At 71.3% G+C, this 40689-nt stretch carries 39 protein-coding genes, 1 tRNA gene and 1 riboswitch; of the genes, 21 read left to right on the plus strand and 19 right to left on the minus strand.

Translation table 11 applies throughout. The features are described from left to right. Window positions 1–91: 91 nt before the first annotated feature. The gene (locus ACFWRO_RS34060; RefSeq protein ID WP_384517568.1) at window positions 92–2566 is read right to left on the minus strand and encodes a YfhO family protein; all 2475 of its coding nucleotides are present in this window, start codon (window positions 2564–2566) and stop codon (window positions 92–94) included. A gap of 125 nt (window positions 2567–2691) precedes the next feature. Here ACFWRO_RS34060 and ACFWRO_RS34065 point away from each other — a divergent pair, with 125 nt between their 5' ends. From ACFWRO_RS34065 to ACFWRO_RS34075, 3 genes are all read left to right on the plus strand, one after another. After that, window positions 2692–3693 (plus strand): glycosyltransferase family 2 protein, encoded by a 1002-nt coding sequence (locus tag ACFWRO_RS34065; protein ID WP_384517675.1) that lies wholly within the window; start codon window positions 2692–2694, stop codon window positions 3691–3693. Between the two features lie 104 nt (window positions 3694–3797). Then, entirely contained in the window at window positions 3798–4442 is a 645-nt protein-coding gene (locus tag ACFWRO_RS34070; protein ID WP_384517678.1) for a SurA N-terminal domain-containing protein, read from the plus strand. A gap of 20 nt (window positions 4443–4462) precedes the next feature. Next, entirely contained in the window at window positions 4463–5464 is a 1002-nt protein-coding gene (locus ACFWRO_RS34075; protein ID WP_384517573.1) for a nucleoside triphosphate pyrophosphohydrolase, read from the plus strand. A 243-nt stretch (window positions 5465–5707) separates the two neighbouring features. Here ACFWRO_RS34075 and ACFWRO_RS34080 read toward each other — a convergent pair whose 3' ends face one another. After that, window positions 5708–6907 carry a globin domain-containing protein gene (locus tag ACFWRO_RS34080; protein ID WP_384517575.1) on the minus strand — a complete coding sequence of 400 codons (1200 nt, stop codon included), beginning with the start codon at window positions 6905–6907 and terminating at the stop codon, window positions 5708–5710. 98 nt (window positions 6908–7005) lie between these two features. Between ACFWRO_RS34080 and ACFWRO_RS34085 the strand changes: the two genes are divergently transcribed. The 9 genes from ACFWRO_RS34085 to ACFWRO_RS34125 all read left to right on the plus strand — a co-directional run bounded on the left by ACFWRO_RS34085 (window position 7006) and on the right by ACFWRO_RS34125 (window position 17630). Next, window positions 7006–8271: a cytochrome P450 gene (locus tag ACFWRO_RS34085; RefSeq protein ID WP_384517578.1), complete on the plus strand. Its 1266-nt coding sequence runs from the start codon at window positions 7006–7008 to the stop codon at window positions 8269–8271. Window positions 8272–8385: 114 nt separating this feature from the next. Then, window positions 8386–9408, plus strand: coding sequence for a transglycosylase family protein (locus ACFWRO_RS34090; RefSeq protein ID WP_384517580.1), 1023 nt, complete (start codon window positions 8386–8388; stop codon window positions 9406–9408). 220 nt (window positions 9409–9628) lie between these two features. Beyond that, window positions 9629–9848, plus strand: a riboswitch (cyclic di-AMP (ydaO/yuaA leader). Window positions 9849–9851: 3 nt separating this feature from the next. Next, complete coding sequence (locus tag ACFWRO_RS34095; RefSeq protein WP_384517583.1) at window positions 9852–10535, plus strand: transglycosylase family protein; 684 nt, start codon at window positions 9852–9854, stop codon at window positions 10533–10535. Window positions 10536–10893: 358 nt separating this feature from the next. Continuing rightward, on the plus strand, window positions 10894–12180 hold the full coding sequence (gene eno, locus ACFWRO_RS34100; protein WP_384517586.1) for a phosphopyruvate hydratase: 1287 nt from the start codon (window positions 10894–10896) through the stop codon (window positions 12178–12180). 117 nt (window positions 12181–12297) lie between these two features. After that, window positions 12298–12762 carry a septum formation initiator family protein gene (locus ACFWRO_RS34105; protein ID WP_384517589.1) on the plus strand — a complete coding sequence of 155 codons (465 nt, stop codon included), beginning with the start codon at window positions 12298–12300 and terminating at the stop codon, window positions 12760–12762. A 115-nt stretch (window positions 12763–12877) separates the two neighbouring features. Next, window positions 12878–13417: a DUF501 domain-containing protein gene (locus ACFWRO_RS34110; protein WP_384517592.1), complete on the plus strand. Its 540-nt coding sequence runs from the start codon at window positions 12878–12880 to the stop codon at window positions 13415–13417. After that, window positions 13414–14328, plus strand: a complete 915-nt coding sequence (locus tag ACFWRO_RS34115) for an exopolyphosphatase (RefSeq protein WP_384517595.1) — start codon at window positions 13414–13416, stop codon at window positions 14326–14328. The genes ACFWRO_RS34110 and ACFWRO_RS34115 overlap by 4 nt, the downstream gene beginning before the upstream one ends. 369 nt (window positions 14329–14697) lie before the next feature. Beyond that, the gene (locus ACFWRO_RS34120; protein ID WP_384517598.1) at window positions 14698–16080 is read left to right on the plus strand and encodes an NAD(P)/FAD-dependent oxidoreductase; all 1383 of its coding nucleotides are present in this window, start codon (window positions 14698–14700) and stop codon (window positions 16078–16080) included. A gap of 251 nt (window positions 16081–16331) precedes the next feature. Next, window positions 16332–17630, plus strand: coding sequence for a class I SAM-dependent methyltransferase (locus ACFWRO_RS34125; protein WP_384517601.1), 1299 nt, complete (start codon window positions 16332–16334; stop codon window positions 17628–17630). Between the two features lie 70 nt (window positions 17631–17700). On the opposite strand, the gene ACFWRO_RS34130 is transcribed toward ACFWRO_RS34125, so the two are convergent. Beyond that, window positions 17701–20238 carry an ABC transporter permease gene (locus ACFWRO_RS34130; protein ID WP_384517603.1) on the minus strand — a complete coding sequence of 846 codons (2538 nt, stop codon included), beginning with the start codon at window positions 20236–20238 and terminating at the stop codon, window positions 17701–17703. Between the two features lie 94 nt (window positions 20239–20332). After that, entirely contained in the window at window positions 20333–21103 is a 771-nt protein-coding gene (locus ACFWRO_RS34135; RefSeq protein ID WP_384517606.1) for an ABC transporter ATP-binding protein, read from the minus strand. A gap of 412 nt (window positions 21104–21515) precedes the next feature. Here ACFWRO_RS34135 and ACFWRO_RS34140 point away from each other — a divergent pair. Next, a tRNA-Leu gene (locus ACFWRO_RS34140) sits at window positions 21516–21600 on the plus strand. A gap of 91 nt (window positions 21601–21691) precedes the next feature. Here the strand turns inward: ACFWRO_RS34140 and ACFWRO_RS34145 are convergent. The 3 genes from ACFWRO_RS34145 to ACFWRO_RS34155 form a co-directional block, all read right to left on the minus strand. Next, window positions 21692–22375: a class I SAM-dependent methyltransferase gene (locus tag ACFWRO_RS34145; protein WP_384517609.1), complete on the minus strand. Its 684-nt coding sequence runs from the start codon at window positions 22373–22375 to the stop codon at window positions 21692–21694. A gap of 64 nt (window positions 22376–22439) precedes the next feature. Further along, window positions 22440–22901 carry a glycine-rich domain-containing protein gene (locus ACFWRO_RS34150; protein WP_384517612.1) on the minus strand — a complete coding sequence of 154 codons (462 nt, stop codon included), beginning with the start codon at window positions 22899–22901 and terminating at the stop codon, window positions 22440–22442. Between the two features lie 169 nt (window positions 22902–23070). Further along, window positions 23071–23439: a hypothetical protein gene (locus tag ACFWRO_RS34155; protein ID WP_384517615.1), complete on the minus strand. Its 369-nt coding sequence runs from the start codon at window positions 23437–23439 to the stop codon at window positions 23071–23073. Window positions 23440–23636: 197 nt separating this feature from the next. Between ACFWRO_RS34155 and ACFWRO_RS34160 the strand changes: the two genes are divergently transcribed. From ACFWRO_RS34160 to ACFWRO_RS34175, 4 genes are all read left to right on the plus strand, one after another. Beyond that, window positions 23637–23897, plus strand: coding sequence for a hypothetical protein (locus ACFWRO_RS34160; protein WP_384517618.1), 261 nt, complete (start codon window positions 23637–23639; stop codon window positions 23895–23897). Further along, window positions 23869–24405 (plus strand): DUF6879 family protein, encoded by a 537-nt coding sequence (locus ACFWRO_RS34165; protein WP_384517621.1) that lies wholly within the window; start codon window positions 23869–23871, stop codon window positions 24403–24405. The genes ACFWRO_RS34160 and ACFWRO_RS34165 overlap by 29 nt, the downstream gene beginning before the upstream one ends. A gap of 16 nt (window positions 24406–24421) precedes the next feature. Beyond that, on the plus strand, window positions 24422–25294 hold the full coding sequence (locus ACFWRO_RS34170; RefSeq protein ID WP_384517625.1) for a helix-turn-helix domain-containing protein: 873 nt from the start codon (window positions 24422–24424) through the stop codon (window positions 25292–25294). Window positions 25295–25469: 175 nt separating this feature from the next. Then, complete coding sequence (locus ACFWRO_RS34175) at window positions 25470–26333, plus strand: Bax inhibitor-1/YccA family protein (RefSeq protein ID WP_384517628.1); 864 nt, start codon at window positions 25470–25472, stop codon at window positions 26331–26333. Between the two features lie 80 nt (window positions 26334–26413). Here ACFWRO_RS34175 and ACFWRO_RS34180 read toward each other — a convergent pair whose 3' ends face one another. After that, a complete protein-coding gene (locus tag ACFWRO_RS34180; RefSeq protein ID WP_384517631.1) occupies window positions 26414–26980 on the minus strand; it encodes a TetR/AcrR family transcriptional regulator in 567 nt (188 codons plus the stop codon). Between the two features lie 69 nt (window positions 26981–27049). Continuing rightward, entirely contained in the window at window positions 27050–27280 is a 231-nt protein-coding gene (locus tag ACFWRO_RS34185; protein ID WP_384517634.1) for a DUF4287 domain-containing protein, read from the minus strand. A gap of 100 nt (window positions 27281–27380) precedes the next feature. Between ACFWRO_RS34185 and ACFWRO_RS34190 the strand changes: the two genes are divergently transcribed. Continuing rightward, window positions 27381–27731, plus strand: coding sequence for a hypothetical protein (locus ACFWRO_RS34190; RefSeq protein ID WP_384517637.1), 351 nt, complete (start codon window positions 27381–27383; stop codon window positions 27729–27731). Between the two features lie 85 nt (window positions 27732–27816). Here the strand turns inward: ACFWRO_RS34190 and ACFWRO_RS34195 are convergent, their stop codons facing one another. The 3 genes from ACFWRO_RS34195 to ACFWRO_RS34205 form a co-directional block, all read right to left on the minus strand. Then, entirely contained in the window at window positions 27817–28668 is an 852-nt protein-coding gene (locus ACFWRO_RS34195) for a hypothetical protein (RefSeq protein ID WP_384517640.1), read from the minus strand. A 259-nt stretch (window positions 28669–28927) separates the two neighbouring features. Then, window positions 28928–30148 (minus strand): acetyl-CoA C-acetyltransferase, encoded by a 1221-nt coding sequence (locus tag ACFWRO_RS34200; RefSeq protein ID WP_384517644.1) that lies wholly within the window; start codon window positions 30146–30148, stop codon window positions 28928–28930. 159 nt (window positions 30149–30307) lie between these two features. Next, on the minus strand, window positions 30308–31309 hold the full coding sequence (locus ACFWRO_RS34205) for an SGNH/GDSL hydrolase family protein (protein ID WP_384517681.1): 1002 nt from the start codon (window positions 31307–31309) through the stop codon (window positions 30308–30310). Between the two features lie 119 nt (window positions 31310–31428). On the opposite strand from ACFWRO_RS34205, the gene ACFWRO_RS34210 reads away from it, so the two are divergent. Beyond that, a complete protein-coding gene (locus ACFWRO_RS34210; protein ID WP_384517647.1) occupies window positions 31429–32829 on the plus strand; it encodes a cystathionine beta-synthase in 1401 nt (466 codons plus the stop codon). 275 nt (window positions 32830–33104) lie between these two features. Here ACFWRO_RS34210 and ACFWRO_RS34215 read toward each other — a convergent pair whose 3' ends face one another. Next, on the minus strand, window positions 33105–33500 hold the full coding sequence (locus ACFWRO_RS34215; protein ID WP_384517649.1) for a hypothetical protein: 396 nt from the start codon (window positions 33498–33500) through the stop codon (window positions 33105–33107). 148 nt (window positions 33501–33648) lie between these two features. On the opposite strand from ACFWRO_RS34215, the gene ACFWRO_RS34220 reads away from it, so the two are divergent. Then, the gene (locus tag ACFWRO_RS34220; protein ID WP_384517652.1) at window positions 33649–34491 is read left to right on the plus strand and encodes a MurR/RpiR family transcriptional regulator; all 843 of its coding nucleotides are present in this window, start codon (window positions 33649–33651) and stop codon (window positions 34489–34491) included. Between the two features lie 45 nt (window positions 34492–34536). Here ACFWRO_RS34220 and ACFWRO_RS34225 read toward each other — a convergent pair whose 3' ends face one another. The 6 genes from ACFWRO_RS34225 to ACFWRO_RS34250 all read right to left on the minus strand — a co-directional run bounded on the left by ACFWRO_RS34225 (window position 34537) and on the right by ACFWRO_RS34250 (window position 38739). Continuing rightward, window positions 34537–34908, minus strand: a complete 372-nt coding sequence (locus ACFWRO_RS34225) for a hypothetical protein (RefSeq protein WP_384517655.1) — start codon at window positions 34906–34908, stop codon at window positions 34537–34539. A gap of 34 nt (window positions 34909–34942) precedes the next feature. Continuing rightward, entirely contained in the window at window positions 34943–35347 is a 405-nt protein-coding gene (locus ACFWRO_RS34230; protein WP_384517658.1) for a roadblock/LC7 domain-containing protein, read from the minus strand. A gap of 41 nt (window positions 35348–35388) precedes the next feature. Next, a complete protein-coding gene (locus tag ACFWRO_RS34235) occupies window positions 35389–36147 on the minus strand; it encodes a transcriptional regulator (protein WP_384517661.1) in 759 nt (252 codons plus the stop codon). Then, window positions 36144–36698, minus strand: a complete 555-nt coding sequence (locus ACFWRO_RS34240; RefSeq protein WP_384517664.1) for a hypothetical protein — start codon at window positions 36696–36698, stop codon at window positions 36144–36146. The genes ACFWRO_RS34235 and ACFWRO_RS34240 overlap by 4 nt, the downstream gene beginning before the upstream one ends. A 178-nt stretch (window positions 36699–36876) precedes the next feature. After that, a complete protein-coding gene (locus tag ACFWRO_RS34245; RefSeq protein ID WP_384517667.1) occupies window positions 36877–37341 on the minus strand; it encodes an SRPBCC family protein in 465 nt (154 codons plus the stop codon). 60 nt (window positions 37342–37401) lie between these two features. Further along, on the minus strand, window positions 37402–38739 hold the full coding sequence (locus ACFWRO_RS34250) for a diaminopimelate decarboxylase (protein ID WP_384517669.1): 1338 nt from the start codon (window positions 38737–38739) through the stop codon (window positions 37402–37404). Between the two features lie 141 nt (window positions 38740–38880). On the opposite strand from ACFWRO_RS34250, the gene hutU reads away from it, so the two are divergent. Further along, window positions 38881–40563 carry a urocanate hydratase gene (gene hutU / locus ACFWRO_RS34255; protein WP_384517672.1) on the plus strand — a complete coding sequence of 561 codons (1683 nt, stop codon included), beginning with the start codon at window positions 38881–38883 and terminating at the stop codon, window positions 40561–40563. Window positions 40564–40689 lie beyond the last annotated feature (126 nt).

Here is a 40689-nt window from a genome sequence, read left to right on the forward strand (position 1 = left end):
CGTCGGCTGCTACTTTTTTTTAAATTACAACGACACATTGGCGGGGCGGGGCTGTCTCAACAGCCCGGCCCGACCTATGTCCGTACGACCGTCAGGACGTCCGCGCGAGCGTGTCCTGCCGGATCCCGGTCCCCGCGAGCGGCTCCGGAGACGTCGGCGACGTCGGGGACGGGCGGCGGTGGCCCCGCCGGCCCAGCCACAGCAGCCAGCCCCACAGCAGGACGAACGCGACCGCGCCCGCGCCGAGCCCGGCCCGCAGGCCCGGGGTGCGGAAGTCGCAGCTCACCGTGGTGCGCGAGCCGTCCGCCCGTACCGCCAGCAGGCCGCCGTACGTCTCCGCCGGGCGGCCCTCGCAGGTCCAGCCGGCGATCCTCGGGGCGGCGATCACGACCGTGCCCTTCGTGCCCGGCCGCAACCGCGCGCGGATGCCGCTGTCGGTGACCTCGACCGATTCGGGGGCGGAGGCCTTCAGGCCCGCGACCGCCGCCGTCAGGCGGGCTCGGTCCAGGCAGCCGACCTCGTACTTCTTCCCGCGCTGGCCCTTCAGGGACACGAGCGCGCCCGCCGTCTTCTGGACGCCCAGGGAGCTCAGCGCGGCCCGCCGCTTCGGCATCTCGCCGGTCATCTTCACGGTCCTGCCGTCCGCGCCCAGCTTGGCCTTGCCCCGGAAGTCGGGCGCCCAGAGGAAGACCTCGCTGCCGACCGGGCAGGCCGCCCCCTTCGCCGGGAGCGCGTACACCGACGCGCCGAGCAGCTGCTCCTGGTTGCGGAACGGAGAGGCCCCGTACCGGGGCGCCGGCGCGCCCTCCGGACGTACCGTCACCAGCGGCAGCAGCGCGTCCGCGTCCGTCCGCACCACCCGGTCGCCCCGCCAGCGCGCGCCGACGCCGAACAGCGCGTCCGTCACCGGGTTGTCCAGGCTCTGCAGGTTCCGCCCGCGCGAGGTCCAGCCGCCACCGAGCGAGGCGAGCGTCGTCGTGAGCACCGACGGCGTGTGGCTGCTGTAGTACGCGGCGCCCTGGCCGCCGAAGAGCATCGGCTCGTTGCCGGTGATCTGCTCGCGGCCGGAGTCGGTGCGGTACGCGGGCCAGCCGTCGGCCTTGCCGAGCGCGGCCGTGCGCCGGTCCTGCTCCGCGCCCCACGCCGGGTAGTCGTCGAGCCTGCCGAGCCGCTCCCGGTCCGCGTACGCCGTCGTCGCGGCCGCCTGGCCGACGAGCACGCCCGCGAGCAGCGCGGCCGCCACCACCGGGAGCTTCTCGCGCCGGGCCAGCCACAGGCCGCCGCAGGCGCCCGCGACACCGAGCGCGAACAGCGGGTACGACCAGCCGGTGATCAGGTCGCTGGTGACCGCGCCCGCGCCGGCCACCGCCACCACGCCGACGCCGCCGAGCAGCGCGCGCCGCCCGGGCCAGCCGTGGGAGAGGACGGTCCACGCGGCGATGACCATGACGCCGGAGAGGACGAACGTCTGCCGGTACGGGCTGCCGTTGGGCGTGGCGAAGACGTGCCACACCAGGTGCGTGGGCCCCCACTGCATCGACACCGCGACCGCCACCGCGAACCCGGCCCACAGCAGGCGCTCCCGCCGCGGCACCTTCCGGTGGAAGAGCAGACCGCCGGCGAGCAGCAGCGTTCCCGTGCCGACGAACGCGGCGGGGGTGGTGAAGCTGTACGTCGCGGGCAGCAGCCGGGCGAAGAAGTCCGTCCAGCCGGCCGGCTGGAACTGGTTCGTCCAGCCCGGGTACGCGCGCGTGGAGCCGAGGAACACCGGTACGAGGATCGGGGCGGCGAGCCCGATGCCGAGCAGCACGGTCGCGACCGCCCGCAGGACCACCCGGATCCGCAGCTCGTGGACGACCGCGAGCCGGACCAGGAGCACGAGGGCGGCGCCGATCGTCGCCATGTACGCGGTGTAGAAGTTGCCGACCCAGCACAGCGCGACGACGAGCGGGCCGAGCAGCGGCCTGCGGCCCTGCCGCACCCACTCGCCGACCAGGCACAGCAGCGGGAAGGCGATCAGACCGTCGAGCCACATCGGGTTGTACGTGGCCTCGATGACCGACCAGCCGCACAGCGCGTACGACGCGCCGAGCACCCCCGCCGCCCACCACACGCCGGTCCGCATCCGCAGCAGCGCCAGGGTCATGGCGGCCGCGGCGGCTGCCATCTTCAGGAGCGTGACGGCGTAGACCGCGTACTCGATGTCGTCGCGCGGGAAGAGCGCGACGAGCAGCGCGAAGGGGCTGCCCAGGTACGTGCCGAGGTCGGGCAGGAAGCTGCTGCCCCAGCCGGACTGCCAGTTGAGCAGCAGCCCGCCGTCCGCGCGCCCGTGCAGCAGGTCCCAGAGGTGGGCGTGGTACGGGACGAACTGGTTGGCCAGGTCGTTGACGCCCCGGCGTTCCGGCCCGAAGGGGAAGGTGCGGGCGACCGCGTCCCCGACGCAGACCGCGAGCGCGGTGAGGAGGGCGGCGAGCGAGGCGGCGAGGCCGGTGCCGCGGCCGGTGGCGAGGCCGGTGGCGAGGCCGGTCGTGCGGCTTATGGCGGCCGGTGTCGTCTGATCAGGCATGATGGTGCGAATATGCCAGTACGGAACACGAAAAAGTGATCCAGCAGGGCCAGTTCACTCAATGGTCGCCTGTCCGTCATGTTTCGAATCGGCCAGGGTCATCCACGTGGGTTGTCGTGTCCTTCGTGCTGCTCTCGATCGTGGTCCCGTGTTTCAACGAAGAGGAGATCATCGGTCGTTTTCACGACCATGTGACCTCGGAACTGTCCCGCTTCGACGGGGAATTCGAGCTGGTCTACGTCGACGACGGAAGTCGCGACAGGACCCTCCCCCTCCTGGAGGAGATCGCCGAATCCGACCCGCGCGCCCGTTACGTCTCCTTCAGCCGCAACTTCGGCAAGGAGGCCGCCATGCTGGCCGGCCTCCAGCACGCCGAGGGCGACGCCGTCGTCATCATGGACGCCGACCTCCAGCACCCGCCGGAGCTCGTGCACCGCATGCTGGCCCTGCACGCCGAGGGATACGACCAGGTCATCGCCAAGCGCACCCGCAAGGGCGACCGGGTGACCCGTACGGTGACCGCCCGCGCCTACTACTGGGCGATCAACCGCCTTGTCGACGTCGAGCTTGTGGACGGTGTCGGCGATTTCCGGCTGCTCTCGCGCCGTACCGTCGACGCGATCCTCGAACTCACCGAGTACAACCGATTCTCCAAGGGCATTTTCGCCTGGGTCGGATTCCGCACCACCACATTCGAGTACGAGAATGCGGTGCGCGAGGAGGGACGCTCGAAATGGTCCTTCGGAAAGCTGCTCAACTACGGGCTCGACGGTCTCCTCTCCTTCAACAACAAGCCGCTGCGGGCCGCCGTCTATCTGGGCATGATCCTGGTCTCGGTGGCGCTCGCGTACGCGGCCTGGATCGTCGGTGACGCGCTGGTCAACGGCGTCGACACGCCCGGCTACGTCACGCTCCTCGTGATCGTCACCGCGCTCGCCGGCGTCCAGATGGTGATGCTGGGGCTCGTCGGCGAGTACGTCGGCCGCATCTACTACGAGGTGAAGCGGAGGCCGCACTTCCTGGTGAAGGCGACCAACGCGGACGTGCCGCGCCCGAGGACGGCGGGGAGCGCCGAGGGCTCCGGAGGGCTCGCCACCACCCGAACGCGTGAGTCGTTGAGTCGTTGATCGAGACAGTCACGTCGAAGTAGTGGCCCCGGCCACGGCGACTGCCTACCATCGATCACCGCAAGGTCGTTCAAGTGACGCACGACCCACGCCGGGAGGCTCCTTTGCACCGCCGCACCGCGCTCTCCGTCTCCGCCGCGCTCCTCGCCGCGGCCCCGCTGCTCGCCGCCTGCGGCGGTCAGCCCCACCCAGGGGCGGCGGCCGTCGTCGGTGGTGAGCGGATCGAGGTGTCCAGCCTCCAGGCGCAGGTGCGGGACGTACGGACCGCGCAGGAGGCGTCCCCGCAGGCCGCGCAGCTGATCCAGGCCACCGGCGACCTCAGCCGCGAGAAGCTCAACGTGATGATCTTCGACCGGGTGGTGGACAAGGTCGCCGAGGACAACGGGATCACGGCGACCCGCGGCGAGATCCAGCAGACCCGGAGCGACTTCGCGAAGCAGAGCGGCGGAGAGGAGCAGCTCGCCGCGACGCTGCTCCAGCAGCAGGGCGTGGCCCCCGACCAGATCGACTCGGTCGTGCGCCGCACGGTCCTGATGAACAAGATCGCGGAGAAGCTGGGCATCGCGAACACCCCGGAGGGCCAGAAGAAGCTCCTCGGGATCTTCACGGCCGCCTCCAAGGAGCTCGACATCGACGTGAACCCGCGCTTCGGGGCGTGGGACGACACGAAGATCCAGCTGGGTACGTTCACGGCGCCGTGGCTGCGGCAGATCAGCCAGGACCCGGCGGCCGTGGAGACGGGCGCGTAGCGCGACGTAGGGTCGGAAGGGTGAACGCCGAATCGCCCTCGTCACCCGCGCCGTCCGAGTCGTCCGCCCCGGCCGAGCCCGGCCGCGTCATCCTCCTCACCGCCAGCCACCGCGTCGCCCCCGGACTGCTGTCCTGGCCCGCCTGGCAGGCGCTGCACGGCGCCGACCGGGTGCTCTGTGCCGACGAGCACCACCCGCAGCTGCCGTACCTCCGCGAGGCCGGGGTCGCCGTCGAGCACGCCCGCCCGGAGGCGCGGGAGTTGGTCGACGCGTGCGCCGGGGGGCGGACCGTGGTGGTCCTGCCCGGCGGCGAGGGCGACCAGGCGCTGACGGACGGCCTCGCCCGGCTCGCCGGCTCGGGCCGCGTCACGATGCCCGACCTGGAGCTGCTGCCCGGCTCGTACGACCTTCCCGGCGCCCGCCTCCTGGACCTGGTGCAGGTCATGGACCGGATCAGGCGCGAGTGCCCGTGGTCCTCGCGCCAGTCGCACAAGGGGCTCGCGAAGTACGGCATCGAGGAGGCGTACGAACTCGTCGAGGCGATCGAGGACGGCGACCGGGACGAGCTGCGCGAGGAGCTCGGCGACGTGCTGCTCCAGGTCGTCTTCCACGCGCGGATCGCGGAGGAGGACGAGGAGGCGCCGTTCTCCGTGGACGACGTCGCGGGCGGGATCGTGGAGAAGCTGATCCACCGGCACCCGCACGTCTTCGGCGACGCGAAGGCCGAGACGCCGGAGGACGTCAAGGAGCACTGGCTGCGGACGAAAGCGGTTGAGAAGCAACGCGACTCGGTCACCGACGGCATCCCCCTCGGCCAGCCCGGCCTGGCCCTCGCCGCGAAGCTCGCGGGCCGCGTCCGCACGGCCGGCCTGAACGTCCCCCTCCCGAAGGGCGAGGGCCTCGGCTACGAACTCCTGGCCCTGGCAGCGGAAGCGGAAGCCACCGGCACCGACCCGGAGGCCGCCCTCCGCGCAGCGGCCCGCACGTACAGGGACACGATCCTGGCGGCGGAGGGCCAGTAGGCCCGGGGCTCCGTTGTGGGCACCCGTCCCGCCGGGTGGCGCCCACTCACCCCCGCCCACCCCGGGGCCCTCGCACCGTGCAACGGCCTCGGGGTGCGGGCCCAGGCTCGTGTGCGGAACGCGCCCGCATGGGCGCCGTCCCGTGTGCCCACCCTCCCCCAAGCTCTCGGCTTCGCTCGAGCAGGGGGGACCCCCACGCCCAGCGGGACGATTGCCCACACGGGGGCGGGGTGGACCCGAGGGTCACGGTGCCTGAGGCGACCTGGCTGCTGGGTTGTGCCAGTGGGGTTCCGGGCGGGAGAGGAACCATTCCGCTGTGCCCAGGGGGCGGGATTCGCCCGGTACAGGGAGGCGGTCGTGGTGGATGCGGGAGGCGCCCAGGTCGTTCAGGGCGGGGAGGGTCTCCTCCAGTAACTCGGGCGGCCCCGCCACGTACACGTCGTGCGCCGCCCAGTTGCCGCACGCGTACAGCGCCCGCAGCAGCCGCTCCGTCGCCTGCTCCCGCGGCCGCTCCGGCGCCGAGGCGATGTACGTGACCTTCAGGCCGGGTATCCGCTCCCGCAGCCGCTCCGCGTCCCCCTTCCCGTACAGGTACCCCTTCGCCCGCGCCACCAGGAAGAGCCGGCCCTCGACCCCCTCCGGGCCCGCCGCCACCTCCTCCAGGAGCGCCTTGACCGGCGCCCAGCCCGTCCCGGCCGCGATGTACGCGCGCGGGACGCCCGGCGCGGTCCGGGCGGTCAGCGCGCCGCCCGGCGCGCTCAGCCGGAGCGGCTCCCCCTCCCGTACCGCCTCCACGAGCGCCGTGCTCATCGCCCCGCCCGGTATCCGGCTCACGTGCAGATCCACCGTCCCGTCCGCACGGACCGCGTTCGCCAGGGAGTACGTCCGCCACACCCGGGGCACCCGCAGCGAGCTGACCCCGACGTACTGCCCCGGCCGGTACGCGAACGGCCTGCGCGGCTTCAGGGTCAGCACCGCCAGGTCCTCGTCGAGCCGCTCGTGCCGGACGACCACGGCGTCCCACCAGGCCGGCTCGCCCTCCGCCTCGGCCTGCTCGGCGCCCCGCATCATGAGCTCGGCCACGTTCCCGTACGCCTCGCTCCACGCCTTCTCCGCCTCGATGCTCCAGGCCGCCCCCGCGGCGTGCGCGAACGCGGCGGTCAGGCTGGTGCCGACGGCGGCGTAGAGCGCGGGGGAGGCCAGGAACTTGCGGTGGTCGCGGCCCAGCTGGGCGAGGTACTCCGCAAGCCCGGGATCCTCCAGGCGGGTCACGACATGGGTGAGCGCGGCGAAGAGCCGGTCGCGCTGGGCCCGCAGGTCCTCGGGGAAGAGCTCACGGACGCCCGGGTTGTGCCAGAACAGATGGGAGTAGAAGAAAGCGACGGCGTGCTCGGCCCGTCTCTCGACGACGGCGAACGTGCTTCTGAGCAACTGGGCATCCACGCGGGAGAATCTAGGCCACCTCCCTTCACAGGACGATCACATCTCCGGGACCGGGCGGCCGGAGGGCTGGCGCGAGCCCGACCTTGTACCGTCGCAGGGTGAGTACGCCCCCCGCCGAGAACCCCGCCCAGAACCCCGCCCCCGAGCTCTTCACCTGGGAGTTCGCGACCGACCCGTACCCCGCCTACGCCTGGCTGCGCGAGCACGCGCCCGTGCACCGGGCCAAGCTGCCCAGCGGGGTCGAGGCCTGGCTGGTGACGCGGTACGTGGATGCCCGGCAAGCGCTTGCCGACCAGCGGCTCTCGAAGAACCCCGCGCACCACGACGAGCCCGCGCACGCGAAGGGGAAGACGGGGATCCCGGGGGAGCGCAAGGCCGAGCTGATGACGCATCTGCTCAACATCGACCCGCCCGACCACACCCGGCTGCGCCGGCTCGTCTCCAAGGCGTTCACCCCGCGCCGGGTCGCCGAGTTCGCGCCCCGGGTGCAGGAGTTGACGGACCGGCTGATCGACTCCTTCGCGGCGAAGGGCTCGGCCGACCTCATCCACGAGTTCGCCTTCCCGCTGCCCATCTACGCGATCTGCGACCTGCTCGGGGTGCCGGAGGAGGACCAGGACGACTTCCGTGACTGGGCCGGGATGATGATCCGGCACGGCGGAGGGCCGCGCGGCGGGGTGGCGCGGTCGGTCAAGAAGATGCGCGGCTATCTCGCGGAGCTCATCCACCGCAAGCGGCTCGACCCCGGCGACGACCTGATCTCGGGGCTCATCAAGGCCTCCGACCACGGCGAGCACCTCACCGAGAACGAGGCCGCCGCCATGGCCTTCATCCTTCTCTTCGCCGGCTTCGAGACGACCGTGAATCTGGTCGGGAACGGGGTTTACGCCCTGCTTCGTCATCCCGGCCAGCGCGAGCGCCTCCAGGCCTCGCTCGCCGCGGGGGAGCGGGAGTTGCTGGAAAGCGGTGTCGAGGAGCTGCTGCGCTACGACGGGCCGGTGGAGATGGCGACCTGGCGGTACGCCATGGAACCGCTGACGATCGGCGGCCAGGAGATCCCGGCGGGCGACCCGGTCCTCGTCGTGCTCGCCGCCGCCGACCGCGACCCGGCGCGCTTCGACACGCCCGACACGCTCGATCTGTCCCGGCGCGACAACCAGCATCTCGGCTACGGGCACGGCATCCACTACTGCATCGGCGCGCCGCTCGCCCGGCTCGAAGGGCAGATCGCCCTCGAGACGCTGCTGACCCGCCTCCCGGACCTGCGACTTGGCGCCGATCCGGACGAATTGCGGTGGCGCGGCGGGCTCATCATGCGCGGCTTGCGCACCCTTCCGGTGGAGTTTGCCCCGGTTGAGAACTGACAGTCCGTCAAGACTGTGACTTTTACGTGATCTCCGCTGCATCGACTTGTGACTGACGTTCGAATGCGGCTACGTTCACCGTCACCTCAGCAGTCACGCGAAAGGCAGCTCCGCATGCGCTCCGGGAACGGACGACACCGCAGACCCCGCCAGGCCCCCGCCATCGTCGTCGCCGCAGGCGTGACGGGATCGGCCCTCGCGTTGCCCCTCCTGGCGGCGGGCTCCGCGTCCGCCGCCGACGCCGCCACCTGGGACCGGGTCGCGGAGTGCTCCTCGGGGGGCCAGTGGAGCGCACACTTCGGCAACGGGCTCTACGGCGGACTGCAGTTCACGCAGGAGAGCTGGGAGCGTCACGGCGGTCTGTCGTACGCGACGAGCGCGGACCTCGCCAGCCGCGCCCAGCAGATCGCGGTGGCCGAAAGGGCCCTTGCCGCGGGTGACACCCAGTGGGCCACCTGCGCGCCGATCGCCGGCCTCACCAACGACGGCGCCGCGCCCGACGTCGACCCGGGCCCGGTCGTCGAGCCGTCCGAGCCCACCGGACCGCGCCCCGAGTCCAACCGCACCGCCGGCCTCCCGGACGGCTCCTCGAAGGGTCAGGGGCCCTCCACCCCCTCCGCCCCTTCCAACGAGGTCTCCACGCCGTCCACGGCCACCCCCGAGACCTCCACCACGCCCGAGACGTCCACCACGCCGACGACGCCCGAGACGTCCACCACGCCGACCACCCCGTCCGCGCCGGGTACCGGCAAGCACCGGGGCGACGCGGCACCGGACGAGACGGGCAATACGGACAAGGATCGCGAAACGGGCCGTCACGCCTCGCCGTCTGACGCGCCGACGGCGGATGGTTCGACCGAGGAGCGTGCGAACCGGGGCAGTAAGGGCAGCGAGGGCGACACGGACAAAACGCCCTCTCAGGGCATCGCTGACACTATCGGTGAATACACCGTCAAGCCCGGCGACAACCTCACCGAGATCGCCCAGCGGAACGAACTCCCCGGCGGCTGGGGCGCCCTCTACGACGCCAACCGCTCGACCGTGGGTGGCGACCCGGACCTCATCCTCCCTGGCCAGAGCCTCGATCTGACGCTCGGGACGCCTGCGGACAAGACCGGCGAAGCGGACGCGAAGTAGGGGCGGTTCGGGGCTGAATGTCCGGTTCTGCGCAAGTGAGACATGGGTCTCTTCGCCTCAACTGGCGTGTCTCGTCCGTGAACTCCCCTTCCGTCACCTCTCACCTGCGTAAACACCCTTCGTCCCGAGGCAAGTAGGGGCGTTTTGTCCCCCATGGACGTCTTTGAACTTCCCCCGGGTCTGTGTCTACGGTCATGACCGCTCGCCACCGCGGGCCCCGTCGACCGAAACGCCGAATCCTGCCGTCGGCCGATGGGAACAGTCGTCGCGTAAGCGCCGTAGGCAGGAGCGGGGGACCCAAGGTAAGTGCCGTCCCCGGCCGTTGAGACAGACGGCCGAAGGAACGGCTTGGGGTGAAGCCGCGCGCTAGGTCGCGCGGCCGGGCAACTCACATGGCCCGAACCCGACAGCTCACCTCGTAGGCGTCGGTGAGGAGAAGTCCCATGCTGTTTTCTGCCAAGGGCAAACACCGTCGTCCCTCCAAGGCCACCCGCGCCGTCGCCCTCGCCGGTGTCGCCGGTGTCGCCGTCGCCGCCCCCCTGATGGGCGCCGGCGCCGCCTCGGCCGCCACCGTCTCCGAGTGGGACAAGGTCGCCCAGTGCGAGTCCGGTGGCAACTGGTCCATCAACACCGGCAACGGCTACTACGGTGGCCTGCAGTTCTCGAACTCCACGTGGGCCGCCTTCGGTGGCACCGCGTACGCCGCCAGCGCCGACCAGGCCTCCAAGTCGCAGCAGATTGCGATCGCCGAGAAGGTCCTGGCCGGTCAGGGCAAGGGCGCCTGGCCGAGCTGTGGCGTCGGCCTCTCGTCCGCCTCCCCCGGCACCGTCGCGGAGAGCGCGCCGAAGCAGGAGCGTCAGGCCGAGCAGCCGACGACCCGCAGCGAGCAGCGGACCGCCCCGAAGGCGGCGCCCAAGGCCGAGGCCAAGAAGACCGTCACCACCCCGACCGGCAAGAAGGTCAAGAAGGGCGACGGCGAGTACAAGGTCGTCTCCGGCGACACCCTGAGCACGATCGCCGCCGCCCACGACGTCAAGGGCGGCTGGGCGAAGCTCTTCGAGCTCAACAAGGACGTCGTCGAGGACGCCGACCTGATCTACCCGGGCCAGCAGCTTCACCTGAAGTGAGCCCGACGGCTCGCGTGAGTCCGGCGGCTCACGCGAGTCCTACGACCCTCCCGCGGTGACCACCCCGGTCCGGAGCGTTTCTTCCCCCGTGCGCTCCGGGCCGGGGTTCCGCGCTGTCCGGGGCCGGTCGCGCGACCTGTCCGGGGCCTGTTCGTACGAGCCCATCGCTCGACCCGCGCGGTTACCGCCGAGTAGTTCTGAGGCCCTTTGGCCCGAGATGCATGCCCTTGGGTCCTTTTTCGTCCCAGGGGGCGGGCGCCCGGCTGGCTGGAGCCCGCGAGCCGGATAGGCTCTTGTCGCAAGGCCAAAGCGACCCTGCACCGCATGCGTCACATCTAGCGTCACATCCCAGAAGGAGATGCTCGTGCCGTCCATCGACGTCGTCGTAGCCCGGGAAATCCTGGACTCCCGAGGCAACCCCACGGTCGAGGTCGAGGTAGGCCTCGACGACGGCAGCACCGGCCGTGCTGCCGTTCCGTCCGGTGCCTCCACCGGTGCGTTCGAGGCCATTGAGCTCCGTGACGGAGACAAGAACCGCTACCAGGGCAAGGGCGTCGAGAAGGCCGTCCTCGCCGTGATCGAGCAGATCGGCCCGGAGCTCGTCGGCTACGACGCCACCGAGCAGCGCCTCATCGACCAGGCCATGTTCGACCTGGACGCCACGGACAACAAGGCCTCCCTCGGCGCCAACGCCATCCTCGGCGTCTCCCTCGCCGTCGCGCACGCCGCGTCCGAGGCCTCCGACCTCCCGCTCTTCCGCTACCTCGGCGGCCCGAACGCGCACCTGCTGCCCGTTCCGATGATGAACATCCTGAACGGCGGCTCGCACGCCGACTCCAACGTGGACATCCAGGAGTTCATGATCGCGCCGATCGGCGCGGAGTCCTTCTCCGAGGCCCTGCGCTGGGGCACGGAGGTCTACCACACCCTCAAGTCCGTCCTGAAGACCAAGGGCCTGTCCACCGGCCTCGGCGACGAGGGCGGCTTCGCCCCGAACCTGGACTCCAACCGTGAGGCGCTCGACCTCATCCTGGAGGCCATCAAGCAGGCCGGCTACGTCCCGGGCAAGGACATCGCGCTCGCGCTCGACGTCGCCGCGTCCGAGTTCTACAAGGACGGCTCGTACGCGTTCGAGGGCAAGACCCGCTCGGCCGCCGAGATGACCGAGTACTACGAGGAGCTCGTCGCCGCGTACCCGCTGGTCTCCATCGAGGACCCGCTGTTCGAGGACGACTGGGCCGGCTGGAAGGTCCTCACCGACAAGCTGGGCGCCAAGGTCCAGATCGTCGGCGACGACCTGTTCGTCACCAACCCGGAGCGCCTGGCCCGCGGCATCGAGGACGGCGCCGCCAACGCGCTGCTCGTCAAGGTCAACCAGATCGGTTCGCTGACCGAGACCCTGGACGCCGTCGAGCTGGCCCAGCGCAGCGGCTTCAAGTGCATGATGTCGCACCGCTCCGGCGAGACCGAGGACGTCACCATCGCCGACCTCGCCGTCGCCACCAACTGCGGCCAGATCAAGACCGGCGCCCCGGCCCGCTCCGAGCGCGTCGCCAAGTACAACCAGCTCCTGCGCATCGAGGAGATCCTCGACGACGCGGCCGTCTACGCCGGCCGCAGCGCGTTCCCGCGCTTCAAGGGCTGACAAGAGGCTGACACGGGGCCCTCGCCAGGGCCCCGCATCACCCTCGGTTACGGACGTCCCCGCACCCGGTCCCGTACCGTGTGCGGGGACGTCCGTTCGTAAAGGGGAGGCGCGCACATGGCCCGGGACCGGTTCTCGACCGCGACCAGGATCAAGCTGCTCGGTGAGCAGACCGCCGCCCGCGTGTACCGCTCCCAGACCCGCCGCCAGGCCCGCCGCTCCCGGCTCACCGGCCGCGCGGCCTTCCTCGCCCTGGTCGTCTGCTCGCTGGTCGTCGCCCTCGCGTACCCGATGCGGCAGTACGTCTCCCAGCGCGGCGAGATCGCCGAGCAGGAGCGCCAGGCCGCCGATGCCGCCGCGCGCGTGGAGGAGCTGCGGGACGAGAAGGCCCGGCTCCAGGACCCCGCGTACGTGCGCCGGCTCGCCCGCGAGCACCTGCACTACGTGATGCCCGGCGAGACCGGCTTCACCGTGAACGACCCCGAGGCCGAACGCGCCCGCCGCACCGAGCAGGGCGAGGCCGAGCGCCCCTGGTACTCCGACCTCTGGGACGGCGTCGACCGCGCCGACGCGGGCCGCTGACCCGGCGCGCGAGACCCGGCGGCGCGAGAACAGGCGACGCGATCTCCGGCGACGCGAGATGATGGACCACCGACCGCACCCGACCGCCCCCGACGACGAGAAGACAAGACGCAGCATGGAAACGCCCCCTCCGCAGACCGCCCGCACCGAGCCGACCGAGGCGGACGTCACCGCGTTCGAGGCCCAGCTCGGTCGCCCGCCCCGGGGGCTGCGCGCCATCGCGCACCGCTGCCCCTGCGGCAACCCGGACGTCGTCGAGACCGCGCCGCGGCTCCCGGACGGCACCCCGTTCCCCACCACGTACTACCTGACCTGCCCCCGGGCCGCCTCCGCGATCGGCACCCTGGAGGCCAACGGGGTCATGAAGGAGATGCAGGCCCGGCTCGGCACCGACCCGGAGCTCGCCGCCGCCTACCGGGCCGCGCACGAGGACTACATCGCCCGCCGTGACGCCATCGAGGTCCTGGAGGGCTTCCCGAGCGCCGGTGGCATGCCGGACCGGGTCAAGTGCCTGCACGTCCTCGTCGGCCACTCGCTGGTCGCGGGTCCCGGCGTGAACCCGTTCGGCGACGAGGCGCTCGCGATGCTGCCCGAGTGGTGGGCCAAGGGCCCGTGCGTCACCCCGTGCGCCGATGAGAAGGAGTCCGCGGAATGACCCGGGTCGCGGGCATCGACTGCGGTACGAACTCCATCCGCCTGCTCGTCGCCGACCTCGACCCCGAGACCGGTGAGCTGATCGAGCTGGACCGGCGGATGACGATCGTCCGCCTCGGCCAGGGCGTCGACCGGACCGGCCGGCTCGCCCCCGAGGCCCTTGAGCGGACCTTCGCGGCCTGCCGCGACTACGCGGCCGTCATCAAGGAGTTGGATGCGGAGAAGGTCCGTTTCGTGGCCACCTCCGCCTCCCGCGACGCGGAGAACCGTGCCGACTTCGTCGCCGGCGTCCTGGACATCCTGGGCGTCGAGCCCGAGGTGATCACCGGCGACCAGGAGGCCGAGTTCTCCTTCACCGGCGCCACCGGCGAGCTGCACGGCACGGAGAAGTACCTCGTCGTGGACATCGGCGGCGGCTCCACCGAGTTCGTCGTCGGCAACAGCCACGTCGAGGCCGCCCGCTCCGTCGACATCGGCTGCGTCCGGCTCACCGAGCGCCACGTCCGCAGCGACCCGCCGGCCGCCGACGAGGTCGCCGCGATCCGCGCCGACATCCGGGCCGCCCTGGACCTCGCCGAGGAGACCGTGCCGATCCGCGAGGCCGGCACCCTGGTCGGGCTCGCGGGCTCGGTCACCACGGTCGCCGCGATCGCGCTCGGACTCCAGGAGTACGACTCCGAGAAGATCCACCACTCCCGCATCCCGTACGAGAAGGTCGCCGAGATCGTCGACACGCTGCTCGCGTCCACCCACGACGAGCGCGCCGCGATCCCCGTGATGCATCCCGGACGGGTCGACGTCATCGTCGCCGGGGCGCTCGTCCTGCGGGAGATCATGGAGCGGACCGGGGCCCGCGAGGTCGTCGTCAGCGAGCACGACATCCTCGACGGAATCGCACTCTCGGTGGCATAACGGGCACGCCCCGACGCCGTCCGCGACACGGCGTCGGGAAAGTTCGTGAAGTTCTTCACAAGGAAAAGGGCCCTGGTGGGGGTCGAGGAGGGCCAACTGGGCCTCCAACACCCCTGCCGGGGCTCTTTCGTAGGCCGACAGCCCTGTTCGCTCGATGTTTCCATCGTGTGAACGCACCCTGTGGTTCGGGGTTACCGGACCCTCTCCAGGCCAGTTCAGTAGGGGTGAACAACGTCCACCCCCCTGCCGTGGTTCCTTTGCACGACCATGACCTGGGTCACGTGGGCGGCGGAGTGTAGCAGAGGTGGTCCACAACCTTGTGAAGGGGCGCACGAGCGACCCCCCTGGGAGGGGTGGATACTCGGATGCATGAGCACCACGGAGCGTCCCAGGATCCTCGTAGTAGGCGGTGGGTACGTAGGCCTGTACGCAGCACGACGCATTCTCAAGAAGATGCGTTATGCGGAAGCGACCGTCACGGTCGTCGACCCGCGCTCGTACATGACGTACCAGCCCTTCCTCCCCGAAGCCGCCGCAGGCAGCATCTCCCCGCGCCACGTCGTCGTCCCGCTGCGACGCGTCGTGCGCGGAGCCGAGGTGCTCACCGGTCGCGTCACCACCATCGACCAGGACCGCAAGGTCGCCACGATCGCGCCGCTCGTCGGCGAGGCGTACGACCTGCCGTTCGACTACCTGGTCGTCGCGATGGGCGCGGTCTCCCGCACCTTCCCGATCCCCGGCCTCGCCGAGCAGGGCATCGGCATGAAGGGCGTGGAAGAGGCCATCGGCCTCCGCAACCACGTCCTGGAGCAGCTGGACAAGGCGGACTCGACGACCAACGAGGAGGTCCGCCGCAAGGCGCTGACCTTCGTCTTCGTGGGCGGCGGCTTCGCCGGCGCGGAGACCATCGGCGAGGTCGAGGACATGGCGCGCGACGCGGCGAAGTACTACACCAACGTGAAGCGCGAGGACATGCGCTTCATCCTGGTCGACGCCGCCGACAAGATCCTTCCCGAGGTCGGCCCGGAGCTGGGCCGCTGGGGCAAGGAGCACCTCGAGGGCCGCGGCATCGAGATCTACCTCTCGACGTCCATGGACTCCTGCGTCGACGGTCACGTCGTGCTGAAGAACGGCCTCGAGGTCGACTCCAACACGATCGTGTGGACCGCGGGCGTCAAGCCCAACCCGGCGCTCGCCCGCTTCGGCCTCCCGCTCGGCCCGCGCGGCCACGTGGACGCCCAGCCGACCCTCCAGGTCACCGGCACCGACTACATCTGGACCGCCGGCGACAACGCCCAGGTTCCGGACCTCGCCGCCCGCAAGGCCGGCGTGGAGAACGCCTGGTGCCCGCCGAACGCCCAGCACGCGCTGCGTCAGGCGAAGGTCCTCGGCGACAACGTGGTCTCCGGCATGCGGGGCTTCCCGCAGAAGGAGTACTCGCACTCCAACAAGGGTGCTGTGGCGGGTCTCGGCCTCCACAAGGGCGTCGCGATGATCGTCATGGGCAAGATGAAGATCAAGCTCAAGGGCCGGCTCGCCTGGTACATGCACCGTGGCTACCACGGCATGGCCGTCCCGACCTGGAACCGCAAGATCCGCGTCTTCGCCGACTGGACCCTCGCGATGTTCCTCAAGCGTGAGGTCGTCTCCCTCGGTGCGATGGAGACCCCGCGCGAGGAGTTCTACGAGGCGGCCAAGCCCGCCCCGGCTCCGGCCGCCGCCGCGAGCCAGGAGAAGGCCAAGGCCTCCTAGCTCCACCGGTTCCACCCCGCTGTTCCCGTAAGGGCCGTCCGCCATCCGTGGTGCGGGCGGCCCTTTCGGCATGTCCGGAGCGTCGCCGAGTGTCGCCCGAGCGCCGCCCTAGCCCCGCCCGAGCGCCGTCCGAGTGTTCCGCCCGGGTGTTTTGCCGAGTCGTTGCGCGCCTACGGGACGAAAAACGCCTACGGAGGGTGTTTACGTGGTGACGAGCAATTCTGGGGCACGACATCACGGAGGTGTGCACCATGGCCGACGCCGCTTTGCGGCTGACCACTCTCGCGGAGGACCTGCTGGGGGCCCCGCTCCCGGTGCGGCTGCGAGCCTGGGACGGTACCGAAGCCGGGCCCGCGGACGGCCCCGTCCTGATCGTCCGGCACCGCCGGGCCCTGCGCCGGCTGCTCTGGAAGCCCGGCGAACTCGGCCTGGCCCGGGCGTGGGTGGCCGGTGAGATCGACGTCGAGGGCGACCTCTACACCGTCCTCGACCGGCTCGCCGGCGTCTTCTGGGACCGCGGCGAGGAGACCAGGAGCGCCCTGGAGTCCGTACGCGACCCGAAGCTGCGCGCCGCGGCCGCCGCGCTGGTCAAGCTGGCCGGGCCCTACCCGCCGCCCGCGCCGCCCGCCGAGGAGGTGCGCCGGCGCACCGGCTCCCGGCACAGCAAGCACCGCGACAAACAGGCGATCAGCCACCACTACGACGTGGGCAACGACTTCTACGAGCTCGTCCTCGGGCCGTCGATGGTCTACTCGTGCGCGTACTGGACGGACGACGGGAACCTGGAGGACGCCCAGCGCGACAAGCTGGACCTGATCGCCCGCAAGCTGGGCCTGAAGGAGGGCGACCGGCTCCTGGACGTGGGGTGCGGCTGGGGCTCCATGGCCATCCACGCGGCCCGCGAGTACGGCGCCCAGGTCGTCGGCGTCACCCTCTCCCGCGAGCAGGCCGCCTTCGCCCGCAAGCGGATCGCCGAGGAGGGCCTGACGGACCGGATCGAGATCCGGGTCCAGGACTACCGGGACGTCAAGGACGGCCCGTACGACGCGATTTCCTCCATCGGCATGGCCGAGCACGTGGGCGAGGTCCGCTACCGCGAGTACGCGGACATACTGCACTCCCTGCTCAAGCCCGGCGGCCGGCTGCTCAACCACCAGATCTCCCGCCGCCCCGAGCCGGACGAGGCCGCCTACGAGGTGGACGCGTTCATCGACGCGTACGTCTTCCCCGACGGCGAACTCGCCCCGATGGGCCGCACGCTGGCGACCCTCGAGGACGCCGGCTTCGAGGTGCGCGACGTGGAGGCGATCCGCGAGCACTACGCCCTGACGCTGCGCCGCTGGGTGGCCAACCTGGAGTCCGACTGGGCCCGTGCCGTACGGCTCACCTCGCCGGGCCGGGCGCGGATCTGGCGGCTCTACATGGCCGCCTCGGCGGTCTCCTTCGAGCGCAACAGGATCGGCGTCAACCAGTTCCTCGCGGTGAGGACGCCGGAGGTGGGGACCTCGGGGGTGGCGCTGAGGCCGAGAGTCTGGACGGAGAAGGCGTAGGCCGGGTAGATACGGCGAGGGCCGGGCTCCCGCGGGGGAGCCCGGCCCTTCACTGTCGTACGTACCGGAGTTACTCGGTCTTGATCGCGGTCAGCATGTTCAGCCTGGCCGCGCTGCGGGCCGGCCACAGGGAGGCGAGGACGCCGACAAGGCCGGCCAGGACCAGGAAGATCCCGATCCGGTCCCAGGGCAGGACCAGGGCGTAGCCCGGCAGGCTGCTGGCGAACGACTCGCCGATCGCCCAGCCGAGGAACGAGCCGAGAGCGATACCGACCACCGCGCCGAAGAGCGAGATGACCACGGCCTCCAGACGGACCATCCGCTTCACGCGGCGTCGGTCGAGACCGATCGCCCGCAGCATGCCGATCTCCTGCTGACGCTCGAAGACGGACATGGCCAGGGTGTTGACGACGCCCAGGATCGCGATGATCAGGGCCATCGCCAGCAGGCCGTACATGATGTTCAGGAGCAGGTTGATCTGGCCGCCGAACTCGTCACGGATGTCCTTCTGGTCCATGACCTTGATGGCCGGGTTGTCGCCCATGGCCTTCGCGAGTGCCTTGTCGTTGGCCGCGGAGGCGCCGCCGTCCATCGAGACGTAGATCTGCGGGATGTACGTCTCCTGCTCGTGGGCGGTGATGGCCTTCGCGTCGATCAGGACCGGCGAGACGAACTCGCTGTCCTCGAAGATCGCGCCGACCGTCAGCTTGCCCTTCTGCTTGTCGCCGTACTCGACCGGCAGCGTGTCGCCGACCTTCCAGCCCTGCTTGGTCGCCGTCTTGTCGGCGATCGCGATCTTGCCCTCGCCGAGCGAGCCGAGGGAGCCCTGCACGGTGTTGAGCTTGACCAGCTTCTCGATGTCGCCCGGGGTGACACCCGAGGCCGAGACGTCCTTGCCCTTCAGCGTGAACCAGCCGGACATCTGCGGCGAGACGGCGGTGGCGCCCGGGGCCTTCTCGATCGCGGCGAGGGCCGCCGCGTCCATGCCGCCACCCGCGCCCTCGGCCATGGTGACCATGTAGTCGGCGCGGATCTGGTCCGTCGTCATCTTGTCGAGGGCCGTGCCGACCGACGTGCCGAGCACGGTGAGGCCGGTGACCAGGGTCAGACCGATGGCGAGGGCGGAGCCGGTGGCGCCGGTACGGCGCGGGTTGCGGACCGCATTGAGGCCGGCGAGCTTGCCGGAGACCCCGAAGAGACCCACGAAGAGCGGCCGGATCAGGGCGATGACCGGGCGGGCGAGGAGCGGGATCAGCACGATCACACCGATGAGGGTGGTGAAGGCGCCGCCCGCGATGAGCATCCGGCCGTCCTCACCGCCCTTGTCGGCGCCGAGCACGATCAGGACCGCGCCGAGTGCGGTGATGGCGGCGCCGATGGAGTTGCGGACCACCAGGGACTTGGTCGTCGCGGCGGCGTGGACGCTGCTCATGGCGGCGACAGGCGGGATCTTCGCGGCGCGGCGGCCGGGCAGCCAGGCGGCGAACATGGTGATCAGGATGCCGACGGCAAGCGCGGAGATCACCGGGGTCGAGGTGAGGACCAGCGGGCCGCCCGGAACCTTCAGGTCGAAGGCGTTCATGCCGGCGCGGAGCCCGACGGCGAGCCCGATGCCCAGGCCGTAACCGACCACGGAGGCGACCAGACCGACGAGACCGGCCTCGGCGAGGACGGAGCGGGTGATCTGCTTGCGCGAGGCACCGACGGCGCGCATCAGCGCGAGTTCCCTGGTGCGCTGGGCGACGAGCATGGTGAAGGTGTTGGCGATCAGGAAGACGCCGACGAAGAGGGCGATGCCGGCGAAGCCGAGCAGCACCTGCTTCAGCGCGCCGAGCCCGGACTCGATGTCCTTGGCCTGCTGGTCGGCGAGGGCCTGGCCGGTCTGGGCCGTGGCGGCCTTCGGGACGACCTTCAGGACCTCGCCGAGGAGCTTGTCGGCGTCGGTGCCGGGCTTGGCGACGACGATGGCGTCGCGGTAGAAGCCCTGCTTCACGTACAGGTTCTGCGCGACGGAGTTGTCGAAGACGACCAGGCTGCCGCCGGCCTGGACCGCGCCGTCCTCGGTCGTGAAGACGCCGGAGAGGGTGTACTCCTTCACCGGGCCGTTGGTGGCGACGCGGACGGTGTCGCCGACCTTGTAGCCGCCCTTGTCCGCGGTGTCCTTGTCCAGGGCGATCTGGTTGTCCTGGAGCGGTCCCGCGCCCTGGGTGAAGTCGTACGCCCGGTCCTTGCCGTCGGCGCCGGGGGCGAAGTTGGTGCCCTTGTTGGACCAGCCGACGCCGATCAGCTTGCCGTTCTTGTCCGGCACGCCGGCGAACCCGTCGACGCGCCCGGTGACGGAGGAGACGCCGTCGAGCTTGCCGACCTTGTCGAGCACGGCCTGCGAGAGGCCGGGCGTCTTGGCGGCCTCTTCGGGGCGCGGGTACATGTTGACGGCGACGGCGACGTCGTCGTAGCTCTTCGCGGACTGGTTGCGGAAGGCCTGGGAGAGGGTGTCGGTGAAGACCAGGGTGCCGGAGACGAAGGCGACGCCGAGCATGACGGCGAGCACGGTCATCAGCAGCCGGGCCTTGTGCGCGAGCACGTTGCGCAAGGCGGTACGGAACATGGGGTATGTGTCCTGGAGTGGGCGCCCCCGGTGACCGGGGACGGAAAACGTCTGAGGGCAGCGGAACGGGGCCTGGTGGTGCGGCCCCGGTGCGTCAGCTGGTGCGGCCCTTGGCGTCGAAGGCCTTCATCCGGTCGAGGACGCCGTCCGCCGTCGGGTCGAGCATCTCGTCGACGATGCGGCCGTCGGCGAGGAAGATGACGCGGTCCGCGTAGGAGGCGGCGACCGGGTCGTGGGTGACCATGACGACGGTCTGGCCGAGCTCGCGCACCGAGTTGCGGAGGAAGCCGAGGACCTCGGCGCCGGAGCGCGAGTCCAGGTTTCCGGTGGGCTCGTCACCGAAGATGATCTCGGGGCGGGAGGCCAGGGCGCGGGCCACGGCGACGCGCTGCTGCTGGCCGCCGGAGAGCTGGGTGGGGCGGTGGCTCAGCCGGCCGGAGAGGCCGATCATGTCGATGACCTTCTCGACCCACTGCTTGTCGGGCTTGCGGCCCGCGATGTCCATGGGGAGCGTGATGTTCTCCATGGCGGTCAGCGTCGGCAGCAGGTTGAAGGCCTGGAAGATGAAGCCGATCTTGTCCCGGCGCAGCTGCGTGAGCTGCTTGTCCTTCAGGGTGCCGAGCTCGGTGTCGCCGAGGCGCACCGACCCGGAGCTGAAGGAGTCCAGACCGGCGACGCAGTGCATCAGCGTCGACTTGCCGGAGCCGGAGGGGCCCATGATCGCGGTGAACTCGCCCTGCCGGAAGTCCACGGTGACGCGGTCCAGGGCGACCACCTGGGTCTCGCCCTGTCCGTAGACCTTCGAGAGATCCGTGGCGCGGGCGGCCACCGCGGTGGCGCGGGACACGGTGGGGGTGGTGGTCACGAGCGGACTCCTGTCACTGCGGGATGTTCGGTGCGTGTTCGGGAACCCCTCCATCCTGTCGAGCGTTGAGGCCCGGGTCGTCCGCCCACATGCCCGTTCCCGGGGGCGACTGGAGTCGGACCGCGCCCTCCGCCCCTCCTCCTGAGGTATGACGGAACCCCTGACGCGGGGTGAGGGCGGGGGTACCCCCGGGGGGATTGCCCGCTCGGGTGGCGCGGATGCGACGAATTTCCGTCATTCCCATGTACGGGCCTTCGCGGCCGCGACCCGCGTCACAGTTCGCCGGAACAGGCCCCACCTGCACTGACGCACCCTCAGACGTCAATAAAATAAGACAACATCGGGCCATCGTTCCGCTGAACGAGCGAAGCGTCCCGATAGGCTCATGTGCCAACGCGGAGCCGCGCCCCATGCCCGGATGGTGGAATGCAGACACGGCGAGCTTAAACCTCGCTGGCCTTCGGGCCGTGCCGGTTCGAGTCCGGTTCCGGGCACCAAATTCTCCTCGACGATCTTCCTCGGAGGACGGCGGCATTCCGAGTCTCCGACCGTGTGCGCCGACCCCGCTGCGGCAGCAGCGGGCCGGGGTCACCTGCGGGCGCGGACCAGAAGTGTGCCGATCTTCCGGGGCCCCGGGGGAGCGGCGAGCACCTCTGCGGTTGCCTCACTGAATCCGTGATCGCCCAAGATCTCGATCCATCGCCCCGGCTCGAAGTCCCAGCGCTTCACGACGAGCGGGTCCTCGTCCTCCGACCGGTTGATGTACGAGGCCTGACAGCCGTAGCAGCCCTCGACGGCCGGTCGGTGGGAGAACGCGAACACGCCCCCGGGACGCATCCGTTCGCGGACGGCGGGCAGCAACTCCTCCGGGTCCGTGAACCACACCGCGCCGAACACGGAGAAGACGGCGTCGAGCTTCTCCTCGGTGCCACCGAGATGGCCGACGGCCTCGGCCTGGCGGAGCTCGACACCGGGCAGCGAACCCCAGCGTTCCCGTGCGGCGGCCAGCTGCGCCGGCGAGACATCCAGGCCGATGGCGCGGTGTCCGAGCGTGGCGAGGTGGGCGAGGTTGCCACCTTTGCCGCAGCCGAGCTCAAGGACGACCGAGGCAGGGGCCAGGGCGAGGAGTTCGACGCCGGGTCCGTGGTCGGGGTACTGGGTCCAGTTGAACCAGGTCGCCTCGCCCGCCGCATTGGTGGCGCGGCGGTCGGGCTTCTGCTGCGCGTAGGTGTTCCACGCTGCCGTGTCGCCCATGGCTCCGCTCTCGCTCATCGGGCCAGCCGTCCAGCGCGTGCCGGACGGCTGGAGTGTCGCACGGGTGGTGGTGCCGCTCCCGCTACTTCGGGCTGTCGGTGCAGCCCGAATGGCACTGGCTGCAGTCGTGGTCCTCGCCCATCCACAGATCGACGTCGATCGTGTACCCAGCGGCGGTGATGGCGGCGAGGGTCCGCTCGCGGGCTTCCACCGGGCCACCGGGTACCGGTTCGCCCTCGTCGGTCGGGATGTGGTGGATGAACCGTCCCGCGACGCGCCGGCAGAACTCCTCGTACTCGAGGGTGTGGAGGATCCACGTGTGCCAGCCGATGTCCACGAGCGGGCTGGGGACGAGGAACTGTCCGGGTGCGCGGGCACCGGCGGCGAGGAAGGCGGCGGTCTGGCCGACGATGCGCCGCGCGGTCGGCGTGTCGTTCTCGGGGTGGTCCTGCGCGATGCGGGCGGCGAGCCGCTCACGCAGCTCGGGGTCGACGAGCGCGGCCGGGTCGGTGGTGCCCACGGGACGCTCTGGCGCGATGGTCATCTGCTCTCCTGGTGGGATGCGCCCTCCGCTGCGGCAGGACGGCCGGAGCGGTCGTGCCCTGCCCGTGGTCTGTTGCCGCGGGCAGGAGTTCAGAGGGTGACGTCCACGGCGATGACGGCGAGGACGCCGAGGACGATCAGGCAGTAGAGCGCCTGCCGCTGCCACTCGGTCACCGGGTGTCCGGCGCGAGTGGGGGCAGGTCGGGGTGGCCGACGGACGCGGCGAGGGTCCGGTTCGATGCGGCGCGGTGGTCGCGGAGGGTGCGGACCATGTCCCGGGCCGCGAGCGCGAGGTGCTTGGTGTACGACCAGGTGCCCAGCGGCCCGTCCTGCGGGCCGTCCGCCCGGAGCTTCGCCCAGGTCTCCAGGACCCCGTTCCCGCGCGCACCCCGCTCCTCGGGCCGGATTCCCGCCACCTCGCCGGCGAGGCCCTCGCAGCGGGACAGCAGCCGATCGGTCAGGTTCGCGAGGGCGATGTCGCCGGGGTGGTGCCTGAGCCCAAGCGCCTCGTTGATGTCGTGCTCGATGTGCTCGCGCATGGCCGCTCCCTGGCGTCGCTGTGACCCTGTGGTCGGCACGACGGTACGAGCTGGTGCGCGTGCACTCCCAGCTATGTGCAGCGCTGTGCATGAATTCAGCCGACCTGCTGTCCCAGCATGTTTGTTCTCTTGACCCGGAGCCGGCGGGGCGTCACGTTGGTGCACATCAGCGCACATCCCTGCGAGGGAGGCGGACCATGTCCCTACGGTTCATCGGTGTGGACCCGGAATCCGGTCAGACCGGCAGCCCGACTGTCTGGGTCGACCAGGAGAGCGGCGAGATCATCGCCCAGGGCCACATCGCCGACGAGGCGACCCGCGCCGAGTGCATCGAGAAGAACGCGCCCGGACACGAGAAGAAGATCCCGGACCACGAGACGGTGATCCGGATCCCTGCCCGCATGGTGCCGATGTTGAGGGAGGCCTGCGATGCGGCAGAGCGAGCCGCTGCGCTTTGACCGGCTGCTGGCCGCCGCCCGGCATTCGGCCGTGCACCTGGAGATGCGTGACGTCTACGCGGTCGCCGACGAGGAGGACGACTACCGCCACTGGCTCGAAACCGGCGAGCGCGACACGGATCCCACCTCCCCGTACTGGGCGCCGTGGGTCGACATGGTCCGGCAAGCCACTGCGCGCGGCGTCGCCGTGCGCAGGGCCCGAGTCATCTCCGAGCCCGCCGGTGACTACATCCGGTACGAGCACGCGGGCACAGTCGTGAACGTAGCCGCGGGCGAGGAAGTGCGATGGCTGCCCCGGCCCCAGGCTGCCGACCTCCTGCTCCCCGGCGCGGACCTGTGGATCTTCGACGACGAGCAGGTTCTCTTCAACCACTTCACGGGCGTCGGCGGCTGGGCCGACCCACCCCTTGAGCTGCGTACCGATCCGCAGCTGGTGAAGGCGTGCGTGGACGCATTCTCAGCCGTGTGGGAGCGTGCCCTTCCGCACGCCCAGTACAAGATCCGCTAGCAGGAGCGCACCAGGTATGGCCGTCTCTCCGTCGTCCTCGGCGCAGGCCGCGCGCGAGAACGTCGCGCGGCAGCTGCGCGGGCTGCGCCAGGACGCGGGGCTGACGCTCGTCGACCTGGCCGCCCTGTGCGGCTGGAGCCACTCGAAGGTCTCGCGGATCGAAAACTCGAAGACGCCCCCGTCCGCACAGGACATCGTCGCCTGGTGCCGACACGCCGGAGCCGAGGATCGTACGCCCGACCTCGTTGCGCTGTCCCGCGACGTCGAGACCATGTACCAGGAATGGCGCAGGCGCACCCGTACCGGCCTGCGCCGGCTCCAGGACAGCTACCTCAGCCTGTTCCGGTCCACCGCCCTCTTCCGCGTCTACTCCTCCACCGCAGTCCCCGGCCTTCTCCAGACCGAGGGCTACGCCCACGCCCTCCTCGCCGGCAACGCGCGGATGCTCGGCATCCCGGACGACTCCGCGGAGGCAGCCCTCGCCCGCGCCGAGCGCTCGCAGATCATCCACCAGGCCGGACACCACTTCGTGTTCGTCATCGAGGAGAGCGTCCTGCGCCACCAGCTCGGCAGCAGCGACGACATGGCGGCCCAACTCGGCCACCTCCTTACGGCCGGGGCCCTGCCTGCCGTGTCCCTCGGGATCATCCCCATGGGCACCCCGGGCAGGCGGCTGTGGCCGCAAGAGGTCTTCCACGTCTACGACGACACCCTCGTCTCCGTCGAGCTGCTCTCCGCGCAGGTGAACATCACCCAGCCCACCGAGGTCGAGCTGTACGTCCGGGCCTTCGAGGAGCTGCGCAGCATGGCCGTGTACGGCGCGGCGGCGCGCGCCCTGATCGTTGAGGCCATCGCTGCGTTGCCCGACGCGCAGACAGGCGCGGTGTAGCCCGGAGCGCGCGTGCTTCACCGGATCGGTCGAACCGCGCCGCGCCGGGACCCGTCGTCGGCTCCCGGCCTCGGCTAACGATCTCGGAAAGATCCTCCCCGAGCACTAGAGAGATTCCTTTGCGTCCGCATTACTCTTGACGCAAGGCCGCGCAGTGCGGCCATGGAGGAGTGAGATGAGGAGCAGCAACCCGGTCTTCTCGCGACGGGGGTTCAGCCGCGACAACGGCTACGCCGGTTTCAACGCGCAGCAGCCGCAGGCCGGGGGCCCCGCCGTTGGAACCAACCCCTACGCGACGAACCCGTACGCGCAGGACACCCAGCTCGGCGCCCCGCAGCAGGTGCGCGGCGATGTGATGACGATCGACGACGTCGTGAGCCGTACGGCCATGACGCTCGGTACGGTCGTGGTCACCGCCGCCCTCGCGTGGTTCCTGCTGCCGGTCGACGAGGCGAACCTCGGCAAGTCCTACGGCATCGCCATCGGCGCCGCCCTGGTCGCCTTCGTCCTGGCCATGGTGCAGTCCTTCAAGCGCAAGGCCTCGCCCGCGCTGATCCTGGCCTACGCGGCGTTCGAGGGTGTCTTCCTCGGCGTCATCTCGGCCACGGTCTCGACCTACATCTCGCCCGGTGTGGTCGCGCAGGCGGTCCTCGGCACGATGGCGGTCTTCGCCGGCGTGCTGATCGCGTACAAGATGCGCTGGATCCGTGTGACCCGCCGCTTCTACGGCTTCGTGATGGCGGCCGCGATCGGCTTCATCCTGCTGATGGCGGTCAACGCCCTGTTCTCGCTCTTCGACGGCGCCGGTGACGGCCTGGGCTTCCGCAGCGGCGGCCTCGGCATCCTCTTCGGTGTCATCGGCATCATCCTCGGTGCCTGCTTCCTCGCCCTGGACTTCAAGCAGGTCGAGGACGGCGTGACCTACGGCGCCCCGCGCGAGGAGTCCTGGCTGGCGGCCTTCGGCCTCACCCTGACCCTGGTGTGGATCTACCTGGAGATGCTGCGTCTGCTGTCGATCCTGCAGGGCGACTCCGACTGACGCATCCCTGAGTGACGCGAGTGACGTGAGTTACGTGAGGGCCCGTTCGGCTTCTGCCGGGCGGGTCCTTTCGTGTCTCCTCAGGCCTTTAGGGCCGCGTCCAGCAGCGTCCGCGCCGCGTCCTTCGCCCTTGCCGCCGGTTCCGGGGTGCCTTCTATGCCCGCTACCGCCATCGCTCCGTTGGCCAGCAGCGCCAGCTGGTCGGCCAGCTCCGACGGTGCGCCGAGCGCGCTCGTCTGCTCGGCGAAGTAACCCCGCAACGCCTGCTTGTGGCCGCGCGCGATCGCGGTGATGTCCGGGGAGATGCCGCCCATCTCCCCGAACGTGTTGATGAACGCGCAGCCGCGGAAGCCGGGGTCCGCGAACCAGTCGCCCAGGTAGTCGAAGACCGCTAGCGCGCGGTCGTACGGCGTCGTCGCGTGGGCGGCCCCGTGGGCCGCGATGGCCTCCCGTACGGCGCCGTCACGGCGGTTCAGGACCGCCCAGACCAGGTGGTCCTTGGACGGGTAGAGCTGGTACAGGCGCTTGAGCGAGACGCCGGACGCGGTGCGGATGGCGTCCATGCCGACCGCCTGGACACCACGCTCGTCGAACAGTGCCTCCGCGGCCTCCAAGAGCCTCAGCTCGGCGGTCGTCTCCATCGTCATCGTCCGTTCACCCCCCGGGGGAGTGGGAGAACCATCGTTCTCCCTTCACACTACCCGGTGGGCCGGACCTCAGAGCAGTCTGCGGGCCGCCCGGCGGAGGTCGTACTCGTGGATGATCGCCTTCGCGTGGCCGTACGCGAGGTCGTGCTCGCCCCGGAGCCAGCTGACCTTCTCCTCGAAGCGGACGAGGGAGGGGCCTTCCTCGACGGTGCGGAGCCAGTCGGAGACTTCACGACCGGTACAGCGAGGGATGCGTGCGAGCAGGTTGCGGTGGGTCTCTTCGGAGAATACGTGGGACATCGGCGCCTCCGGACGCGTGTTGCCGTGTGCTCCTTCCCGTCACCGTGCCTGAGCGTCGGCGCGTTGGCAACAGTGCCGGACCGGCGCGTAGGGTCGCGGAGTGCTTGATACGAGTGAACTGACCGCCGCCGTCGAGCGGTTCGCCGACCGGTTGCGGGCGGCCCCGCAGAGCCGCCTCCAGCGCGGCGCCGCCGCCGAAGGGCTCGCGCTGGCCAGGGAGTTGGCGCTCCGGGCGCGAAGGGTCGAGGGCCTGGACGGGGAGGGCCCGGGCGGGGAGTCGGAGGGGCCGCTCATGCAGGACGCCGGCGTGTTCGTCGTCGCCGACCAACTCCTGGTCGCCGGAACCGATCTGGCCGAGGCACTACGAACGGCCCCGGCCGCTCCCCGGGAGGGGGAACTGGGCGAGGCCGTGAGGCTGGTGCGGGAGGCCGCGGTGCGGTCGGGGGTGTAGGGCCCCCTCAGGGGCCTCAGGGCCCCTCAGGTCGTGGGCCGTAGGGCCCGCGCCGTCCGTGCGACGGGCCGTGGGGCCCGCGCCCTCAGTGCGAGGCGATCACTCGGTCCGCGAGGATGTACACGTTCTCCTCGTCCGCCTCGCCGAACGAGAACGTCAGGGCGTACGCGCCCGAGACGCCCGAGCCGCCCAGCAGGACCGGCGTGCGGCCCGCGCGCAGGGCGTCGGCGAGGCGTTCCGCGGTCTCGCGGTGGCCGGGGGTCATGCAGAGCGTGGTGCCGTCGGCGAAGACGTACACGTCGAGCGTGCCCAGCGGGCCGGGGCGTACGTCGGTCAGCGCGGTGCGCGTGTCGGCCAGCTCCTCCAGGCGGGAGACCGTGCGCTCGTGGTCGGTGACCACGGGCGTCTGGACCGGCACGAAGTCGGGGTGCGAGGGGTGGCGGCGGCGGGCCGCGGCCAGCTCGGGGGAGTCCTCCGCGTACTCGGTCAGCTCCGGGAACTCCTCCAGGACGCTGTCGACGCCGGCACCGACGCCGTCGAGCGTGGCGGCCTCGGCCTCCATCGCCTCAAGGGCCATGGCCTCCAGGCCCACGAAGTCGGCCTGGCGCGGGACGTAGAACGGGCCGCCGTCGTCCGCGGGGCCGCCCAGGCCGCCGAGCAGCGAGGGCGCGTCGGCCGCGTCGCGGGCCTCCTGGGCCGCCCAGAAGGCGCGCGCCTCGGCGAGCTCGCGCTCGCGCTCCTCGGCCAGCGCCTCGGCGACCGCGGCGCGTATCTCGGCGGCGGGCGTCTGGCGGGCGTGCGGGACGGACACCCCGTGCGCGGCGGCGAGTTCGCCACGCAGGGCGACGACCTGCTTACGGAGACCGTGGGCAGCGTGCAGGGCGGCGGCGCCCACAACCGTTGCGGCGGCCGTGGTCACCAGCAGGGCAAGAGACATGGCGCTCACTGACGTACTCCCGATTCCGAGTCGATCCCCCCGACTTCCTACATCAGCCTGCCGTGGGAGTGCGCCCCCTGTCAGTGCATTACGTCACGAAATGGACAGGTATTTGGGCCAGGTGTTTAGTCCCGTTGCTGCTGTGACCTGCGGTTATGGCTCTCCCCCGGGACATAGGTCACATCCTGGGGGAGATTCGGTCACGGCTGGGACGCGACGCGGTTAGGAGCGGGTCCTCGGGAGAGCCGCTCGATCACCGTCAGGACAGGCGCTCGATCACCATCGCCATGCCCTGGCCGCCGCCGACGCACATGGTCTCCAGGCCGAACTGCTTGTCGTGGAACTGGAGGCTGTTGATGAGCGTGCCGGTGATGCGCGCGCCGGTCATGCCGAAGGGGTGGCCGACGGCGATCGCGCCGCCGTTGATGTTCACCTTGTCCAGGTCCAGGCCGAGGTCCTGGTACGAGGGGATCACCTGGGCCGCGAAGGCCTCGTTGATCTCGGCCAGGTCGATGTCGCCGATCGTCAGTCCCGCGCGCTTGAGGGCCTGCTTGGAGGCCTCGACCGGGCCGAGGCCCATGATCTCGGGGCTGAGGCCCGAGACGCCGGTGGAGACGATGCGGGCGAGCGGGGTCAGGCCCAGCTCGGCGGCCTTGGTGTCGGACATGATCACGACCGCGGCGGCGCCGTCGTTGAGCGGGCAGCAGTTGCCGGCCGTGACCAGGCCGTCGGGGCGGAAGACCGGCTTGAGGCCCTGCACGCCCTCCAGGGTGACCCCGGCGCGCGGACCGTCGTCCTTGCTGACGACGGTGCCGTCGGGGGTGGTGACCGGGGTGATCTCGCGCTCCCAGAAGCCGTTCTTGATGGCCTGCTCGGCGAGGTTCTGGGACCGTACGCCGAACTCGTCCATCTCCTGGCGGCTGACGCCCTTCCAGCGGGCCAGGTTCTCGGCGGTCTGGCCCATGGCCATGTACGCGTCGGGGACGAGGCCGTCCTCGCGCGGGTCGTGCCAGTTCGAGCCCTCGGAAGCGGCGACGGAGACGGTACGGGCCTCGGCGTCGGCGAAGAGGGGGTTGTGCGTGTCGGGCAGGGAGTCGGAGTTGCCCTTCACGAAGCTGGAGACCATCTCGACACCGGCCGAGATGAAGACGTCGCCCTCGCCCGCCTTGATGGCGTGCAGCGCCATGCGGGAGGTCTGCAGCGACGAGGAGCAGTAGCGGGTGACCGTACAGCCGGGGAGGTGGTCCATCCCCATCTGGACGGCGACGATCCGGCCCAGGTTGTTGCCCTGCTCGCCACCGGGGAGGCCGCAGCCCAGCATCAGGTCGTCGATGTCGCGCGGGTCCAGCTCGGGGACCTTGGCGAGCGCCGCCTGGATGATGGTCGCGGTGAGGTCGTCGGGCCGCAGGTCCTTCAGGGAGCCCTTGAAGGCCCGGCCGATCGGGGAGCGGGCGGTCGAGACGATGACGGCTTCGGGCATCACGGCTCCAGGAGGATGCGGAGAGGGCGGACAGAACGGGAAGTTACCTGTACGTACGCGACGGGTCACCGCCTTGACGGTGTGATGCGGGACTCTTTTCTAAGCGAGCGCTCATTCGTCCGTCTACCCGCCCTCTCTCGGGGCAATCCCTCGCCCCCCTCACGGCCGGTGCGCGTCCTCCGGCGAGGGCGTCGGGGCCTCCGCGGCCGTCAGCCGCCTCCGTCGGCGGTGCTTCAGGAGGGCCCACGGGGCCCGCGCGCCCGTCACCTCCGTGCCCGCCTCCCGCGCCGCCTCCGCCGCAGCCTTCGCGACCGGCAGCATGTCCTCGTGGCGGTCCGGCTCCAGCCGGTCCGTCTCCGGCCACACGCCGAGCACCGCGCACACCGTCGGCAGGACCGCCATCGCCGCCGTCGCGTACCCCTCGGCCGACGGGTGGTAGTTGTCCGCCCCGAACATCTCCCTAGGGTTCGCCGCGAACTCGGGGCCGAGCAGGTCCCCCAGCGACACCGTCCGCCCGCCCTGCTCCACCACCACGATCGTCTGCGCCGCCGCCAGCTGCCGCGACACCCGCCGCGCCATCCACCGCAGCGGCTGGTACACCGGCTCGATCGTCCCCAGGTCCGGGCAGGTCCCCACGACCACCTCCGACCCGGCCGTCCGCAGCCGCCGCACCGCCGCCGCGAGCAGCCGCACCGACTCCGTGGCCGGCATCCGGTGCGTCACGTCGTTCGCGCCGATCATGATCACGCAGACGTCCGGCGGCCCGGTGGGCGCCGTGAGCAGCAGCGTCACCTGGCGCTCCAGGTCGTCCGAGCGCGCCCCCGGCAGCGCCACGTTCCGCAGCACCACCGGCCGCTCCGCGACCGCCGCGAGCCCCGAGGCGAGCAGCGCCCCCGGGGTCTGCCCCGACCGGCGCACGCCTTGGCCCGCCGCCGTGGAATCACCCAGAAGGGCCAGCCGCAGCGGCCCTGGGCCCGGTTCCGAGGCCGCGAAGGAGCGTCCGTACAGCCCGTCCGCCCCCGGCGGCAGGGGAGCGACCCCGCCCCCCACGTTCCGCTTCGCCAGCTGCACCTCGGCCAGGACCACACCCACCGCCGCCACACCGAGCAGTCCGATGCTCCCGCCGCCGTAGGCCGCACCCGCCGCGATCCGCCGTGCCACCCTCGCCCTCGACATGGGGGCAGTCACCTCCTTCAAGCCGTTCAGGATCTAACTGCCCCGTAACCCGCTCCGACTACGCATACGCTGGACGCACCATTACGGAGACCCCGGAGATTACGGTGCAATTCCACGACTCGATGATCAGCCTCGTCGGCAACACCCCGCTGGTGAAGCTCAACAATGTGACGGCCGGCATCCAGGCCACCGTCCTGGCCAAGGTCGAGTACTTCAACCCCGGCGGCTCGGTGAAGGACCGCATCGCCCTGCGCATGATCGAGGCGGCCGAGGAGAGCGGCGCGCTCAAGCCCGGCGGCACGATCGTCGAGCCCACGTCGGGCAACACCGGCGTCGGCCTCGCCATCGTGGCCCAGCAGAAGGGCTACAAGTGCATTTTCGTCTGCCCGGACAAGGTGTCCACGGACAAGATCAACGTGCTGCGGGCGTACGGCGCCGAGGTCGTGGTCTGCCCCACCGCGGTCGACCCCGAGCACCCGGACTCGTACTACAACGTCTCCGACCGGCTCGTCCGTGAGACCCCGGGCGCCTGGAAGCCGGACCAGTACTCCAACCCGAACAACCCGCGCTCCCACTACGAGACCACCGGTCCCGAGCTCTGGGAGCAGACGGACGGGAAGATCACCCACTTCGTCGCGGGCGTCGGCACGGGCGGCACGATCTCCGGCACGGGCAAGTACCTGAAGGAGGTCGGCGGCGGCAAGGTCACCGTCATCGGCGCCGACCCCGAGGGCTCGGTCTACTCCGGCGGCTCCGGCCGGCCGTACCTGGTCGAGGGCGTCGGCGAGGACTTCTGGCCGACCGCGTACGACCGGAACGTGACGGACCGGATCGTCGCCGTCTCCGACAAGGACTCCTTCCAGATGACCCGCCGCCTCGCCAAGGAGGAGGGCCTCCTGGTGGGCGGCTCCTGCGGCATGGCGGTCGTCGCCGCCCTGGAGGTCGCCAAGGAGCTGCGCCCGGACGACGTCGTGGTCGTGCTCCTGCCGGACTCCGGCCGCGGCTACCTCTCGAAGATCTTCAACGACGAGTGGATGGCCGACTACGGCTTCCTGGAGGACACCAGCTCCGCCACCATCGCCGACGTCCTGCGGCACAAGGAGGGCGTGCTGCCCTCCCTCGTCCACATGCACCCCGACGAGACGGTCGGGCAGGCGATCGAGGTGCTGCGGGAGTACGGCGTCTCCCAGATGCCGATCGTCAAGCCGGGCGCCGGTCACCCGGACGTCATGGCGGCGGAGATCGTCGGCTCGGTCGTCGAGCGCGAGCTCCTTGACGCCCTCTTCACCCAGCGCGCCTCCCTGGAGGACCCGCTGGAGCGCCACATGAGCGCGCCGCTGCCGCAGGTCGGCTCGGGTGAGCCGGTGGCCGACCTGATGTCCGTGCTCGGTGAGTCGGCGGACGCGGCGATCGTGCTGGTCGAGGGCAAGCCCACGGGTGTCGTCAGCCGCCAGGACCTGCTCGCCTTCCTGGCGAACGGCGGGGTGAAGGGTTCCGCGAAGTAGCCGCGGCGGAGTGTCGCCGCGTGTTCGAGCGGGCGTTCGCGAAAACGGTACGAGCGCGACACGTACGCGCAGCACCCGCTTAACACGCGTGCGGCACATTGGTCGTTGTCGGCGTCAAGGACTACGGAGCGGCTCCCGGAACTCCTCGCGACGCCGCGGACGCGGAGACCGGCCCTGACCCGGGCCCGTGTCCCCCGCGGGGACCGCCGTCGTCCCGCCCCCCGGCCACTGGCCGGGGGTGCGGCGGTCCCCGCGCCACACTCCCTTTCCTCGCCCTAGTCCCTGTCTTCGTGGCGCGCCGACAGCGGCAGCCGGTCCCGGAAGGCGTGCACCGCGTTGACGCCCACGATGCCGAGCCAGGCCACGATCAGGCCCGGCAGGCCGGCCTGGGCGACGGCGATCGCGGAGAGCGGGATCGCCAGGACCAGCGAGATGATCCCGAAGCCGAACCGCTCGCCGAAGCCATCGGCCCCCGGCGTGCGGGGGCGGTCGCCGCGGGCGGTCGCCACCTGCTGCTCGCCGAGCCGGCGCCTGACCTGCCGGTCGATCGTCGCGTCCAGGCCCTTCTCCACCTTGCCGAGGAAGGAATCGACGAGGGCCGCCTCGTACTCCGTGCCCAGCTCCCGGCGGGCATGCAGGGTGGCGTCCAGTTCGTTCTTGAGCTCGTCCATGACGACCACGGTAGAGACGGGCGACGCCCCGCGTCGGTAGGGGTAGCCCCCGCTTTTCTTGCCCTGCTGCATATCTTCATGCAGAGTTCGAGGTGCATGAATAGGTGGGGATGAATACGTGGGCGGGGACGAGCGGAAGGGGGACGGTGTGAGCGACAGCCCGGCCGGACGGCTGCAGGCGCTCTTCGAAGGGCACCGGCTGACACCGACACAGCGGCGGATCGCGCACTGCATGGTGCGCCGCGCCGGTGACGTGGCGTTCCTGTCCAGCGTGGAGCTGGCCGACCTCGCCGGCGTCAGCCAGCCCTCGGTCACCCGCTTCGCCGTGGCCCTCGGCTTCGACGGCTACCCCGCCCTGCGCCGCCACCTCCGCGAGGTCGCCCCCGCCGGGGAGGCCACCGCGAGCGAGGGCGGCGAGCACAACGAGTACCAGCAGGCCGTGCTCGCCGAGATCGAGAACCTCCGCCACCTCGCCGAACTGCTCGCCGACCCCGCGCCCGTCGAGCGCGCCGGACGGCTGCTCGCCGCCTCGCGGCCGCTGCCCGTGCTCGGACTGCGGGCCGCCTCCTCGCAGGCGCGCGGCTTCGCGTACTTCGCCGCCAAGGTCCACCCCGACGTCCGCCTCCTCGACGAGGGCGGCTCGATGCTCACCGACCGCATCGACGCGACGGTACGGGCCGGGGCCACGGCGCTGCTCTGCTTCGCGCTGCCCCGCCACCCCCGCGAGGTCGTGGAGGCGCTGGAGTACGCCCGGGGGGCCGGGCTCACCGTGGTGACGGTCGCCGAGTCGGCGTTCGCGCCCGTCGCCGCCCACAGCGACCTGCTGATCCCGGCCGCCGTCGGCACCGGGCTCGCCTTCGACACGGCCTGCGCGCCGATGCTGCTCGGCCGGGTCCTGCTTGAGGCGATGGCCGACGAACTGCCCGACGCGCAGGCGCGGTTGGAGGAGTTCGACACCAAGGCGGCGGCTCGCGGGCTGTTCGTCGAGTAGGCGTCGTGGAGCAGTGGGCCCTCAGGCCTCCAGCTCGGCTGGCCCTCAGACCTCCAGCTCGGCCTCGATCTTCTTCAGCTGGTGGCGCGCCATCGCCAGGTTCGAGTTGTTCTTGTCGAGCGCCAGGTACAGGAACAGGCCGGCCTTCCCGCGCCCCGTCAGCAGCCGGATCAGGTGGTACTGGGTGCCGAGGGTGATCAGGATGTCCTCGATGTCCTCCTGGAGGCCGAGCATCTCCATCGTCCTGACCTTGGCCCGGACCACGTCCGTGTTGCCGGCCGCCGCCACGGTCAGGTCGAGTTCCTTGCCGCCGCCGATCGTGCCGAGGGCCATGCCGCTGGTGTAGTCGACCAGCGCGGCGCCGATGGCGCCCTGGATGGTCGTGGCTTCCTTGAGAGCGGTCTCGGTGTTCGCCATGGGTGTCGCACTTCCTTTTCGGTTTCAAGTGGTCTTACGGGGTGGGTCGGTTCAGGTCTTTGCGGTCCAGGGCCCCGTCGACCAGCTCGCCTATCCGGGCGCTGGACCTGCGGGCCTCCAGGTGGAGCCGGCCCACGTTGATCCGGGGCTCGGCGAGCAGTGTGAGCACGGCGGAGCCGCCGGCCGCGTACGTGGCGACATAGCCGCCCTCGCCCCGGACGAGCAGCTCGCGGAAGCCGCCCTGTCCGGTGGACTCGGTCATCCGCTGGGCGACTCCGAGGGACGCGGCCGTCAGCGCGGCCACCCCCTCCGCCTCGGCGTCGACCGTGTCGTGGGCGAGGACCAGGCCGTCGATGCTCGCGGCGAGCGCCCCGGTCAGCTGGGGCAGCCGGGCCCGGAGCCGTCTCAGCTCACCGAGCACCTCGGCTTCTGCCGACATCAGTAATCTCCTCTCGGCGCGCAGGCGCAGGGCACGCCTCATCACAGACTTGCCTCCAGGGCGTCGCGGAGCCGGCGCAGCAGGGCGATGTCCGGGTCGGGCGCGATCTCGCCCACCCAGGCGGGGACGACAGGCATCGCGGCCACCACGGCTTCGGCCGGGGTCTCGACCAGGCCGGCGGCGGCGAGGCGGCGCACTTCGAGCAGCGTGTGGAAGGCCGGGCGGCCGAGGACCCGCGCGATCTCCGCCGGGGTACGCACCCTGTCGGCGGCGGCGAGCAGCGCCCGCTGGCGCAGGCTCACCGTCTGGCCCGGGGCGGGCGCGCGGGGCACGACGGGGGCGGTGTCGACGGAGCCGTACGGCCAGACGCTGTCGAGCAGTTCACGGCGGCGTACGGTCTCGCGCTCGACGGCCTCCGTCGAGACCGGCCGCACCGCGCCGAACCAGTGGGCGACGCCGTACCGGAAGCGGGTCGGGCCCGCGGCGGGGGCGAGCGCGAAGAACGCGGCGTCGTAGACCGCGCCGAGGTGGCAGATCTCCAGCTCGCCGTCGCGCAGCCGGCCGCTCTCCACCAGGAATCTGCCGACCTCGCGCCGCGCGCCCGCCCGGTCGACGGCCTCGTCCCAGCGCTCGCGGGCGAGCCGGCCCCCTGCGGTCAGCAGGACGTCGAGCCCGGGTGCGGCGGGGCTCTCTGCGTGGGTGACCCGGCCGTCGACGAGGTAGAGCGTGCCGTGGTCGCGGAGCAGGGCGCCGGTGGCCCGCTCGGCGGCGAGGCGGACGAGCATGGGGGAGACGGTCATCCGAGCACCAGCTTCTCCGCGAGGTCGCGCAGCCGCATGCGGGCGAGCGCGAGGTTGCCGGTGTCCCGGTCGAGCCACAGGTGGAGGAAGACGCTGCTGTCGAAGGAGGTCTCGACGAAACGGAGGACGTGGTAGCCGCCCCGGGTCGTCACGATCAGGTCCTCGACGGGCGGCCCCTTCGGTAACGCCCGCTCGCGGAGCGCGACTTCGGTGCCGGGGCGCAGGGCTATCTCCGTGCTGGGGCCGCTGGGACGCGCCATGGGCGGTCGCGTGGGCAGGGGCGGGACCGCCCCCGGCGCCCCGCCCTGCGCGGGCACCCCCGCCGTCGGTGCGACCGTCGGCCTCGGCGGCGGGACCGTGCCGGCGAAGGAGTCGTACTCCGCCGCCGCGCGGGCCAGTTCGGCCGCCTCGGCGGCCGTCGTCTCGTGGTCTCCGACCGGCGATTCGCCCGCCGCGCCGAGGGCGAGCCCGCTGGTCCAGTCGACCAGCCAGGCTCCACGCGCGCCCGGCAGGCTCATGGCCTCCAGCAGGCACTCGTCGATTCCGGGCACGCGGATTCCCCTCCCGATGCGGCGCGCGGGTGTACGGCTGTGACCGTGACGCTACTCAACGTTTCCGCCGTGGGCAGGAGTTCTGGCATTTTCCATCGGAACATGCCTCAGGCTTGCTTGAATTCGCCCCCGCGTGATCGGTCCCCGCCGCGTGCGGTCACTCCTCGCGCCATACGTGTCAGCCGCGCCGCTCCAGCGATGCCGCCACGTCGTCCAGGTCCTTCGCGAGCGCCCGGCTCACCGCCTTGGCGCCGAGGCCGCTCATCAGTTTGGCCAGGAACCCCATGCGGCTCCCCGCGGCCGGGGTCGCCGAGAACGTCATCCGCGCCACCGTCGCCCCGGCGCCGTCCGGGCGCAGCGCGATCTCGGAGACGTAGTGCATGCCGTGCGAGTCGGCGACCGTCACATAGCGGTCCGGCGGCTCGGCCTCGGTCACGGTCATCTCCTCCGTGGCCTCCTTGCCGAACATCTTCCGGGTCTCGCGCCAGCGGGTGCCCACGCCGAAGCCGCCCTCGGTGAGGACCTCGACGCGCTCCACGCCGGCGAGCATCCGCTCCATGCCCCGCAGATCCGTCATCGCTTCCCAGACCGGTCCGGGAGGTGCCTGGATCCGGCGCTCCACGACGATGCTCTTCATGGCCATGGCTCCATCGAAGCACCGGGTCCGGTCACCCGCCTCCGTAGTGGTCCGACAGTGCGTCCGTCAGCCCAGCAGGGCGTCCGCCCGGTCGCCGCCCGCCTCGGCGACGATCTCGTCCAGGCTCTGCGCCCGCCGTACGGTCGAGAAGCTGACCGCCCCCTCGGCATCGGCGGTGAAGCCGTGCACGGCAGGCCGGGGCAGGCTGTTGTAGGCGTAGTGGTGGGCGAAGTAGTACGCGCCGGTGTCCGGTACGGCCACGATGTCGTCCGGCCGCAGCAGCGGCAGCGGGCGCGCCGTCGCGAGCAGGTCCCCGGCGAAACAGGCCGGGCCCGCCACGTCCTGGACGGTCTCCTCCCCGGTGCGGGGGCGGCCCTCGGAGTCGTACGCGAGGACGCGCAGCGGCCAGGAGGCCGGGTCGTAGACGGTACGGGTGGCCACCTGGACGCCCGCGTGGGTGACGGCGACCGGGCGGGCCCCCGAGGTCTTGGTGTACTCGACGCGGGCCAGGATCGTGCCGTGCTTGGCGAGCAGGGAGCGGCCGAACTCGGTGACCAGGCCGTACCGCCCGTCGAGGAGCCCGGGGACGGTCTCGGCGAGCAGCCCGGCGTACTCCGCGTAGGTGGGCGTCTCCTCGTCGGAGGCGAAGTTCACGGGCAGCCCGCCGCCGATGTCGAGCGTGTCGATCTGCTGCCGCCCCGCCTTGGCGTTGATCTCCTCGGCGAGTTCGTAGGCGGCGGCGACGCCCTCGGCCATGAGGGCGAGCGGGACGCCCTGGGAGCCGGTGTGGGTGTGCAGGCGGGTCAGCCAGGGCCGGTCGAGGTAGGCCCGTACGACCGCGTCCCGCGCGCCCTCGTCCCGGAGCGCCACCCCGAACTTGGAGGTCGCGGTGGCGGTCGACAGGGCCCCGATGGAACCGGCCCCGACCTGCGCGTTCACCCGGATGCCGAGGGGCGAGGCGGTCGGCGCGGAGGCGACGAGGGCGTCGAGCCTGGCCAGTTCCTGGAGGTTGTCGGCGTTGACGGCGATCCCGAGCGCGAGGGCCTGGCGCAGGTCGGCCGGCGTCTTGGCGGGCGAGTCGAGCACGGTACGGGACGCGGCGACGCCGGCGGCGCGGGCGAGGCCCAGCTCGCCGGGGCTGGCGACCTCGACACCGAGCCCGCACGCGTCGAGCAGGCGCAGGACGGGGACGAGCGGGCAGGCCTTCACGGCGAAGGCGTGCAGGACGGGGGCGTCGGTGACGGCGGCGAAGGCGGCGACGAGGGCGGCGGCGGAGGCCCGGATACCGGCGGTGTCCAGGAGGGCGACGATCTGGCGGTCGGGGTCGGCGGGGGAGACGAGACCCTGCTCGACGGCGGCTCGGACGGCCCGATCGCGACGGGCCCCGGCGGGGTGGGAAGCCATGGATCCATGGGACCACCGCGACGGGTCCCGCCGCAGCTGATCCGGGGGACCACCGCGACAGGTCCCCCCGCAGCTGTTGACTACAAGTATTCAGCAGGCCAGGATGTGAATATCTGGTTCACATCGTCAGGAGGCTGCCCCATGTCAGGACCCCGACCCGTACGGGCCCCGCGCGGTACGGAACTGAGCGCCCTGGGATGGCAGCAGGAGGCCGCCCTCCGGATGCTGCAGAACAACCTCGACCCCGAGGTCGCCGAGCACCCCGACAAGCTCGTCGTCTACGGCGGCACCGGCAAGGCCGCGCGCGACTGGCGCTCCTTCGACGCGATGGTGCGCACGCTGCGGACCCTGAAGCAGGACGAGACGATGCTCGTCCAGTCCGGCCGCCCGGTGGGCGTCATGCAGACCCACGAGTGGGCGCCGCGCGTCCTCATCGCCAACTCCAACCTGGTCGGCGACTGGGCGAACTGGGAGGAGTTCCGGCGCCTGGAGGCCCTCGGCCTGACCATGTACGGCCAGATGACGGCCGGTTCGTGGATCTACATCGGCACCCAGGGCATCCTGCAGGGCACGTACGAGACGTTCTCCGCCGTCGCCGCCAAGAAGTTCAACGGCACGCTGGCCGGGACGATCACCCTCACCGCCGGCCTCGGCGGCATGGGCGGCGCCCAGCCGCTCGCCGTGACGATGAACGACGGCGTCGCGATCTGCATCGACGTCGACCCGCGCGCCATCGAGCGCCGCATCGAGCACCGCTACCTGGACGTGAAGGCCGACAACCTCGCCCACGCGCTCCAGCTGGCCGTCGAGGCCCGCGACGCCCGCCGTCCGCTCTCCATCGGCCTGCTCGGCAACGCGGCGGAGCTGCTGCCGCAGATGCTGGCCGAGGGCGCGCCGATCGACATCGTGACCGACCAGACCTCGGCCCACGACCCGCTCGCGTACCTGCCGATCGGCGTCGCCTTCGACGACATGGCCGACGCCGCCGCCAAGGATCCGGCGGGCTTCACGACCCGCGCCCGCGAGTCGATGGCGAAGCACGTCGAGGCCATGGTCGGCTTCATGGACGCCGGCGCCGAGGTCTTCGACTACGGCAACTCCATCCGGGGCGAGGCCCAACTGGCGGGCTACGACCGCGCGTTCGCCTTCCCCGGCTTCGTGCCGGCCTACATCCGCCCGCTGTTCTGCGAGGGCAAGGGTCCGTTCCGCTGGGCCGCGCTCTCCGGCGAGGCGAGCGACATCCACAAGACGGACAAGGCGATCCTCGACCTCTTCCCGGAGAACGAGTCCCTGCACCGCTGGATCAAGATGGCCGGCGAGCGCGTCCACTTCCAGGGCCTCCCGGCGCGCATCTGCTGGCTCGGCCAGGGCGAGCGCGACAAGGCGGGCGACATGTTCAACGACATGGTCGGCAACGGCACCCTCGCCGCGCCCCTCGCGATCGGCCGCGACCACCTCGACTGCGGCTCGGTGGCCTCCCCGTACCGCGAGACCGAAGCCATGCTCGACGGCTCCGACGCGATCGCGGACTGGCCGCTCCTGAACGCCATGGTGAACGTCGCCTCCGGCGCGTCCTGGGTCTCCATCCACCACGGCGGCGGCGTCGGCATGGGCCGCTCCATCCACGCGGGCCAGGTCTCCGTGGCGGACGGCACGAAGCTGGCCGGCGAGAAGATCCGCCGCGTCCTGACGAACGACCCGGGCATGGGCGTCATCCGCCACGTCGACGCGGGCTACGACATCGCGGAGCGGGTGGCGGAGGAGAAGGGCGTACGGGTCCCGATGCGCGAGGGCTCCGAGGGCTCCGAGGGCGGCTCCGCGTGAGCGAGACGTTCCACGCCATGTGGCGGTCGCTGCGGCCCATCGGCCGCAGCGCCGCCTCTGGCGGCTACCGCCGCGACGCCGGGACCGCACCCGACCGCGACGGCCGGGGGAGGGGGCCGTTGCGGG

Source organism: Streptomyces sp. NPDC058579 (genome assembly GCF_042718575.1).
Taxonomy (GTDB): Bacteria; Actinomycetota; Actinomycetes; order Streptomycetales; family Streptomycetaceae; genus Streptomyces.

Bases quoted from the DNA above. Each gene is read 5' to 3' on its own strand.
- ACFWRO_RS34215 (WP_384517649.1), bottom strand. From the start codon at position 33,500: ATGGACGAGCTCAAGAACGAACTGGACGCCACCCTGCATGCCCGCCGG.
- ACFWRO_RS34250 (WP_384517669.1), bottom strand. From the start codon at position 38,739: ATGGCTTCCCACCCCGCCGGGGCCCGTCGCGATCGGGCCGTCCGAGCC.
- ACFWRO_RS34195 (WP_384517640.1), bottom strand. From the start codon at position 28,668: ATGTCTCTTGCCCTGCTGGTGACCACGGCCGCCGCAACGGTTGTGGGC.
- eno (WP_384517586.1), top strand. From the start codon at position 10,894: ATGCTCGTGCCGTCCATCGACGTCGTCGTAGCCCGGGAAATCCTGGAC.
- ACFWRO_RS34105 (WP_384517589.1), top strand. From the start codon at position 12,298: ATGGCCCGGGACCGGTTCTCGACCGCGACCAGGATCAAGCTGCTCGGT.
- ACFWRO_RS34160 (WP_384517618.1), top strand. From the start codon at position 23,637: ATGTCCCTACGGTTCATCGGTGTGGACCCGGAATCCGGTCAGACCGGC.
- hutU (WP_384517672.1), top strand. From the start codon at position 38,881: ATGTCAGGACCCCGACCCGTACGGGCCCCGCGCGGTACGGAACTGAGC.
- ACFWRO_RS34150 (WP_384517612.1), bottom strand. From the start codon at position 22,901: ATGACCATCGCGCCAGAGCGTCCCGTGGGCACCACCGACCCGGCCGCG.
- ACFWRO_RS34095 (WP_384517583.1), top strand. From the start codon at position 9,852: ATGCTGTTTTCTGCCAAGGGCAAACACCGTCGTCCCTCCAAGGCCACC.
- ACFWRO_RS34235 (WP_384517661.1), bottom strand. From the start codon at position 36,147: ATGACCGTCTCCCCCATGCTCGTCCGCCTCGCCGCCGAGCGGGCCACC.
- ACFWRO_RS34125 (WP_384517601.1), top strand. From the start codon at position 16,332: ATGGCCGACGCCGCTTTGCGGCTGACCACTCTCGCGGAGGACCTGCTG.
- ACFWRO_RS34110 (WP_384517592.1), top strand. From the start codon at position 12,878: ATGGAAACGCCCCCTCCGCAGACCGCCCGCACCGAGCCGACCGAGGCG.
- ACFWRO_RS34145 (WP_384517609.1), bottom strand. From the start codon at position 22,375: ATGAGCGAGAGCGGAGCCATGGGCGACACGGCAGCGTGGAACACCTAC.
- ACFWRO_RS34130 (WP_384517603.1), bottom strand. From the start codon at position 20,238: ATGTTCCGTACCGCCTTGCGCAACGTGCTCGCGCACAAGGCCCGGCTG.
- ACFWRO_RS34230 (WP_384517658.1), bottom strand. From the start codon at position 35,347: ATGTCGGCAGAAGCCGAGGTGCTCGGTGAGCTGAGACGGCTCCGGGCC.
- ACFWRO_RS34165 (WP_384517621.1), top strand. From the start codon at position 23,869: ATGCGGCAGAGCGAGCCGCTGCGCTTTGACCGGCTGCTGGCCGCCGCC.
- ACFWRO_RS34200 (WP_384517644.1), bottom strand. From the start codon at position 30,148: ATGCCCGAAGCCGTCATCGTCTCGACCGCCCGCTCCCCGATCGGCCGG.
- ACFWRO_RS34180 (WP_384517631.1), bottom strand. From the start codon at position 26,980: ATGACGATGGAGACGACCGCCGAGCTGAGGCTCTTGGAGGCCGCGGAG.
- ACFWRO_RS34245 (WP_384517667.1), bottom strand. From the start codon at position 37,341: ATGGCCATGAAGAGCATCGTCGTGGAGCGCCGGATCCAGGCACCTCCC.
- ACFWRO_RS34090 (WP_384517580.1), top strand. From the start codon at position 8,386: ATGCGCTCCGGGAACGGACGACACCGCAGACCCCGCCAGGCCCCCGCC.
- ACFWRO_RS34155 (WP_384517615.1), bottom strand. From the start codon at position 23,439: ATGCGCGAGCACATCGAGCACGACATCAACGAGGCGCTTGGGCTCAGG.
- ACFWRO_RS34060 (WP_384517568.1), bottom strand. From the start codon at position 2,566: ATGCCTGATCAGACGACACCGGCCGCCATAAGCCGCACGACCGGCCTC.
- ACFWRO_RS34225 (WP_384517655.1), bottom strand. From the start codon at position 34,908: ATGGCGAACACCGAGACCGCTCTCAAGGAAGCCACGACCATCCAGGGC.
- ACFWRO_RS34120 (WP_384517598.1), top strand. From the start codon at position 14,698: ATGAGCACCACGGAGCGTCCCAGGATCCTCGTAGTAGGCGGTGGGTAC.
- ACFWRO_RS34185 (WP_384517634.1), bottom strand. From the start codon at position 27,280: ATGTCCCACGTATTCTCCGAAGAGACCCACCGCAACCTGCTCGCACGC.
- ACFWRO_RS34175 (WP_384517628.1), top strand. From the start codon at position 25,470: ATGAGGAGCAGCAACCCGGTCTTCTCGCGACGGGGGTTCAGCCGCGAC.
- ACFWRO_RS34170 (WP_384517625.1), top strand. From the start codon at position 24,422: ATGGCCGTCTCTCCGTCGTCCTCGGCGCAGGCCGCGCGCGAGAACGTC.
- ACFWRO_RS34115 (WP_384517595.1), top strand. From the start codon at position 13,414: ATGACCCGGGTCGCGGGCATCGACTGCGGTACGAACTCCATCCGCCTG.